Source organism: Microcoleus sp. EPA2, assembly GCA_020882975.1.
Lineage (GTDB): Bacteria > Cyanobacteriota > Cyanobacteriia > Cyanobacteriales > Microcoleaceae > Microcoleus.
This window is the reverse complement of sequence record JAHRFD010000002.1, coordinates 127,571-185,241: the sequence shown is the minus strand read 5'-3', so window position 1 is coordinate 185,241 and position 57,671 is coordinate 127,571. Positions and strand designations below refer to the sequence as shown.

The following is a 57,671-nucleotide window of genomic DNA, read 5'->3' as shown; positions in this document are numbered from 1 at the left end:
CCAGCCGCCTTTGTGACAAGCTCGAACTTGGCCGCCAATAGAAATTCCTTCACTCAGGGTTTCAATTTTTTCACCCCGCAGCAGGATGTCGGTACCTTCGGCTTCTTCTAGACGAATTGCTAGATAATCTACCTGGTTGCGGTAGCGTGCCATTAAGTCGGACAGCAGATTTTTTGAGTCAGCAATCGAGGTGGGCATGAGGAAAGCAGGTGATTAACTGCATCTATTTTGCACTTTTGCCAGGGCGATCGGTTTAATTGAGCCAAAATATCAGCCCTAGCGCGGAGATTGCGGCTTACTTGGTACGGTTGTGCCAATACCGGGAATTGAGAAAGGTAGATATGCTGTGACTCAGGAGGGAAAGGCAAAAATTTAACGAAATTTGTTAATCCTTGTGATGCCTCAATCCTAACTCCTGAATTTTCAAATTAAATAAATACTTCATCCTTCATGCCTCCGAAGGTGGATTTATAACTGTGAATACTTACTTTTTACCGACAATAAGCGAAATTTTAGCCACCTCTGGCCCAGAACATGAGCTCAGTTTCTGTGATGGGAAGTTGGCGGGAGAAAACAACCGCCATCGCTGTCCAGGTAGTCGCGGGGCTTCCAGGCTGAAAGCGGAACAGGAATGGTACGGTGCGATCGCCACTTTAAATCAAATGCTCGCTCGACAACAACAGGAACAAAAAACTGATTCCTGCGGAACAAATTGTCCCTCAACTGTTCCGAATTCCTGCCATGGATTAGTGCTATCGGGTCCATCTTCCGTTTTAACTAACCCAGCCGTGGCTTCCGGCTTTGCCAATTGGATTTTTACCAGTATTCCCGACAACGATGCAGCTTTGTGGTCTTTTCGGACTCGACAAACTTTAGCTTTACTGCCGGCGGGTGACGTGCAAATTTCAGGCCCGGCTGCTGCGCCTGCACTGGCTTTGGCGATGGGCGATCCTTTAGCTAACGAGCAGTTTTGTTTGGTTCTCACAGCTAGTTTTAGCCTGGTGATGGTTTTAGGCGAAAATGCTCTGGGCATTCCAGCTTTTCTATTTTCTTTCGATCCCCAAGTAGTCGCGAAAGCTTGGGAAGTTTTGCGACGCAGGGTGACTGAAAGTGAAGGTTTGCTAGGAAATTTTGACAGCACCATCAATTTAGATGTGAGTCAATTTACTGCTCATTCTACTAAATTAGATGCAATTTTTCAGCAGTTTTATCCTGTGGAACCAAATTATAAAACAGTCATGCAGTTCAGTCGCTTGTTGTTGCATAATTTGCCGATTGGGAAAGAAGAAACAGGTCGATTTAAAGAGGAAAGAATTGATGATAGTTTGAGAGACAGGCATGAAAAATTACAGGGGAAGAATCTCAACTGTAAACCTCCGATTCCTCACGCTACTAAAGAGGTGGAATTGCTACAGGCGATCGCCCACGAAGTCCGCACTCCCTTGGCTACGATTCGCACTCTCACTAGATTGTTGCTGAAACGTCCCAAACTAGATGCTGTGGTAGTCAAGCGTTTGGAAATGATTGATGCCGAGTGTACCGCTCAGATCGATCGCTTCGGCTTAATTTTCCGGGCTGTAGAGATGGAAATGTCTCAAGCGAAAAATTCCGGTGTACAACTAACAGCCATGTCCCTCGGTGAAGTGCTGCTTGATAGCATTCCGCGCTGGCAAAAACAAGCAAGTCAGCGGAATCATACCTTGGAAGTAATTGTCCCGAAAAAATTGCCGACAGTAGTTAGCGATCCGACTATGTTAGACCAGGTTTTAACTGGTTTGATTGAAAATTTTACTCGCACTTTGCCATCGGGGAGTCACATTCAAGTGGGGGTAACATTGGCGGGAAATCAGTTAAAGTTGCAGTTGGAATCAGAACATTTATCGGAAGGTAATGATACCTCAACTTTTGCCACTAAGGCTAATAGTCCTTTGCGGTCGATCGGACCTTTGTTGATGGTGCAGCCAGAAACAGGAAGTTTGAGTTTAAATTTGAGCGTGACTAAGAATTTATTTCGGGCTGCTGGGGGAAAATTGGTGATTCGTCAGCGGCCGCAAAAGGGTGAGGTGATGACGGTATTTTTGCCGCTGCAATAGGGATCGATCCTTAGTTATATCAATTCCGGTTGTATCGGAATGATTTAACCACGAAGGCGCTTATGACGCGAAGGAAGAGAAGAGAGAGTTTAATACAGGACGATGAAGAGAGGATTTGGTATTATACCAATTTCATAAAGTTACATATCTACCCCCCCAACCCCCCCTTACTAAGGGGGGGCTTTGAACTACATCTGTAGTAGGACTTTATGAAAATGGTATTATGGGGGATGATGAGATTGTGGTTGAATTAAATTCAATCCAGTTCTAACCAATGGTGGCAAGTCAACTGTGTACCCCCTGTTTCTACAGCAATTGCTGCGAGATAATTTGGTGCAGGAATCAGCGCTTTTAAATACCATAAATTCGGTGCTGTACGCGCGGCGAAGCTATCCCCTAGGGCATCAAGCTCTACGTCCAACAGCCGTGCGGGTTCCCCTGGAGTTAGGGAAACACTAAACCGATGGAGGGGAAAGCTCAATCCGTCTCCGATCGCCTTTATGTAAGCTTCTTTGCGAGTCCAGCAATTAAAAAATGCGGCTAATTTTTCCTCGGCTGAAACTGTCTTAAATGCGGTGTTTTCTTGGGGGGAAAAAAACCGCTCAGCAATTGACTCCATCTGGGGAACGGGACGGATTTTTTCGATATCTACTCCGATTTGGCGGCTGCGAGTCAGGGCATATAAAGCTAAGCCTTGAGAGTGAGACAAGTTAAAACTAAGTGTGCTGTCCAAATTGGCGGCTATTTCTGGCTTGCCACAGGGGCCGTAACTGAATTCGACTAGGTTGGGATCGACTTTCAGATAGCGGCTCAGGATGGCTCGGAGCGCGCCTCTACCAACGATAAAATGGTTTTTGTCTCGATCGAACCTAAAGCGTTCTGCCCTCTGTAATTCGCTATCACAGAGGGTTTGTGCTAAGTTTTGGATCGGCGATGGGGGTCGATCGAGATTAACGCGCCAGATATGAATGTCTGTGCTCGATATTGTTAAGTCTGCGGCTGCGCTTTCCCAGATGCGATCGGCATCTCCCATCAATCTTTACCTCCTGTCGGGCAATTTTTACCATAACTTGTTATGCTTAGATAACTTTATCAGGAGTTAGGCAGCTCGATAGTGCTATTTTAGCAATAAAACCGATGAGTGAAATTGGGGACGATCGACACCAAATCAAGATTTCTGAAGCAGCAGAAGTGTTCGTATTTCCGGCATCTTTTGCCCAGCAGCGATTGTGGTTTCTCAACCAATTATCGCCGAACAATCCTTTTTACAACGTGACAACTGCACTGCGCTTGACTGGTGCCCTCGATCGAGATTGTCTGGAAAGGGCGATCGGGAAAATTGTGCAGAGACATGAAGTTTTGCGGACGACTTTTGCAGCGGTAGACGGACAGCCCATACAAGTAATTTCTCCTACTTCCAAGTTTGTTTTAAATATAGCTGATTTGCGAACATTTCCCCCAGAAATACGGGAAGTAGAAGCCATTAAATTAGCTCAATTAGAGGCGGAAATACCTTTTGATTTATCGGTGTCACCGCTGCTGCGTGCGGTGCTGATTTGTTTGTCGGAAACTGAGCATATTATATCAATAAATATGCACCATATTGTAGCCGATGATTGGTCGATCGGAGTTTTGATTCGGGAACTGGAAATTATCTATACAGCCTTGGTTGGCGATCGACCTTCGCAACTGCCGGAATTGCCGCTGCAATATGCCGATTTTTCCGAATGGCAGCGCCAATGTTTGCAGGGGGAAGTATTAGAAAATCAGTTGGTTTATTGGCGGCAGCAGTTGGCGGGTATTCAGCCGCTGAATTTGCCAGTCGATCGACCTAAATTAGCCGCCCAAAGCTACCGGGGTGCTACGGAATTTTTTGAGCTAGCGCCACACCTGGGCAGTGAATTGAAAGGGCTGGCCCAGCGAGAAGGTGCGACTTTGTTTATGACTTTGCTAGCAGCATTTCAAGTTTTGCTGTCCCGCTATTCGCAGCAGTTGGATATTGCAGTGGGCAGTCCGATCGCCAACCGCAACCGCAGCGAAATTGAAGGGTTAATCGGTTTTTTTGTCAATACTTTAGTGCTGCGAAGTGACTTATCGGGAAACCCGACTTTTCGAGAATTTTTAAACCGAGTTCGGGAAGTAACGATGTCGGCTTACGCCCGCCAAGATGTGCCTTTCGAGCAACTGGTGGAGGAATTGCAGCCGCAGCGTTATTTGCATCAAAATCCGCTGTTTCAGGTGGTATTCAGCCTGCAAAATGCGCCTTTGCAGCCTCTACAATTGCCTGGTTTGAAGTTGAGTTATGTCAATTTGGAAGTGAAAACGGCGCGTTTCGATTTGGAATTGCACTTGTGGGATGCTGCGGATAGTTTCAGGAATTTCTACGGGAAAGATTGGCAGTATGCTGACAGTCTCAGAGGCGCGGCTATCTACAACACCGATTTGTTCGATCGAGCCACAATTAGCAGGATGTTGGAACATTTTAAGATGCTTTTGTCAAGCATTGTTGCTAACCCAGAACAGCGAATTGCTAACTTGCTGTTATTGAACCCAGCCCAACGGCAGCGGCTGTTAGTTGAATGGAACAATACTTGCAGGGATTATCCCAGAAATAAATGCGTCCATGAGTTATTTGAGGAGATAGTCGATCGCCATTCTAGCGATATCGCCCTCAGTGGTGCAGGGCAACAATTTACTTATGGAGAACTCAACTGTCGCAGCAATCAACTAGCACATTATTTGCGAAAATTGGGGGTGAATGCGGGGGTTTTGGTGGGGCTGTGCGCGGCACGATCGCCCGATAACATTGTCGGTATGTTGGCGATTCTGAAAGCTGGGGGAGCTTACTTGCCTTTAGACCCGACTTATCCAGGCGATCGCCTCAATTTTATGTTAGCAGATGCTGGAGTTAATGTATTGTTGGTAGAGTCAAAGTTGGCGGCTCAGTTTGCAGAATTTCAGGGGGCGATTGTTAATTTGGGCGATCGGGAAATTCTCGCCACCAAAAGCGCGGAAAATCTCGCCAACACTACCACCTCAGATAATCTAGCTTACGTTATTTATACATCCGGTTCTACCGGCCAACCCAAAGGTGTTGCCGTTTCGCACAAAGCTGTAAATCGGCTGGTTATCAATACAAATTACGTTAATTTATCACCTTCAGATAAGGTGGCTCAAGTCTCAAACACTTCATTTGATGCAGCTACCTTCGAGATTTGGGGAGCTTTGCTCAACGGCTCTGGGTTGGTGATAATTAATACAGAAACCATGCTAGAGCCACGCGAGTTTGCCACCGAAATTCGCCGACAAGGAATTACTGTTTTGTTCTTAACTACTGCCTTGTTCCACAAAACTGTTGGCAGGGTTCCACAAGCATTTGATTCGCTGACATATCTGCTATTTGGAGGAGAAGTTGCCGATCCCAAATGCGTGCGAGAAGTTCTCAAACAAGGGTCGCCCAAACATTTAATTCACGTTTACGGCCCGACTGAGAATACCAGTTTTTCTACTTTTTACTGCGTGGTAGATGTACCGGAAGCCGCAGTGTCAGTGCCGATCGGCAAACCCATCGCCAACACGCAGATTTACCTATTGGATAGCGATTTGCAGCCAGTGCCGATCGGCATTCCGGGCGAACTGTACCTGGGCGGCGACGGACTGGCCCAGGGCTATCTCAACCGTCCCGATTTAACAGCAGAAAAATTTATTCCCAATCCTGTTACTATCAATTCTGAGTTAGGAGAATCTGCTAATTTAAAAATTTATAAAACTGGGGATTTAGCCCGCTATCTCCCTGATGGAAATATCGAATTTTTAGGGCGGATTGACAGTCAGGTAAAGATGCGCGGATACCGCATCGAGTTGGGAGAAATTGAAGCAGTGCTGAAGCAGTATCCGGGAGTGAAAGCTGCGGCGGTAATTGTGCGGGAAGATGTGCCGGGAGACAGGTATTTGGCTGCTTATGTGGTGGTTGAGGGGATTAATTACAAACTGCGATCGCCTAATTTGCGGCAATTTTTGCAACAGAAACTGCCGGGGTATATGGTGCCAAAAACTTTGGCGGTGCTGGAATCCCTGCCGCTGACTCCTAACGGCAAAGTCGATCGCGCGGTGTTACTGAAGATAGATGCAGAAACGGGCGATATTCCAGCAAATTATGTAGCGCCTAGGACGGAAGTAGAACAAGTGCTGACTAAAATTTGGGCTCAAGTTTTGGGAAAAAAGCAAGTAAGTGTGGGTGATAATTTTTTTGAATTGGGTGGGCATTCGCTGCTAGCAACTCAGTTAATTTCCCGTATCCGAGATGCTTTTAAAATCGAATTGTCTGTCAGAAATTTGTTTGAGACACCGACGGTGGAGAGTCTGGCAAAATATATGGAAACTGTGTGTTGGGCGGCGAAAAGTCAACAAATTTCACAGCCGACAGATGTGAGAGAAGATTTGGAATTTTGAGCGGACACACCGATTATTTGCTGTATTTTGCGTTTGATGAGCTGTTATATCAATTCCGGTTGTATCGGAATGATTTAACCGCGAAGGCGCTCATGACGCGAAGGGAGATAAGAGAGATGAATACAGGACGATGGCTAGCATCATAATATCACCCCGTCACCTCGTCAGCCCGTGAAGTTGACGGTAGCGAAAAGTCACGATCGCGAAGCGCAAAAAGCCCTGACAACTTCCGCAAACTGCTGGTTTTTTTCCATCAGTGCCATGTGTCCTCCCGGCTTTAAAGCAATCAGTTCTGCTTGAGGCAATTCTGCTTTCATTCGCTGGCTGGCAGCGGGGAGAGTAACAATATCTGAATTGCCGCAGATAACTAGCACTGGAACGGGAATTGTGGGCAAAGTTTTTGTTTCATCGTATTTGAACATTGCCAGGGTGCCAAGGGCGAGAACGCGGGGGGAACCCAAGGCTGATAAGAATGCTGAAAAGTCTAATTGACCGCGAGTTTCTGTACCTTTAAAGCCGGATATTTCTACGCTGAGGTATAGCGAACCGTTGAGGTAACTCTGCCAAGTCATCAGCCAAAAAATCGGGGAAAGAATCGTGGCGATGTGCAATATCGGTTCTAGCAAAGGCTTTTGCAAAGCTCGCAACAATGGGCTAAAAATGCTGGTTTTTAGGGGATTTGTATAAGTGGTATCTACTAGGATTAAACCCGCTACTCTGGAGCCGAGATGTTCTGGAAATAGGCGACAAAATGTTAGGGAAATCATGCCTCCCATGCTGTGTCCCAGCAGGAAAACTGGTTTGTCTCCGGCTATGGCAACGACGGCTTCGAGGTCGCGGGCAAGTTTTTCTAAGGAGTAATCGCTGTTTTTCGGTCGAGTGGATTTTCCCAGGCCTGGCAAGTCCCAAACTATCACTCGAAATCGATCGCTCAATTGCTTTTTTGCGTAATACCAAACCATACTGTTTGGCCCCCAACCGTGCGATAAAATAATCGGCTGTCCGTCTTCCGGGCCGTAGAATTCTACTTGTAAAACAGTGCCATCTGGCCTTTTTAACCGCTGCACCATACCCGTCCGCGTTGGCTTCGGTTCGTCAGATCCGGGGCGGCGAAACAGAGTTAAGCTCATAAAACGGCCGCCAAAAGACCAAAGAACTATTAATATTCCGCTAACTAAATAGGACGTTGCTATAAGTTCGCCGATGTACCATTCGTAAAGAATGTAGATACCTCCGCCCAGTATTCCGAAGGACAGCAGTCCCATCAGCCCTACGAGCAGGAAATTGATTGGCATGAACGGCATAAGCTGAAACCTTGCGAGCGAATTTTGGTGGCTTGGTCTAACAATATCATACTTAAGTTATATTCAAGTGGGCCTAAAGTGAGATAAACTTTGATATCTAATCTGATTAATTCGACGTTATATTTTTAGGGACACAACAGTGCCTATTAGTGTCAACATAACTCTGGAAAACGTTATGTATCTCTTGTTTATAGCCGAGTCTAGATCCCCCCTAACCCCCCTTAATAAGGGGGGGACAAGAAATATTGTCTTTCGTCCCCCTTCTTTCCCCCTTGGGGGGTGCGGATGCGAGGGTAATCTATACTTCGCTACAAGCGAGAGAGACTGAGAGTTTTAGTCTGAAGTTGATACCAATGGGTAGCGCCGTGTTCTTAAGCGTAGCGCGTTAATTTAACCTGATTGAGTATGATTAATGTGATGAAAAACAATTATTTTATTAATTTGCCAAAGCGATCGCAGGATAACTGAAAATGCCAGAGCCAGAAATGTCCAGTTTACCGTCACAAGTCGGAGATTCCGTCAGTGGGTTGGTTGATTTTTTATCTCGCCTCCGCAGTTTGGATATCAATGTGTTGATTGAGGGGACAATCCTGCACTGCAATGCTCCTGAAGGAGTTTTGACTGGGGAAATAAGGGCAGAAATTTTTAAGAGAAAAGACGAAATAATTGCTTTTTTAAAGGCTGCTAATTCTACTAATGCCAACATCGTGCCTGTGTCGCGGGAAGGAATTTTACCGCTTTCTTTTGCACAGCAGCGGCTGTGGTTTATGGATAAATTAGTGCCTAACAATCCGTTTTATAATGTTCCGGCGGCGGTGCTGATGACGGGGGCGATCGATTTTGCGGCACTGCAAGAAAGTTTTAATGAAATTGTCCGCCGTCATGAAGCTTTGCGGACGATTTTTGTGGCGGTAAACGGGCAGCCAGTTCAAAAGATAGTGGCTGCTTTTGATGTGCCGATCGCTGTTTTGGATTTGTGCAATTGGCCGCCAGCCAAACGAGACATTGAGGCCGATCGATTGATGACTCAGGAGGCTCAGTGGCCTTTTAATTTGGCGACGGGCCCGCTACTGCGCGTGACTTTATTGCAGTTAAGTGAAGCGGAATATTTGCTGATGCTGAATATGCACCACATTGTGTCTGATGGGTGGTCGATCGGGGTGCTGATTCGGGAATTGGGGGTGCTTTATCCGGCTTTTTCTAGTCAAAAACCTTCGCCTTTACGGGAATTATCTATTCAGTATGCTGATTTTGCACGGTGGCAGCGCGATCGGCTGCAAGGGGATGTTTTAGAAGCTCAGTTGGCTTATTGGCGGCGGCAGTTAGATGGTGTTTCGATGTTGAACTTGCCAACCGATCGCCCGCGCCCTGCAATTCAAAGTTACCGGGGAAAACGGCTGTTTTTGCAACTGCCAAAACAATTGAGCGAGGGTTTAGAAACTTTGAGCCAGCGCGAAGAAGTAACGTTATTTATGACAATGTTAGCGGCTTTTCAAACGCTGCTTTTTCGCTATTCGCAGCAGTCAGATATTGCAGTGGGAACTCCGATCGCCAATCGTAACCGCAGTGAAATTGAAGCATTAATTGGATTTTTTGTCAACAGTTTGGTGCTGCGAACTGACTTATCAGGAAACCCCAGTTTTCGGGAACTTTTACACAGGGTAAAAGAAGTCGCATTGGGAGCTTACGCGCACCAAGATGTGCCCTTTGAAAAGCTGGTGGAGGAACTGCATCCCGATCGCGCTTTGAATCAAAATCCCCTATTTCAGGTGGTGTTTGCGCTGCAAAACGCCCCGGCGGACCAGTTAAAATTGCCGGGATTGACGCTAAGGCCACAGCAGTTGGATGCGGGGACGGCTCGGTTCGATTTGGAGTTTCATTTGTGGGAGCGATCGCCCGATCGTAAACTGTGGGTTGATTCTGCCGATGGCATTAGCGGTTTTGTAATTTACAGCGCGGATTTGTTTGATGAAGCTACCATTGTGCGGATGCTGGAGCATTTTGAAACCCTGTTGTCCAGTATTGTTGCCAACCCCGATGCTCAGATTGCCAATTTAGAAATTCTGACGGCAACTGAACGAGAGTTAGTGTTAGTTGAATACAATAAAAATCAGGTAAGTTTTTCCCAGAATTTAGGCGTTCACCAGTTATTTGAACTTCAAGCCCAGCGCACTCCCGATGCGGTAGCTTTGGTATTTGGAGAACAACAGATTTCCTATCGAGAGCTAAATATCCGCAGCAACAAATTAGCCAGTTACTTGCAAAAAATTGGGGTGAGTGCGGAAGTTTTGGTGGGGATTTGCCTAGAGCGATCCATCGAGGCAATTATCGGGATGCTGGGCATTTTGAAAGCGGGAGGAGCTTACTTGCCTTTAGATCCGACTTATCCGCGCGATCGCTTGAATTTGATGTTAGCAGATGGGCGCGTGCCGGTAGTGCTTACCCGCCGGGAGTTTGAACTCGAAGCTAATCGCGAGATTAGTGAAAGCGGAGAAATTTACAATCCGATTTTGGTTTATTTGGATCGGATTTGGGAAATTGTCGATCGAGAAAATCCCGATAATCCGACAGCCCCAGTTGCAGCAGCAAATCTGGCTTGTGTCATCTATACCTCCGGTTCCAGTGGGAAGCCAAAAGGAGTGCAAATCGAGCACCGCAACTTGTTAAATTTGATATTTTGGCATCAGCAAGAGTTTGCAATTTCGGCGGGCGATCGCACATCGCAAATTGCCGGCATTGCTTTCGATGCTTTCGGTTGGGAAATCTGGCCCGCTCTGGCAGCAGGTGCTAGCATTTACTTGGCTGAGGATGAAATTAGAATCTCGCCCGATCGCCTGCGGGAATGGCTGCTATCAAATCAAATCACTGTGAGCTTTGTGCCGACACCTTTAGCCGAACAACTTTTGCTGTTAGATTGGCCGCTGAATTCTGCGCTGCGAATTTTGCTAACAGGAGGCGACAAACTCCGCCAGTATCCGTCAGCCAACCATTCTTTTCAAGTAGTGAATAATTACGGTCCGACTGAAAATACTGTTGTGGCAACTTCTGGTATAATTCCGGTTAGGAATGGAGGAGATACAGCACCGGCGATCGGACGGGCGATCGCCAACGTTCAAGTGTATGTATTGGACCCGCATTTGCACCCCGTACCTGTTGGCATTGCTGGCGAATTGTACCTCGGTGGCTGCGGAGTTGCTAGGGGCTATCTCAACAGGCCAGAATTAACTCAAGAAAAATTTATTCCTCATCCTTTTGCTGTCAAGTCTGAGCTACAAGAACCAATAAAACCTTCCCAACTATACAAAACAGGCGATTTAGTTCGCTACCGCAAGGATGGCAATCTGGAGTTTTTAGGCAGGTGCGACGAACAAGTGCAAATTCGGGGTTTCCGCATCGAATTAGGAGAAATTGAATCAGTATTGGCTCAGCATCCAGCGGTGCTGCAAACTGTAGTTACAGCTTGCCCCGATGGGAAGGGAGAAAAACATTTAGTTGCTTATATTGCCCTGAATCCTGAATTTAATATTGCCGAAACAACCGAAATTCAGCAATTGCAAGCAGAGCAAGTTTTGCAGTGGCAAATGCTGTACGGTGAAACTTACAAACAACCTGCGATCGACACAGATCCAACTTTTAATATTACAGGCTGGAATAGCAGTTACACCGGGGAGCCCATCCCCCCGGAACAAGTCCGCCAGTGGGCGCACAATCAAGCCGCCCAAATTTTGAAATTGCAACCGGATCGAGTATTAGAAATCGGTTGCGGTACGGGTTTGCTGCTGTTCCAAATTGCCCCGCACTGCACGCAGTATTGCGGCACGGACTTTTCCCCGCAGTCGATCGATTATATTCAGCAGCATTTGGGCGATCGCGACTTGGCGAATGTAACCCTGCTGCACAAAATGGCCTCGGACTTTGAGGGCATAGAAACAGCAGCATTTGATGCCATAATTCTCAATTCTGTAGTCCAGTATTTTCCGAGCATTGACTATCTTTTACAAGTGATTAAAGGTGCTGTCAAAGCCGCCATTCCCGGTGGCTATATTTTCATCGGCGACGTGCGGAGTTTGCCTTTATTGACCGCATTTCATACAGCAGTGGAGTTGTATCGCTCGCCCCCTGCTACAACTGTTCAACAGTTGCAGCAGCGGGTACAAATGCAGATTTTTCAAGAAACAGAATTAGTCATTGACCCGGATTTTTTCAAAGCATTAAAACACCGATTTCCGCAAATCGAGGGCGTAGAAATTGAACTGCTTCGGGGCGAATTTCACAATGAGTTAACTCAGTTTCGTTATAATGCAATTCTGCATTTAGCCAGTGAAATCGAACCCCCCAACTCCCCTGACGAAGGGGGGATATTTGGGGGCAACCACGGGGGGATTGCCCCTACGGAAAACCAGAATTTGGTAGGGGCGGTGCCCCCGTACCCGCCCCGCCCCACCCACGGGGATTTTCAAACGGAAGATTTGACGGCGGCCAAAGTGCGCCAGATTTTAGTGGAAAATCAACCGGATATTTTCAGGATTTCCCACGTACCAAACCCGCGAGTTGCAGCAGCGGTTCAGGCGGCCGAATGGCTGTCAAATTCAGAGAAATTTAAAACAGTATTTCAGTTGCAAAAAGCTTTGGAACAACTTCCCAATTTAGGAATTGAACCGGAAATATGGTATGCTTTAGATGTACCCTATACTGTTCATATTAGCTGGTCTAATCCTAGCAATAAAGGCTGTTACGATGTTGTGTTTGTGCGGGGAGAGGCGAGAGATTTTGAACTAGCAGAAACCTTCACTCGCCCGCGTCCGTGGCACTCTTATGCTAACAATCCCCTGCAAGCGAAAGCAGCGCGCAAATTGGTGCCACAACTGCAAGCTTACCTCGCAGCTAAACTGCCAGAATATATGGTACCCGCGGCTTTTGCGGTGCTGGAATCACTGCCACTAACACCGAATGGAAAGGTCGATCGCCGAGCTTTGCCCGCACCGGAACTTGTTAAGTTAGAATCGGTTGCCAGTTATGCCGCACCCCAAACTCCCACTGAGGAAGTTTTAGCGAGAATTTGGATGGAAGTTTTGGGGATAAAGCGAGTGGGAATTAGGGATAATTTCTTTGAATTGGGCGGCCATTCACTGTTAGCAACTCAGCTTGTTTCTAGAGTGCGCGATGCTTGCGGGGTGGAGTTGCCTTTGCGCTGCGTGTTTGAAGCGCCGACTATTGTAGGATTGTCTGAATTAGTCGATGGTTTGAAACAGAATAATGCTCAAATTAAAAGTCCGGCTTTAGTACCAGTTTCCCGCGATAATCGCCGCGTGAAGCTGTCATCGCTCAACATAGAAAGTAAAGAAAAGTAAGCGCGATAGCTTATGCTTGCTGTAGACGGATTGATGAGGGAATTTATGAATGCAGATGAACTATTCAATCGCGAAACAGAAGTCTTTGTCTTCCCCGCATCTTTTGCCCAGCAGCGGCTGTGGTTTCTCCATCGCCTTGCGCCGGGAAATCCTTTCTACAATGTCTCAACCGCCCTCCGGTTGACAGGTTCCCTCAACTCGATCGCCTTAGAACAAACATTCAACGAAATTGTCCGCCGCCACGAAATTCTGCGGACAACTTTTGCAGTGGTAGCAGGGGAACTGTCGCAAATCATTGCCTCAGAATTAACTCTATCTCTTCCCAAAATAGACTTGCAAAATATCCCGCAAACCCAGCAAAAAACCGCCGTCAAGCAGCGGGCAATTGCTGAATCGCGGCTACCATTCGATTTAACAAAGGGACCATTGTTGAGGGTAAAACTGCTGCTATTTAGCGCCACAGAATATGTGCTGCTGATTAATTTCCATCACATTGTTGCTGATGGTTGGTCAATTGCCGTGTTAATTCGGGAACTAACATCGCTGTACAAAGCTTTTGCCAAAAACCAGTTGTCTCCTCTCCCCGAACTCCCGATTCAGTACGCCGATTTTGCAGAATGGCAGCACCAATGGTTGCAGGGTGAAGTATTAGAAACTCAACTCGCTTATTGGCGCCAGCAGTTGACCAATATTCAGCCGTTAAATTTGCCAGTCGATCGCCCCAGACCTCCCGTTCCCACCTATCGTGGCGCGCGAGAATTTCTGGCGCTGTCTCCCACTTTGAGCGATCGCTTAAATTTGTTAAGCAAGCAACAAAATGTGACTTTGTTTGTAACTTTGCTGGCTGCATTTCAAACCTTGCTTTACCGCTACACCGGCCAAGAAAATATTGCCCTAGGAACGCCTATCGCCAACCGCAACCGCAGGGAATTAGAAGGGTTAATTGGCTTTTTTGTCAATACTTTAGTTTTGCGGACTGACTTATCGGGAAACCCAATTTTTCTGGAATTGTTGAATCGGGCAAAACAGGTTACTGTCGCAGCTTACGAGTACCAAGATTTGCCTTTTGAAAAGCTAGTCGAAGCGCTGGAACCCGATCGCGATTTGAGCCGCAATCCCTTATTTCAAATTAGTTTCAGCCTGCAAAACACGCCCGCAGCCACCCTAGAATTGCCCGAACTAACTTGGAGCGCGATCGACTTTGACGCAGGTACTGCCAAGCTCGATTTAGAGTTTAATTTGTGGGAAGATTTTGCTGGCATTAAAGGGCAACTCACCTACAGTACCGATTTATTTGACAGCAGCACGATCGCCCGAATGTTAGAACACTTTCAAACGCTGTTAGAAAGCATAGTTGCCAATCCCAACCAGCGGCTTTCTGACTTGCCCATGCTCACCGCAGCCTCGCGCCATCAAATACTTGTAGAATTCAACCGCAATTTATCGCAAAATATACCCCGCCTCCCTCCCCTTTGTCAAGAAAATGAGTCAGAATCGAGGAACATTGCACTGTGTTTCCATCAATTATTTGAGCTGCAAGTAGAACGATCGCCCGACGCGATCGCCCTAGTCTTTGAAAACCAGCATTTAACCTACCGCCAACTCAACACCAAAGCCAACCAAATCGCCCATTACTTGCAGCAATTGGGAGTTAAGCCCGAAGTTTTAGTCGGGATTTGTATGGATCGCTGCTTAGATGCGATCGCCGGATTATTAGGCATTCTCAAAGCAGGCGGAGCCTATGTACCTTTAGATCCAAATTATCCCCAAGAACGTCTTAACTTCACTGTAACAATTTTGAAACCAATTTAAAAACCCGTAAGCAATTATTCCTACGGGTTCTTAAATGCGATCGCTGATGTGCTCAACGCCTTACGGCATCAAAGGTTTGTCAACTATAGCAGCAAGCTCTTTGAACAACTCACGAACACAACGAGCGATAACCCGCTGACGAGCTAGTTTAGTTGGAGTACCGCCTTTTTTCCGGCGCTGCAAGTCCTCAGAGGGCGATCGCTCTTCCTTGCCTTCCCCCTGTCCGTAGGTGAATTTTAAAGCTGGCGGATTATTTCGGGAAACTTCCAGCCGACAAAAACACCACTGCCAAAGTGCTTTACGGCAAAGTGCACTACCAGACTGCTTGCCTTTTTTCTTCTGACCGCTGTCTTCCCGAATTACTCCCAGGCCGACGGCTCGCATGAAGCGGCGCTCTGAAAGTTTCAACTTTGACTCTTTCCCAGTCTGGCGATTTTTCCTAATTTTGACCTCCGGCAAGCCGTCTTTAAGAAAGTCCTCAATCGGATAAACAGCCCCCAGGAGGTAGCCCTGAAGTTGATAGCCAAAACCAAACTTGGTAAAAACTCGGCGATAACTCTCAAACTTTGGATCGGAAATTAACTGAACCAACTGCCGCTTTAACTGAAAAATTTGTTCCTCAATCTCGCAATACTGATTCGCCGCCCAACGTGTTTGTGGCTCAATGCCGGTGCCAATCGTATTCTCTAAAAGGCGATCGTACTTTTTGGACGTCCGACGACCGGCCAGCCACCCCCAAAGTAGCGGCGCTAATTCCTCTTGCGATTTAGTCGATCGCACTAAAGCGACTTCTGGACACTGCCACGATAGTTCCTGACGCATCCTGTTAATGACAGGACTTTGAAGGCGATTAAGGTGCTCGATCCGCAGACAGATATTTTTAATCTGGGTGACGGAGGGGTCACGAACTTTGAGGTAAGAGCTTTCTGGCTTGTCAAAGTACCAACAAGCAATGGCAAAAGCATCAATGTCGTCAGTCTTAGCCCCACTCTTGCCATCCTTGCCCATCAGTTCTGCCCTGTAGTTAGGTAGCTTAGAGTTAGAAATCTGCCGTATCTCGACACCCCAATCTCCAAGCTTGTGAATCCACAACTTAGCGTAGTTCACGCCAGTCGGCTCACAAATAGCCACTACTTTGTCAGCTTTAAAACTTTCAATTTTTAGCCTAAGCCTATTTAAATTTTCAAAGTTCGAGTGAAACACTTCGATATCGGCATCAAAATAAGAATCGCGAGGATTACTGGGTTTTTCCAGCATAAAACACGCGACAATTGACGACCGACTGACGTCAATGCCCACGATTAGGTATTTCATGTGTTTGGGGAGAGTAAAAAGTTAGAAGAACAAAAGAGCCTACGAATCTCCCAAAAGCCGTAGCTTACTTCACTGATTAAGGCTCTAGTTCTTGTTTTTGGTGCAGGCTGGCGCTTACGAAGTTAAAATAGCAAGCTGCTAATTTCATGTTTAAAGCGCCACTTGTCTTACGACTCTTCCCGCGACTTCCCCCTTTTAAAAGAGGAGAAGTTTCGGCCGTGAGTCAAACGGTCCTCTTCAGGCGGTTATCAAAATTGAATTAGTCGCAACCAACGCAAGGCAAACATAAGGGGCGTTAGGATTTTGATTGAGAATTGTCGTAAAATTCTCTGTGCCATGACTTGATAGCAAACTATTAGCAAGGTTGACGTAATCACTCAAGCAAGGGTCGTTGTGCTGTTTTTTTAAATGCCCGCGACTTTTAGCCCTTTTGATGGCGTGAAAAACTTCAACTTTTTTCGCTTCGTCAAAAGCACCAAAATTTATTTTTGCAAGCTGCACCAAGTCTGTAATAAACGTCGCTCTTTGTTTCGTGTTCATGGTTTCGCTTCTAGTTTTGTTTTGTTATTTCTTCCAAACTCTCTTCATGAAAGCCCATCAAGGCTTGACGACCGTCCAAACAGACCCGATACCACCAGCCTGCATTTTGAAAGAGTAAAACTTTCTCGCTATCACGCCATTCCAAACCAAAGACAGTTCCCTTTTGACCGTTACTACCAAAAGCTTTAACTCGATCGCCAAACCAAAATTTAGGCGGTTTGAAACCGTTGAATTCAAACCAGTCTAAATAGTAGTTAAACTCTTTGGTTTTTGCATCAGTAATAGACTCTTCCAGCCAATCACTCATTTCACTTCCTCAGCAAATTAGTAGATAAATAACGACAGCGGTTAAATTAGCAGTAATTCAACCGCCCTTTTATTAGTCTTCGCTTGATATCTTCACTCTAAACCTGGCTTTTTCTGGATTCTCACTTTTTTCTTTTAAAAAATCCGCGAGAGTTTTGGTAATCTCCTGTTGAGTACACTGAGCTACCTGTTGATCTACTGACTCTGCTACCAGTTCGATTAAACGTTCGGCTTCTTTTTCACCGCTAAGTGTTTCAATCATAGACAGGAGCATCCCAGTAAACAGAGCAGAACTAAAAATTATGGTTTGTTGGTCTGGTGGCAACTGAGTCATACTAATTTCAGGAGAATTGGTCTTTTCTTCAGAAACTTCGCTTGAATCGGCAATTATTTTAATTGCGTTCAAGTTTAGTTCGCAACTATCCAGGCTGTCACTTAAAACTTTTGCCAGTTTTTCTAGTTCTCTGTAGTTCCCTTGGACTTCTAACAACAAACTGTTTAGTTGAAAGTCGAGATCAAGGATTTCGCCCAAAATCTCAAGCCGAGGGAGAGGTAGTTCGGATTCTTTGTAGGTAAAAATTTTCACGGTTGTTAGCTCCTAAGATGAATCGGACGAAGTGTCCGAATAGATTGAGCGCTCAACACTTTTTCTGTCGTCCTTAGCTTTAGCAAAGCCTCTCTTAGGGTTAGTTTTGACGTAAGCTTCCGCTCGATCGCAAATCTCAGCTTTTTCGGCAGTTAATTCCGTCTCGTTATCATCGTTGTTTTCATCGTCAGGTGGCTCGTCACCACTAATCAACATTTCAAGGTACTTAGAGACAGCTATACCCGCTTCTGCCGCTTTTTGTTGCAAAATTTGGTAAGCTTTGCCACCAATTCTGACTTGTCTTGCTCTGTCTTCCGGGTTGTCGTCAAGAGTTTCCTGTATTTTGACCGCTGTGATAGCTTCGGGGGGAAGACCGTCTACAACGGATTGCCATTTGTCACAAAGTTGCGAGTCACCGTATTCATCTACTTTTGCAAATTTCACCAGAGGCAAAGCTTGGGCGACGGAAGTCGGAAGGACTCGGAATTTAGATTTGATTAACTCCAAGCAAACTTCAGCAGCTTGGATAATCCGCTTGCAGTAAAAGTGCGATCGCCCTAGAGCAAGTTTGCAGTATTCCGCAAAATCTCGATACTGAGGCAAATAGAGCCGATACCGGCGAACGACACGCAGCATAACTCCTTGGCGGACGTAATCGAGAAAAGAACGGCGAATACGTTGAGTTAATAGAGCAATATCATTGTGAGGTGCTTCTCGTAAAACTTCAGTCTCAAAATCTAGAAGCGGTTGAAATTCACTCTCTAAGGGTTCGCAAAAAGCGTCGTTAAAGTCGCCATCACCAAATTGCATAATAGTTGTCCAAAATAAGGCGATTGCTGTAAGTGCAATCGCCGTTAGCGCTTAAAGTTCTTATTCTTCGTATTCTGAGTCTTCGTATTCTGAGTCTTCGTCAAAAGAGGTAGAATCTACTTCAACCTCCGTCTCCGTCTTCACATCTGTACTCCGGGCTTCAAGAATAGGTCGCAAAACTTTATTGTCGATATCAAGATAGTGACTTTTGGGATTAATCCCTAACAATTGCAAGAAAGCTTCCAATTTTTGCAACTGGTTTCTAGCGGCAGTAATGTCTCCTTCCAGTCTCTTTAGCTCTTTTGTCTTATCAACAATCTTTTCGTGCAGGCCTGCCAGGTCAAGTACAATTTGATTTTCAGTTTCAACCAAACGCATAAGCTCATCAAGCTTAAGCTTCAAATCTTGATAGCCTTCTGACAAAACATCAACTTCAGCAGAAACTTGAAGTTCACCAGGACTCTGAAAATTGTGAAAAGTGTCCCGCTTATAAGTCGGAACAGCAATTTTAAGATTGAACATTCGCAAAAACCTCCAATACACAAAGTGTGAAAAAAGTGGAAGAAAGCGATCGCCCTTGCTCTATTTAAAAGCGATCGCGTTGTCGATTTAGATGGGTAAATATGTTGGAAACGAGTCTAATCACATTTGTCTGGCATCACCTCCTGGGGGAGCTCGCCCGTCGGCAAGTGTCGAGTGACGGGCGAATTTATCAATATCGTTGGCGCGATCGCTCGCAATGACACTCGTCGGTGGAAAGTTAGGCGGTTTGGGTCGTGGCAATCGGGCAAACTTTCCTGTATCGGGCGGTTCGTCGGGGCCGTTTTGGCGATCGCACCAAGGGTCAAAAACAGGAATCAGGAATTCGCAAGTGTTGGAACTTTTACTGCCTGATGAAAGTTCCAACACTTCGGAAAGTTGCAGTTCATACCAGGAATCAGGAATTGCAGCCCACTGGGAGAAGGACTCAAGGGAAACTTGCAGCGGTCTTGGAGTCGGCTCGGAAGCTAAGTTAGTCCTGGTGTCAAAGGAAGTTTCCAGCGGTAGAAACGGACTAAACCCTTCTTGCTCTTGTTTTGTTTCGGTGGCCTTATCCCAGGCATCGTAAGCGGCCCAGAAAGCGAACATAGAATCAAAATCGTCAGGGTCTGGCGGTTCGATAGTTTCTACCAGTTCGAGCAAGTTCAGTTGGCCGGTAGGTTCGATTTTGTGAGCAGCCCCGAAATACGGAGTGTAGGTGGCGAGGAATTTAGCAGAAAAAGTAATCCCCGCTGGGGAACGAACTTCGGCATCGTCGTCATCGTCATCGTCATCATGCCCAAAACAAGCGGGCAGGTCACAAATAGCATAGTTTTCGCAATAGCCACAAGCCACTTCCCAGAAGCCGTGAAAATAAGTACCAGCGTCATTCCACCTGGGATACAACTGCCACAAGGAGCCACAAACCAGGCACTTTTCGCAGTGCTCACCACCAATCAAGTCGGCAGGAAATTGTTCCTCTCCCACAACAAAAGAAGGTTTCGGTATCCGCGCGATCGCCTCAAAGACCGAATCAGTTTCGACACCGGGGGAAGCTTTGGCCGCTGGAGCGATCGCACTTTGGCTCAATTTTTGGTCAGTTTCCAGTTGGTGCTCTCGACCGTCGCCTCGGTTTGGGGGTTGCTCATCGTTGAAAGTGGCCGCCGGGGCGATCGCATTAATAGTCGGTTTGGGATAAACGATGCGGCCAAACTTGGAAGCGATCGCCTCAAAGACCGAATCAGTTTCGACACCGGGGAAAGTTTTGGCCGCTGGAGCGATCGCCTCAAAGACCGAATCAGTTTCGACGCCGGGGAAAGTTTCGACACCGGGATCAGTTTCGACACCGGGGGAAACTTCCAGCAGTTTCAACAACGGGGGTTGAGTGTTAACCAGGGCGTCAATCCAGTTTTGGCGGCATCGCTTGTCGCCAGAGGGGAGAACGCCAACCTCGGAAGCAATTTGTTTGAGTTCCGTCAAACTATTGTTCTGTAAGCTTTCTAGCGTGTAGTAGTACATAAGAGGAAAGGGTGTGTATGCTGTCACACCCATTTTTGTTAGGGGTTGCAGTGCAATCTCATGATAGACTGTGATTATTAATATAAAGTCTATGATGATATAATGTCAAGGTCTTGTATAAGACTTTGTTAATTTAGTGGAGATGTTATGAATAGCGAGACCCATGGTCAAGAAAGCGAAACAGAGAGAATATGGCGAAGTCAAAGTGACGAAAGCGTTCGGGCTTACGCCGACGGGAGCGAGGATGCTCAACGATTTGGCGAGGGAACTAGGGATAAGTGCGTCACACCTAATCGAGAAGATAGCCAGAAGAGAGTTGGGAGTAGTTGTGCCCTTGGGGGAATCCTCGACCAACTCATAGACGATGCGGAGAAGCAATTGGTCAAGTCTAGGGAGTGCATCGTCTGGTACACAGAAGAAGTTAAGGATTATGAACAAAAACTTAACAATTTGCGCAAACTTAAAGAATTGCAGCAAAAACAAGAGCAAGAGGCTACCATTCCTCGGAATCAGTTAGATTCTGAGGAATAACGAGAAAAACCAGCATCAGCGTCAGATGCTGGTTTTGCATTTAAAGAGCCCAAATCACCATTGGGTAATGGTTTTACGCTATTAGTTAGTTGACCACCCACTAATCGGCCGATCGCACTTATGAACAAATCAGAACTTATTGAATTAGTCGCTACTAAAGCGGACACCACCAAAAAAGAAGCCCATGCACTGCTAGACGCTCTAACCGAAGTCATTGTTCAAACAGTAGCCGACGGCGAGAGGGTGGTGTTGGTAGGCTTTGGCACTTTTGAAGCGAGGGAGCGTAAAGCTCGCGACGGCCGCAACCCCAAGACCGGGGAACAACTGACCATACCCGCTACGACCGTGCCAACTTTTTCAGCAGGCAAGCAGTTTAAAAATGCTGTTGCCGACCAGCGCACCGAGTCATAAATTTGCCGATCGCCCGTCAGGACTGATTAGCCACCAATTCAAGGACAACACCATGCAAAAAATAGATTTGAAAAAATACGCCTACGAACTCAACGCAGCGCAAAACTTACCGCCGGCGTCCGTGGAGATTCCAGCATTGGCTGCGATCGCGCTCGTCAGTCATGTCCAGTTAGCAGTTCGCCACCCGGAGGTAACTGAGTACAGTCTTAAAAAAGCGGCGATTGATGTGGCGCGACAGTTGCAGGCTCTATTCAATCAAGATTCGGAAATTCACAAAGTGCTGGAACTTGGATGGAATCCTGATAAGAGCGTCTATGTGCCGGAAGGCATTGATGATTGGTTCATCGAGGACTTTGCTCCGGAAGGCGTTCTTGATAGGTACAGCAAAAAAGATGGCTAACGGTCAGCTTTCCCTTTTTGACACCGGCTCAGTCGCTCGAACCTACAAGGCTGGTGATTTAGTCAAGTTGAAGAGGAAAACCCCTCACGCAGCCTTGCTGAAACGAGGGGACATAGTTCGAGTCGAGACCGTTCACCCTGGTGACGGAAGTATCAAATTCTGGAACGAGCGCACCGAGTCTTGGGGCTACCTGTACCCTGATGAATTTAGTGTTGTTACAGAATCATCACCCCTCACTGAAATTGATTCTGTAACACCCGTTGAGTCTGCCGTTACAGAATCATCACCCCTCGCCGAAATTGATTCTGTAACACCCGTTGAGTCTGTTGTTACAGAATCATCACCCCTCGCTGAAATTGATTCTGTAACACCCGTTGAGTCTGCCGTTACAGAATCATCACCCCTCACTGAAATTGATTCTGTAACACCCGTTGAGTCTGCCGTTACAGAATCATCACCCCTCACTGAAATTGATTCTGTAACATTGGTTGAGTCTGCCGTTACAGAATCAATTCCGCCCGATGATTCTGTAACAAGCGCTATCTCTACTTACCGGCCTCGTGGCACAGCCCGCGGAGGCGATTACTTTCGATTTAGTTATCGAGATAATAGCGGCAAAACTCGTCACATCCATATCAGGGGTGGAAATACAAAGTCCTTAATTGCTCAGGCAAAAGTGCAGGAAGTGCGATCGCTCCTGATTGCCGGAGTGCCAAATTCTGAAATTGCCGCTATGCTTCGGAACGACAGAGCTCAGCTACCTTTGTGCGACTGATGCCACTAACCGCGGCAATCTGGGAGTAACTTTTGCCTTGTGCTCGCAACTGCCGGACGGAAGCGATCGCGCTTTCCGACACTCGCGGGCGCCCGAACTTCTGTCCCTTGGCCCGCGCAGAGGCAATTCCACTTCTCACCCGCTCGCGAATCAAGTCCCGTTCAAATTCACCGATCGCCGCAAGAATCGTGGCCATCAGCTTGCCCTGGGAAGTGTTCAAGTCCAAACTGAGGCCTGACAAGGTGATTAAGCTAGTTCCCCAGGCGTTCAAGTCTTGCAGCGTAGCGAGCAAGTCGATGGTGCTCCGGCTCCATCGACTCGGTTCAGTCACCAGGACCGCTGAGATTTTCCGAGCTCGCGCAGCTTCCAATACTTTTTTTCGTTCCTGTCGATTCTCCTTTGCGCCGCTGGCAGTCTCGCGGTGCACTTCGACAATCTCGTAGCCGGCGCGATCGGCAAACTCCCTTAAGTCGCGTTCTTGGCGATCGCAATCTTGCTCGCTAGTGCTGACTCGACAGTAAACAGCAGCTCGTATCAAAAAACCCTCCTGTTAAGAGTAGCTAGAACCCGGCCAGAACCCGGATTAAATCGAGGCAAAATTCAAACAATTCGCCGTATCAATTAAGAAGTGGTTTTTGATACGCCGTCACCAACACCAAGCAAAAACTTCTTTACCATTTCGTCTAAAAGTCGCCCCATTGTTGTATGACGGCGAAGCGCTTCAATCCTCAAAGCTGTCTTAGTCTCTTCACTAACTTCAGTCTGCAATTTAACGACACTAGCTAAAATACTTTCATTAGCAGCATTGTTGGCAACAATAACATTTTCAACCATAAAAAACCTAGAGAGCTTGCTTTTGTTCTAGTTTACCCCCTTAGATCTAGTTTCAGCAAAAGTTTTATTTTATTAAGTTGTCCTTCCTCATTTGCTTAAGTCGAAGTTTAGTTCTTTTTACAAAAGGTTTCATATCACCTTTCGTAAAATCATCTAGCCCTTGGTGGCGTTTTTCAAGTGCAATATCCAACTCCTTCTCTCTAATCAACTGCTCTCTCTTTCGTAGAAATTCTTTGCGAATTATTCCTTTACTCGTTGTTGGCTTAGTCATTTTATTCGTCCCTTAATAAGCGAACTATCGATTTAGACTCAGGCTTAAAAACCCATTTTGTGATCGGAATCTTTGACGGTTTGAGCATTTTACCCAAAATCGCTTCCACTTCGTCATCAGTTTTCGCCTTAGCCGTATCAATTTTCTTTGGCTGTGTTTTGTCAAAGCCTTTATGCCCTTCGTAAATTGTAAAGCAAGCTGGTACTTCTTCAGTATCTAACCCAGGCTCTACCCCTAAAACTTCGGAAAGAAATTCAATTTTCCTAGTCTGTTCCGCAATTATGCTTAAAAGTTGAGTGATTTGCATCATCATAGAAATTTCGTATTTCTGAGATGAGTCGCCATTCGACATCGCCTCGGCGACCATTTCGTAAACCTGTCCAGCCCATGCTGTTGCGTTAACTGACTTCCACTCGCTACCTAGTGGTTTCGATACTGGATTAATTATTAACCCATTAGCCAGCATCCTGAATAATGCCTGATTCAATTGGTAATAATCCTCACAATCTTCGGTTCCAGTTCCACCAGGAACCAGGAAAGCCTTGGCTACTTTAAACTTTTCTTTTTTCAGTTTTGCGATTCCAAGATACTTATAGATTTCATCTACTTTTTTACAACAATTCATAGGCTTTACTTTAGTTGGTTGATTGGGTAAGCGTGGAGGCTGAAATCCGGCTGTATCGCCACCTTTTTTAGGCTTAAGATTGGGATTAGAACACGATGATTCTATAATAGATATAGCATAGTCATAAGTCTTATATTCTTTGCCGTAAACAGAATCAGAAGTAATTTTGTGTACAGATTGGTATCTCCGACTAATGTAGTCAGATATTGCTACTTGACTACCTTCTGCTTGTATTGCGCAGATACCGTATCTGCCGTCTCCATCAGAGCCATAAACATACGATATGTAACATCTTTCTAAAGTAGTAGGCTCAACGTAAGTAAATCCGTCTGTACCGTAGTATGGTAAATTAACTGTAAAATTGAAAGTCGAATTTTTTTCCCAATTATATACTGGTTCTGTTAGATTCCAATGGTTTTGAGTTCTAATCGATTCAAAACTTGTACCACTACCATTGACTGTAGTTTCGATTACATCGCCAAATTTATAACTTCCCCAATCGACTAAATCTTTAATAGTGGTTTTTACAGTATAAACCAAACTACAAGTCGATGTATCCGATGGGTCTGGCGGTGGTATGGGAGTGTTTGGGGGTACTGGTGGTGGTATAACGGGAGGTGTTCGGGGTTTATCTGGCTCAGTTCGAGACCACGGATTTGGCCTTGGTACTGGTACGGGTTTAGGAGTTGGTACAGGAACCGGACGCGGTATTTTAGGTAGTTTAGGTGTTGGTTTAGGTCTCGGTATGGGAGTTGGTTTAGGTACGGGTGTTGGTACGGGCTTTTTTAAATTAATCGGGCGTGGGCTGGGCGCTTTTGGCTTAGGTGGGCGGGGTGGTTTAACAGGTTTCCTCCTAATATCTGCTTTGGGTTTAGTTAAATCAATTGATGGTTTCTTCCTTAAATCAACTTGTGGTTTCTTTCTAATATCTGCTTGTGGTTTCTTCTTGCTGTCCCTCACTAAATTAGGTTGCTTATCTTCGGGGGGCTTTGGCTGTCGTTCTGGTTTAGGACGTTCTGGTTTAGGACTCTCCCTCCGCACTCTTGACCCAGGACGTTTAGGTGAGTCTGTAGGCGCACTGGGTCTCCGTGGGCGAGTTGAACCTGTACTTGGTTTAACACCTGCTCCTAACCTTAAACTACCGCTGTTTTGGGGGTCTCCGTTATCACGAGAGAAGGTAGTGCAGAATTCGGCAATACCTACTCCGTAGCAAACTTGGACGGTGACAGCACCACTAGAGTCCCTAGCAACTTCAACTTTACCCCCAAAAGCTTCGGCAGATATTGCAGCGTTGCCTTTGTTGTCAGCGCTTAAACCACCACCAAAACCAAAAACGTTGCCACTAATACCGCCACCTAGCGACTCGATCGAGCCGTTTTCTCGTAGCTTAACTGAACCTTCTAGGGAACCACTTAATTTTTTTCCGACTCCGATTCCGGTATTTAGACTTGCAGTTCTTTCAGCAAAATCAACTCCACCCGACAAGCGATTACCTTTTAGGTTCAAAACACCTTCTAAGCCAACTTCTGCACTACCTTCTGCACGAATTCCCCCTAGGCTTCCTAAAGTTCTTTCGTAAGTTAAATTAAGATTTGCGTTACCAGTGTTTCTGGGCTGTCTCGACGGTGTCGGCATTAGTGTCTTATGGGGGTAAATAAGGGGGTAAATAGTTAGGCGGTATAAAAAACAAGGATTGAAAAAGGTTTAGACAAAATGTTGGCTGAATTTGTGGGGTGATTGTAAACTATAAAAGAAGTACCATCATGGTTACAATCGTAACTGTAACCAGGTGCGCCTGAGTCGAAATCACTTCCTACCGCACTGTTTAGTCCCTGTATTACTTTGCAGAGGTAACCAACAATTTTGTCTCCTGTAAGTCCGTGTGCGATAGTTATAGTCGCCCCTTGAGTAGCTGCTGTAACTCCGGTTAGTCGTTTAACTTTAATTCCTACGTTGTCACCAAGGGTAGTAAATCCGGTTGCACGTACCGAGCCGTTAATTGTGTTTAAGCTGGTATCGGTGTTTGTAGAAGCCCCTATATTCCAAGTACCATTCTCGTTACAAATAAGCGCATTCCTACCCCCAGCCCCATCAGAATAGTATTGATTGAAAACATACAAGCCGTAACTTGTTGGTGTGGGGCCCCACGATTGAAACCTTGCAGAAGAAACACCGTTATGGTCAAAAAGACATTTCCCAGCCGTTCCGCTAACAGAAAAAGCCCCATTGGTAGTTAGGGTGGTAGTAAAAGTTTTAGCACCACCGATTGTTTGGGTTCCAGTCAGTGCGACATAACGAGTGTCGGCACGGGCATTAGTTAGGTAATTGCCATGGTCATCGCCATTTGTGTGTTGTGCAAAGACAGTCGCTAGGTCTACTTGCTCGACAAACTGAGTCTGTGAAATTACTTCTACAGTGCCGTTGTTTACTGAATTACGCCCTAGTAAGGTGTTAGAAGGTAAATTTATTAACTTACCTTCTAGTGCTAGTTCTAGCGACGCAATTCGTGCTGACAATTCCGTTAAATCATTTTTTTTTGATACGTCAATTGTGCAACCAAACGAAAGACTAATTAAATCCTTATCCCACAACAAGCCGTCGCCATAGTCTATTAACTGTACACCGATTGCGTCGTTAAGTTCTAACAATCGAGAGGGATAGCCGAGGCGACCACGAAAGTCTGGATAATCCTTTCTTCCGTAGTTAAGTAAGATAAATTCGGCTATTTCAGTCCAATCTCCAGTGTTGTTTTTGCGAGTTAAAAATCTTAATCCAACCTTATTTGACTGGGACTCTGCTTTTGTTAGGGCCAGAGATTTTTCGATATCAGCCTCATCCCCGGTTAAGTCTGGGACTTTCCCAATGTTCATGCTATTTAAATCTACGCAGCCAGTTGCTTGGTCTAAATAAATAGCTACAAGTTCGTCACTTTGAACCGTTAGGTTTCTAAAGTGAATGACTTCGACAACGCTATTAACTACATAGGCTGGAAGTAATTGTACTGAAAAAGTTTTTGACTGTAGTGCCATTTTAAGTTTTGTTTGTAATTTCCTTCATCTTGTCTTAAATCATTGTTATGCAATCGTTAAAGGCATCGGAAGCACCTTCTTTTAAGCCTTCCAATAAGTTCCCTAAAGGTGGATTTTCTTCCGTAATTTTCTCTATTTTGTCATCAATTTTTTGTGAAATTACAAAACTCTCTCCTTCTTGTAGCCCCCAATTTTTGATTTTATTATCAATCGCAGGGATACCAGTTCTCACGTTGTTTCTAGCAAATTTACGCAATTCTAGGTATCCTAACTTTGCAGCTAAGTTGCGCGCATAACGAATAAAAATGTTAGCCATTTCTGACATAGCATCAATTAATTCGTCAGAAATATCGTCATCGTCCTGAATTTCTTTTGTAATCGATAACGCAGCAGCAGCCGTGATGTTCAGGGTTAACCTAGGATTAGTTTTCCCGCCTCCGAAAGCCATTACGACCAAAGTTCTACCTAGTGACTCCCCAACCTGATTTAGAAAAGCTAAATAAGAACTGTTTAATTCTGCCAAAATCGCTTTATCCGACTGCGCCCAATCTAGATTTACTACAGTGTTTGTAGTTCCTAAAATTGCTTGTTGTAGTGTGGGCAACATCGCTCCGACTGCGAAACCGCCTAACTTTATTGAACCTAACGAAGTCCACATTGATGCAATTCCGCCACTGATCACACCAGTTAGTCCTGTTGCACCAGCAACGAAAAATCCCGCAACCGCAACTGCTCCAGCGCCCGCAATCGCACCACCGGGGTCATCTTTAAACCAATCACCAAAGATTTTCCAATCACCACGAGCGATTGCCTTTACCAATTCTTTGCCTCCCTCAAACATTCTTTTGCCGAGGTCTAAGGCACTTTGTAGTCCGGATTTTATGGCCGCCCAAACAGCACCCGCAGTCTCCTGTACCCATTTATCGGGTACAATCCCCTCGGTAGAAAGTGCTAACGCGGAAGACTCTAACGTAACTCCGAAAGTTTTGACACTCATAAATTTCTTTTAAACGAATAGGTGTTATTTATCCCCATAAATAAGGGGGTAAATAATGATTAGGTCAACAGCCATTCTGTCGCCGATTCAGAGATTGCGCCGTTATTACCTAAAACGGTTGCATATGGTAGTGACAAACTGCCAGAATAAGTCGCTTCCGTCCAATCAAAATCCAAAGTAATTCCTGTCACTTTCTGTGGATTTTTTGCGCCATTGCGTTGCCAGGTCAAAAGATAAAGGCAACACTCAATAAAATATGCGGAAAAAGTTGTAGACTTAATTGTACCGACTGGGCTCCCGGCGCTAAAAGTTACAGTTGTCAAATATGGCAAGGGGGATTCCACAAAGACTCCCGTAGCGGGTGTATAAACTATTTGACCGGGCAAAGTAAATGTCGAAGTTAAAATTCCTTCTTCACTCTTGTCAAGCGAAAATTTGTTATCGCCACTTCCTACCGCTGCTTCGCTTGCATTAATCAGATGGAGTAATTGGAATAACTGCCCCTCGATTGTTGTCGCGTTAATCGTTGACCCTGTACCTGGTGTGACTGTGGCCATAAGTTTAAAGTTTAAATCCTGAATTTCTTGAAATAGTTTCCTCGATTTTTTCGAGTCTTTGCTCGTAAAATTCTAATTTACTCAACAAAACAGCCCTGTCAATAGCGTTTTGTTTGACTTGAGTTAAGATTTTATCGAGATGGTTCCAGATAGGAATTAAAGTGCCCAAAAATCCCACGATCACAAAGATATCGACTTTTAAAGATAGATTTTGCATTTTAGCTTTCCTCAATATATTGCCAAGCAAATAGTTTTAGTCCGTCGCCTTTGGCAATGCAGTTGACTATTAAACTGAACTCGCAAACAAAAGGATAGGAAAAAACTTGCAATTGATTCAGATAAAGTCTTCGAGAAAAGTCCAACACAGCATCTTTGCCAGAAACTATTAACCCAGATCGTATTTCTCTGTTGACATATCCCGCTCTTAGCCACCGATAATCGGGACTAAGAACAGACGAACTTAACAGTAATGCGATGGCGTTGGTTTGTAATAGAATCGGACAGACAAGTCGCTGAGTTTTTTGTAAGTTTGGGATACTCAAGTCCCAAACTTGTTGCCAATTGTTCTGAGAAAATTCAAAGGTTTCCATCAATAGTTAAGCAAGTTAGCGACAACCCAAGCTGCTTCTTGTAAGTGGAAGTAAGGGTCTATTCCAACAGAATCTAAGATGTCTAAATAAGTGTCCAAGTCAAGTTCCTTATCAAGAAATTGCTGGCTACTGTTGTTGACTAGAATCATTCCCTCAAATTCACTATCCGTACAATTTGAATCAACCTCCACTTCGAGTAAATCGCTTATGTTTTCGGGAACATAAATATCTTCTTGCATTCCTGGTAGCCACAATTCTTGTTTTTTTGACATTACTACGAAGATGATTAAGGAGTAGTGCTGGTAGCAGCAGCTTGTTGTGCTTGAATGTCGCCTTGAGCGGAAAAACTTATTGTTCTTTTTGGGGCCTTTAATGCTGCTCGCAAAACAGCTTGCGCTTTTTGTTCATTGGCGAAATCGGTTGACGTTCCCTTGCCGTAAGGGCAACTTAAGGTATTAGTCTCGTGTTTTGTGTAAGTTCTGCCAGTAAATCTTGAAGCGTGATTATCTTTTTTCCCGGCTCCTTGCTCCGTTACTCGCACTTTTGCAAACTTTACTTTTTTAGCCGGAACGCTCATGTTTCCAGCACCAGGTGGTATTGTTGCAAAAATGGATTTTGCCCACAAAGCGCCAGTTATAGCACCTACTAAAGTAGCGTCGTTTTCTTCTTTAGCTGTTGGTCCGGGAGTGTCTGCACTAAATGCAAGTGCCTTTGTTTCGTAGAATAATTTATCCACTCCGAAGGGTTGAATATAAGCTATAGTCGATGCTCGATTAATTCGTTTAAAGTCTGTCGTTGAAGCAGCATAGGCTTGTCGCTTGGCTGCTGCATCTAGCGCCCTCCATTGTCTAAGTTTTGTTGCTGCTGCTTGCAGTTCGTCCGCTCTATTGATATCCGAAAATCGAGCCATAGTTTTTAGTATTGTAATTTTTGGTTTCTTTTTACAACACTAGCTTTGTTTTTGGGAGAAAAGTGCGGTATTTTATCACCTACTTTTTCGGGAAACCTATTGGGTTTCAATATTTATTTTTTTATACTGTAAACTCGTAGTAAGACGCACAAGAACGCACTGTTATTGGCAGTAAACCAATAACAATAATTGCTACTAATAGTCAGGAGGTTACTATTGTGACGATACGCAAAAAAACAAAAGAAGTGACAACCACAGAATTACTACTTCCACCAGAAGAACCTTCTTTATTATTTGCTCAACGCGAGTTAATTCGCACTAACGGAATAGATTTTGAGAAATGGTGGGATGAATTTAAAGTTGGTTTTGTTAACGGTAAGCGTGACAAAGCGACTAACTTTAAAACTTCTCTTTGGACTAAGCCTAAGTATTCCAATATTACCCCTATGACTTCTACAAGTGGCGCCACTACTATTGAATACTGGCCTGACAAAGACAAACCCAAAGATAGTTACTTGTTATCAGGAACTACTAGCGACTTGATTGCTGGAATTACGGCTATAATGAGGGAGAAATCCATCGAGTCTCAAGGCTTATCTGGGAAGGGTAGTAAGCCATTACTAAAAGGATTCCCGACAATTAAGCTGGTTTTTCGTAGCGAGGAAGGAATAGAAGGAGTAAAACAAATTCGATGTGTTGGCTTTACAGAAGATGCAAAAATAGCATCATTTTCTAAAAGTGTTGAACTACTTAAGGAGTCAGATATAAACCGTTGGGCTAACAAAATAAAAACTATTTTTGGCGATACAAGTTATATTTGGAAAAAAGGAGTTTCTTGCCTCACTTATTCGGGAATGGTTGCTAGGTTGCAAGGCTTAGAGGGTTGGGCTTACGTCCAGAGCGAAGTAGACGGGGTAGAGCTGTTTACGGCAATCTTGAAAATTTTTGAACAAAAACCGGATAAAGACGGGTTTAATTTTAGTGAGAAAACCAACAAAGCTCAGTTCGTACCCAAGACTCTTGACGCCGAAGCGGGTGAAACTAAATTGGTGTTGGGCAAGTCACTACCCGCGACCAAATATCGACCCAAAGCCAGTTGTAAATTTTTTGGAGCTTCGCTTTACCTAGACTCTCTAAAAAAATCAATTCCTTTAGTCCGTGGCAACGTTGTATTAAGTTTGAATTTGTAGTGATTATGCACAAATTAAGTTTCACCCTTCCCCTTGCTGACTCGCCAGAGTTAATTTTTGGGAATCTAAAGCTGACTTATCCCGACGGTCACGCTATCGACTACCTTGCCACTTCGGGTTGCGCCAATTGGCAGCGTCCTGGTGACGAGTGGGTACGCGGCAAGGGGCCGATACCTGCGGGCAGTTATCAGATTCCTACGGAACCTTACTTTTTGGAGACTCGCGGAATAGAGGGCGATTTTTTTCACTTGACACCGGATCCGGTGGTCTCCGAACACGGAGCTCGGTCTGAGCTTGGAATTCACTTTGATGCCAATCAACCTGGAAGCGCGGGCTGCATAGTCTTAATAAATTGGTCGGGATGGCGGCGTTTTTGCGACCGCATTGCGTCGATTGCTCAGAGCGGTGTGAAGAGCCTGCCGGTAACTGTGAAATACTGACACGCGAAAATAACAGTGACATGACCGTCACTTAGCCAGAAGTAGTTGGGGATTCATGTTAGAAGATGCTCGCACACCCATCTTGCTAACCGCTCAGCAGCACTTAACCCGCCAGGGGTTAAAACCCCTGTCTAATAGCTCAAGTCCACTAAAGTGGACTCAGCAACCGGAAATTTCCAGTCGGCTTGAGCCGACTTCAGCTATTAGCCGGGGAATTGATTCCCCGGCGGATGAAAGCGGAGTGCAAGACACCGATCGCGACTTTACCGCCACAGCGTTGCCAGATTACCAAATCCCCAATCTCGCTGCAATTTGCCTCGATCGCGATGGGGAAGCGATCGCCCGACAAAGCCCGCAAAATCCCACCAGCCCAGTAACCGTTGACAATCTCGCTTACCTCATCTACACTTCAGGTTCCACCGGCAAACCAAAAGGCGTTTTAATCGAACACAAAGGACTGTCAAATTTAGCACAAGCTCAAATCGAAACTTTTAAATTACAGCCAAATCACCGCGTTTTGCAGTTTGCATCCCTCAGTTTTGATGCCTCAATCTTTGAAATAGTCCTCGCTTTGCGATCGGGAGCAACCCTTTACTTAGTCAATCCAGAATCTCGGTTCCCAGGCAAGCCTTTAATCGATTTTGTGCGCGACAATGCTATCACCCATGTTACCCTTCCGCCTGCGGTTTTAAAACTGTTGCCCACCACCCAACTTGCCGCCCTACAAACTATCATTTGTGCGGGGGAATCTTGCACGCCGGAGCTTGTGACAAGCTGGGGTAAAAACCGCCATTTTTTTAATGCTTACGGACCAACGGAAGTGACTGTTTGGTCGAGTATTTCTGAAATTACTGAGAGTCAAAGAATCTCGATCGGTCGTCCAATTCTTCAAACTCAAATTTACATTTTAGACCAAGATTTGCAACCAGTCCCGATCGGCATTCCGGGCGAAATTCACATCAGCGGCTTGGGAGTGGCTAGAGGATACCTCAACCGATCGCACTTAACACCACAGCGCTTTATTCCCAATCCTTTTAGCGATAAAGATAAAGTGCCAATGTATAAAACAGGCGATTTAGCTCGCTACCTTCCCGACGGCAACATCGAATTTTTAGGCCGCATTGACGAACAGGTAAAAGTGCGGGGTTTCCGCATCGAATTGGGTGAAATTGAAGCGGTATTGAGACAGCATCCGGGAGTGAAAGAAACTTGCGCGATCGCCTGCAACGACTCATCGGGAAATCAGCACCTAATTGCTTATGTTGTTCCGAAAAATCCGCGACTCAACCCTCTCGAACTCCGCAATTTCTGCCAAACACAACTGCCACCATACATGATGCCCAATGCTTTTCAAATTATCGAGGATTTGCCCCTAACTCCCAACGGCAAAATCAACCGCCACCGCCTCTCTTCGCGCGCATACCTGACAGCCACATCGGGCGATGCTTCCGCAGAACCCCGCAGCCGGTCCGAATCAACCCTCGCCCAAATCTGGGCAGCAATTCTGAATCGCGATCGAGTCGGGATTCGCGATAACTTCTTCGATTTAGGAGGAGATTCCTTGCTGGCTGTGCGCCTAATCGATCGGATTAACCAGCAGTTTCAGCGGGATTTGCCGCTGTCTTCATTGTTTTTAAATCCCACAGTGGAACTTTTAGCAAATACCCTAAATTTAGGGAAAAATTCTTTAGCAAACTCGCCGTTAGTTGCCATAAACTCTCAAGGTTCAAAGCCGCCGTTTTTTTGCGTGCATCCCATCTTCGGCGTAGTTTTTCCTTATTACAAACTAGCAGCAGAGTTAGGAAGAGACCAACCCTTTTACGCGCTGCAACCGCGAGGAATTGAAGGAGAATGTTCTCCTTTAACTAGCATTCAAGATATGGCAGCTTTTTACATCGCCGCAGTGCGTGAAGTGCAGCCGCAAGGACCGTATTTTTTAGGAGGTTGGTCTTTTGGAGGTTTAGTGGCTTTTGAGATGGCTCAACAGTTGCAAAAAGCGGGCGATACAGTGGCTTTGCTCGCCGTACTCGACACTTTAGCACCAATTCCAGCCAATCAAATTTCTTTTTGGGACGGCTGCAAGTTTCTGCTGACAACCGCGCTGCGATCGGTTTGGCCTTTTCTCTTGGATTATTTTCGCTTGCTGGCTGCTGCGGATAACTTTTCGGGTAAAAGTTTAATTAGGAGAATTGCTCAACTAAATCAAGTTATTAAACCGATATTTACCGTGTTTCAAGCTAACAGCAAAGCAACTCTGGCTTACGCGCCGCAAATTTACGATAATCAGATTACTCTCCTGCGCTCTACCTCACAAACCACCACGGGCGATCGGGATTTTACCCTCGGCTGGAACGAACTTACTACCGACACAGTAGAAGTGATTAGAGTCCCCGGAAATCACTTAACTATGCTCAGAACACCCTACGTTCAAGTCCTCGCCCAACAGCTAAAACAATGTTTTATCTCAATTCCAGTCAATTATAGATAATAAAGATGGTTTGTAGTTACCAACCATTTTTACGGTGGTATATTGTCGAGGAAACATGATATAATATCAATTACTCTCTTCATCGGAATTATTCCTTTCTCTCTGTGTTCTCTGTGTTCTCTGTGGTTAAATCATTCCGATGCAACGGTCAACGATCTAATATCGCGTTCGCCTCAATCAATTAAAATTTCAATTACAAACTCCGTTCCCTTGGATGGTGCAGAAATACAAGTCAGTTTTCCGCCGTGTTTTTCTTCCACAATTTTACGGGCGATCGCCAGCCCCAATCCCGTCCCTTTACCAACCTCTTTTGTAGTAAACAAGTGGTCAAAAATATGTGCTTTAACTTCCTCTGACATTCCCTGTCCGTTATCACTAATCCGAATTACTGCCATTTGCCTATCGCCCGAAACTTCAGTGCAAATTTTAATTCGCTGAGGATTTGCTTTAATTTCCGCAAATGTTTGCCCGACGCAGGCTGCATCTAAGGCATCGATCGCATTAGCGATAATATTCATAAATACTTGATTTAATTGTCCCAAAAAGCACTTGACAAGCGGCAATTTACCATATTCACAAATTACTTCAATAGCCGGACGTCGATCGGAAGCTTTCAGGCGGTATTTCAAAATTAGCAGCGTACTGTTAATCCCTTCATGAATGTCGCAAGCAGCTTTTTCGCAGGTATCGGCTCTGGAAAAAGTGCGGAGGCTGTTGCTAATATCGCGAATGCGCTGGGAGGCGATTTTCATAGCAGGAATCAGCTTTGGCAAATCTTCGCTCAGAAATTCTAAATCAATATCTTCTGCATGGTCGATGACTTCTGGTACTGGTTCAGGATAAGATTTTTGATAGCATTCAAGATGAGCAAGTAAGTCTTGAATATATTCTTCGATGTTGTTGACACTACCTGTAATAAAGCCAATGGGATTGTTGATTTCGTGGGCGACACCCGCAACTAAATTGCCCAAAGTTGCCATTTTTTCATTCTGCACCATTTGCAATTGAGCTTGCTTTAATTCATCTAGAGTTTGTTCGAGTTCTTGAGATTTCTGCTGCACGGCGGCTTTAGCTTTTTTGATGTCAGTAATATCTCGCGTCATTCCCACCGTACCAGTAATGTTGCCGTCGCGATCGCGCCTGGGAGTCTTAGTCGTATATAAATTTACGATCTCCCCCGCAGCATTCAAGACATCTTCCTCAAACTTTTCGGCAACTCCAGAGTGCAAAATTCGCTCGTCCCACCCCCGAATCTCCTGGGCAAATTCTAGAGGAAGAACATCAAAATCCGTTTTTCCAACTATCTCGACTTCCGACGACAAACCTAACAACTCAAGCGTTGCAGAGTTGGCAAAAATATAGCGGTGTTGGCTATCTTTAGCGAAAATCATGTCGCTGGTACATTCCAGGACACTTTGCAGCAGGAAATTGCTTTGTTGGAGATAGAGTTCGGCTTCTTTGCGTCCGCTAATATCGCGGAAGTACCAGATTCTGCCACATTCTTCTCCTGATGGTAATTTCACAGTCACAGAATACCGTTCCAAAATGCGTTTGTCTTTGAGAATAATTTCATGGTAGCTAGCTTCATCGGGATGTTGATAGAGATACTCAACCGTTGCCATAAATTCCTGCGGTTGTTCTAGTCGATCCAATACAAATTCCAAGAGTTGACGATCGTCCTTGGTTTGAAGAAGAATCTCAGGAAGGTTCCATAGCTTGGCAAATCCTTGATTATAAGCACTCACCTGCCGATTGGCATCAATCACGAGGATCGCATCTAAAGAAGATTCTCTTTGTGCTTCCAAAAAGGCAGCACTTTTTATGAGTTCCCTTTGGCTATGCTGTAAATCTTCTAGCGCTTGCTCCAAACGTAGGGCATGGAGCTGAGATTGTTGATAAAGTCTGGCATTTTCGATAGAAATCGCGGCTTGGGTGCACAATAGTTGAACAATTTCCGTGCGACTTCTGGTAAATGCCCCCATCATCAGTTGATTTTCTAGATATAGCAATCCGATTAATTTACCTTGGTTTAAAATCGGGACACAAAGCAGACTGAGAGGTTTATTGTTTATAAAATAATCGTCATTAATAAAATTATTTTCTATGTTTTTTTCGTTGATTACGATAGTTTTTAAACTCCGTCTAACCTGGTTGATTAGTGTTAAGGGAATTTCTGGGTAACTTGACAATGGTACTGAGACTAGGCTAATATTTTCCCTGGTATTACCCATAGCTTCTACCATCAAAATATCGTCTTTTAATAACAGCAAAACTACCTTGTCTGCCCCGGCATTTTCCATCACTACTTGCATTAAAATAGCAACTAATTGCTCTAGTTGAATTTCACTGGATAAGGCTTGGGAGGCTTTGAGAATGGTGGCGAAATCTAGGGATTCGGAAATGCTACTGCTGTGAGAACGAGTTGTATGGATGGTGCGATGGAGGATTGAGGAGCGATCGAGAGTTTCCAGGCGCGTTTCCCCGATCGAAAAATGATGTTGTTGTGCCTGCAATATGGCTGTAAGGATTTGGGGATAGCGCATTTCTAAGTCATCGATTTTGGCTTTGGCTTCCCACCGGGCATAACAGTAGTAAGCTTCTTGCAGATAAGAACGAGCTAATTTTTCTTTGCCCCAGTCGAGGTAAAATTTGGCGCAGAGTTCGTTGGCTAGGGCTTCTTCATTCAGGAATTGGTTTTGTTTGGCTCCTGAGATGGCGCGATCGTACAATTCGATCGCTTTGAGTTTTTGCCCCAGTACCCGATATCGTTCTGCTTCTACCAACAGAAACTTATGTTGGTAATTCATCGGGGCATAGTGTCCCCATTTCTTCAGTTGTTTCTGATTCGCCTCAATACTCTTGAGAATTTGCTGCTGTTCGTTTGACGTTGCAGTCGCGTAAATCGCCAGTTGTGCCAGAGAATCGTAAAAGTAGTGCAGAACAGTTGGCAGGGAAGAAACGCAGTTATCAAAGTACGGTTTAGCAGCCTTTGATTTCTCAATTGATGCGTCATACTGCCCAAACAAATAATGAAGATGCTGTTGGCAAACGTAACTAAAAAATAACCCTGTGCGATCGTTCGCCGCCACCTGTGCCGGAATATCTTCAGCCACCCGATAGCTTTCACCCGACAAGCAACTCGGATCGCTAGAATCACCCAGCAGATTTAAGGTAGCTTGATGGTAGATCTGGATGTAAAGAGAGCCATTTTTTTGGTTAAAAGGAGCGATCGCGGTTATAAAAGAACGAATTCCTGTTTCTGCTTCCCTTAAGTTATCCCCTGTCCAGTAGCGATTGTAAGAATGAACCAAAGCAGCCCAAGCAGCATATTCTACATCTCCCGTTTCTAAACCGCTCTGGTAAGCTATTAACAGCGCTGGCATCGTATCCGTGATGCGATCGCGCCAATGGCTGACAAACGTATAAGTCATAAATAGCACTTTCGCTCTCAAATCCGTCGCGTTAAAACGCTCTAGTAATTGCAGAGAAAGTTGTCCAAACTGATAGCCTCCTTCAATATCCATGAGTATGCCACAGAGGATCAGTCCATACCAAGCGTAGCCAAAAGCTGAGAGAGCCGTATTGCCATACCGTACCGACAAATTAACCCGCTCAAATACCAGTAGCGGCATCAACTTCGGAGCACAAAGATAGGCCGCCGAAGCAGCACTAGAAAGAATTCGCATCGCTGCCAATTTCTTAGCATCTGTCATGTTTGGCAGATTGGCCAACTGTTCCGGTTGCTTGTTACCCAAAATCAACTTAGTTTTGGCTAAACCCAGCAATACTTGAGCCTGAGTGGGCTTTTTGGGAAGCCAAATCCCCAACTGTCCCAGCACATCAATTGCTGTGTAAATGCCATTCTGGGGCTGGCCTTGGGCAAGGTAAGCGAGGATTTGAATTTCGTAAGCACTAACTTGATCTAGCAGTTGGTTCGCTTGTTGCAAAATCGCACTAACTAGCTGTTGCACCTGTTCAAATTTGCTGCACAAATAGGCTGCTTCTGCTGCCAAATTGTGTAAGGCCAGCGTCAGAGTATATTGTGCTTGCCAGCTATCTACTGGTAAGCTGCTAATACCTGTATTCACAAATATTAATGTCGCGTCAAAGGCGGCCGCAGCTTTTGCTGTTTTCCCTGCCTGCAAGTTCAGCGAGGCTAATTCATAACGTGCTGTATTATCCGAAATCAGCCCGCGGGCAAAGTTGAAATGACCGACAATATCAAAAATTCGTTCCTGACGTTGAGTTTCATTACTTTTTTGCAGCAACAGTTGTCCTATTTTCAGGTGAGTCGCTTGTTTTCTATCTTCGGGAATCAGGGAATAAGCAGCTTGTTGAATGCGATCGTGTAGAAATTTGTAGTTAGGTAATTGAGGGTTAGTTGCTGGCAATATTCCGGTTGGTTCGCTCGATTCTTTTTCTTGATAAAACTTGTAAATTTCACTGGTTGGTAAGATGAATCCTTCTTGCAACGATTTCCACAAATCTGCGGCAGTTTCTTCGGGAGATTTCTCGCTGACTACTGCCAATGTATTTAAATCAAACTGCGAGCCTATGCACGCAGCCAACTTGAGCACATCCTGAGTTGGGAGTGGCAATTTCTGTAATTGCAGCGACATAAATTCCACCACATCATCGCTGATTGTTAGGGCTTTAACTTTCGCAATATCGCACTGCCATCCCCCTGTTACCCCCCTCTGTCCCCCCTGGCTAAGGGGGGATGTTACCCCCCTCTGTCCCCCCTGGCTAAGGGGGGATGTTACCCCCCTCTGTCCCCCCTGGCTAAGGGGGGAGGTAAGGGGGGTGGGGTTAAAGGAAATTAGCCCATCTTCCTGTAGCGATTTGAGAAATTGCGTGGCAAAAAATGGATTGCCTTTGGTTTTTTGATAAACTAACTTGGTTAATGGCTCAGCCAAAGGGCGATCGCAAATCAGCGTATCTGCGATCAAATCGTTAATATCGGTTTGACTAAGCGGCTGCAAGGTCATAGTATTTACTACTGTTCCTGAAGCGGCTATTTCTGCTACTGCCAACATAAACGGATGAACCGGGGATACTTCGTTATCCCGATAGGCCCCTATTACCAATAAGTTCTGGCTATCTTTTTCGCCCAGCAACAGTTGCAAAAGCTTGAGGGATGCTGAATCTGACCACTGCAAATCATCCAAAAATATCACTAAAGGATGTTGTTTTGTGGTAAAGACAGAGATAAATTTTTGAAACACTAAATTGAAGCGGTTTTCGGCGGCACTTCCCAAAAGTTCTGAGACAGGCGGTTGTTTGCCAATAATTAGTTCTAGTTCGGGAATTACTTCTACCATAACTTGACCGTTTTCGCCAACAGCCTGCTGAATTTTGGCTTGCCATTCCTGAAGTTGAGCATCGCTTTCTGACAATAATTGCCCCATTAAATCTCGGAAGGCTTGCACAAAAGCACTAAAGGGAATGTTGCGTTGAAATTGGTCATATTTGCCTTTGATGAAATAACCCCGCTGGCGAACTATGGGTTTGTGAACTTCGTTGACTACAACGGTTTTGCCAACGCCGGAAAATCCTGCAACTAACATCATTTCGCTGCGGGATAAATTCGATCCCCCCCAGCCCCCCTTAATCAGGGGGGAGCCTTCTGTTCCCTCGTTCCCCTCGTTACCAGGAAGAGCCTGGTAACGCATTTCCAGAGGCTCTGCCTCGCGATTTAGTTGAGAAAGAATAGGCACTGAAAGAGGAGGCAGAGCCTCCTGATATTTATTCCTAGGCGGAGCCTGGGAACCAGATTCTGCCTGGGAATGAGGGTTTGCTACTCGATCGAAGGCGGCTAATAATTCAGCTACTTCGCTCTCTCTCCCGTAGAGTTTTTCGGGTATAATGAAGCGATCGCAAATATCATTTTCACCCAAAACAAACCCTTGAATTTCACCACTTTCTTGTAATTGAGCCTGACAAATATTTAAATCGTGCTTCAGCCCCAAGGCACTTTGATAGCGGTTTTCCGCATTCTTCTCCATTAGTTTACTGACAATTTCCGATAAAACTAGCGGAATCTCAGGATTGATTTGAGCGGCGGGAATTGGCTGCTTAGCGAGATGACAATGCACCAATTCCATTGGCTCTTGGGAAATAAATGGTAATTTGCCCGTTAATAATTCGTAGCAGGTAACGCCCAGGGAATAAAAGTCGCTGCGGTAGTCAATGCCGCGATTCATTCTCCCTGTTTGTTCTGGAGAAAGATAGGGGAGAGTTCCTTCGAGAATCTGCGGATTAGAGATTTCTTGGGTTTCTTTCGGTAGCAAGGAAGCGATACTAAAATCAATAATTTTTAATTGTTTGGTATTTGGATTAATCAGAATATTAGCGGGCTTGATATCTTTATGAATTACTCGCTTTTGAGAAAGATAGTGCAGAATATCTGTGAGTTGTAAAGCTAAGTTAAGAAATTCTGCTAAAGGTAAAATTTTATGAGATTGGTTTTGCTCTGTGTCGGCTGGCTGTTGCGGATCGCCCTTGAGATAAGCAGACAGGGAGACTCCACCAAAATCTTCCATAATTAGGGCATAGCTATTGCCGTAGGCTTCTAGACTTAGGGGTTTGACGATGCTGGGTAGGTTGAGATTTTTGGCGATCGTATATTGATTGCGAAATTGCACCAATTCGTTAAAATTGGGCAAGGGATTGTTGAGCAGCTTAATCACGACAGCTTGCCCATCCGTCTCTCGGATACCCCTATACACCAAGGTTCGCAAACCTACATAAAGTTGTTCTAGTATCTGATAACCTGATAAATTAGCGATCGCATCCATAGGTTAGTCATCCTTCATATTTATCAAATAATCCTCGCCTAAGCTCCACCCAAATTTGCACCCTTATCTACTATGTTATACTAGGTTTAATGAAAAAAACACAGTCATTTTTGAGGTGTCCCCAGTAGTCCTCCCAGACTTATTAAAAAGTCGGGGATCGGAGGAGATTAATTTTATTCCTAATTCCAGATTCCTACCATCCATTAGATCAATTACGTCGGTGTTCAACCTGTGTTAGGGCGGGATCGCCCCGATTTCAATCGCCTGATGTCTGCAAACTTAAACGCCGTTTTTTATCCAGATACTGCTGGTGATAATCTTCAGCCCTATAAAACTCACCAGCAGGTTGAATTTCCGTAGCAATATCTTTATCATATTTCCCCGATAATTGCAGCTTGTGTTTGGACAAGCGCGCCGCTTTTTCTTGTTCTAAATTGTGATAAAAAATCACCGACCTGTACTGTTCTCCCCGATCGGGCCCTTGGCGGTTGATTTGAGTAGGATCGTGACAGTTCCAGAAGACATTTAGCAATTCTTCGTAACTTACCACAGAGCGATCGAACTCTACCTGCACGGCCTCAGCGTGACCCGTAATTCTAGCACAAACATCAAGGTAACAGGGATGTTGCCAATGACCGCCCGTATAGCCCGCCCAAGTCGATAACACCCCCCGCACGGATCGAAACTTATCTTCAACCCCCCAAAAACAACCCGCTGCAAACGTAGCTTTTTCCATGGTGCTGCCCGCAGAAACTTTAATCTTTATCATAAACTCTATATTCACTGTCCAGCAACACGGTTGAGCTAACCCGATCGGGTTACGTCGATCGAGTGTCACTCAAAAAAGCGACTGGTAACTAATTTTTACCCCAGTTATGAATAGATATAGCGAGGGAAAAGCCAAAACAAAACTTTCGCAATAGAACACATTACTGAGATAAAAACATGGAAATTTCTACTTTTGAACTCCTAGCCAAACCGATCGCACCCGCGATTCCGGGGGCACCGCAACTGGCTACCGTTGCTCGCAGAGTTGTTCAGGGATACTTTCTCACAATTTCTAATCTCGAAGCAATCGACTTGCGGTATCGGATTGAATTTACTGTCAGCCTGCCCATACCGGCAGACTCCAATAAAATTCTGCTCGGCAACGCTCAGTTAATTGTCGATGTTGAAGGCAATAATACCATTCTAGCACTGACTCAAAAACCAGGAGATCCTAAAGTGTATCGCGGGTTTTTCACCATACCCGCACACAAAACTGCTTCGGTTGAACTATTGCCAGCCCTGCCGGGAGTTCTGTCAGCAAGTATGTTAGAAGTGCGCGGATATGTCTCCCTATTTTTACCCCCGCGCTTCAAATTTCCTTTCTCGGTTCCCCAAACTGAAAAGCCCGTAAGAGTGTTGTTAAATCCTGAAATTCGCGGTACTTTCTTGCCCAATGGTTTTCCAGGTGTAGTCGGGGATTTAGACTTCGATCAAATTAATTACACTTTGGCAATTGCTAGCGGAAAAGCATTGAACATGATTCCTCCCGAACCAGGCTTGCCGATTATCCTTGAACCCCAACTTGTGAGTCAGGTTTTAGAAGATTTGCGTGAGGGTAATTTGGAAGTGTCTAGTGTGGAAGCAGACAATTCCGAAAAAGCTAAAATGCTGGTAGAATTGCTCGTCCAAATCGACTCCAATGAACCTAATTTGAAGGCGATAAATACTGTGATGGACAAATTTGATATTCCAGTCAGAATTTCTCGTAACTAGATTAATTTTAGGCAATTTAGGTGAATTAATTTTAGGGTAGTGCCGAGAGTAGCGCCACGGTAAAAACCCGGAAAAATTCACAATCAAGCAGGGGTTAAGATCCCTGCTTTTCCGAGAATTTATACCATTTATCTAAAATCGTGCAACAATCTTTGACCCCCCTAACCCCCCATTATAAAGGGGAGAGACAAGACTACTGTGGCATTCTTTTTTAAAATTGGTATTAGGTCGTCTAAGGACTATAATTTCAACTCTTTAATTCGCTAATAATCGTGAGAAGTATCCAGATGAAACCAGTCTTAAAATTTCAGCCAATTTCTTTTAGTTGGGTAGCCCTTCACCCCCAGCCCAAAGGTGTTGTTCAATTTATAGGAGGGACTTTTTTTGGCAGTTTTCCTACTTTGTTTTACCGTCATTTTTTCCAAGAATTGTTTGCTGAAGGCTACACCATTATTGCTTTGCCGTTTAGGTTTAGTTTTCGACACTGGCCTATCGCTATTAGTTTATGGCAAGAACAGGAGATTCTCAGAAAAGAACTCACGCAAGCTGCGAAAAAATTGGGGTATGAATCGGATATTTATGAAGAGCGAACGAGCTATTTTTGGGTTGGTCACAGTTTGGGGTGCAAGTACATCGCTCTTTTAGAATTTTTGAGCGACAGTAATTGCCAAAATATTGCGAATCAATGCTGCTACAGAGATGAAGCTAGATCGATCCAAAATTTAAGTGAAAATCGTGGGATTGACACACCTTCAATTAAAGGTCAACCTTCTTTATTAATTGCTCCCAATATCAGCAATACCGAGAGCGCTATTCCGATTCGCTCTCTCGCAATGCTGTTGGACAAACTCGGTTGGGGCGTGCGACCTACCAGAACGGAAACTCAGTGCTTAATAGCTAGCAGTTCTCTGTTTAATTTAACTGCACTCATTTCGTTTGAGCGGGATAATATTGCAGGCTCCCTAGGTGATATTAACCAAAGCCTAGAAGTACCAAAAAACAGCGATGTACTGTGGTTTGTAGAACACTTGAAGCACAGAAAGTTTGCCGTTTTAAATCAAGAAATACCCGGCAAACATTTAGAGCCTATTGGTATTAAAATCGGAAATTATATCGTTGATTTTAATCCGTGGGATAAGTTTATTAAGCCGATTAAATTGCGAGGAATTGAGTCTGTGTCTCTTCGGTTTTTGAGTGTTTTGAAGCAGCGGTTATCTCAGGTTGATTGACTGTAATTTGCCGTTGACCCATTCTTGCTGTAATTATCAAGCGTTCGGAAAAACTTCAGTTGAAAACCTACGGCGCAGAATCTCATAGAATGGTTCGCAATATTTTGCTTGTTCCGGTGACAGACAGGCAGAAATTTCCTTGCGCAGTAAGTGAGTCATTTGGCTGACAAGTTCCCAACTCACATTTAGTTTGGGGTAAATCATGACGCACAGCGGAAACAGTTCCGTCTCTAGGGCGTGCAAATTTCCTTCCAGCAGACACACCCATGCTGTAATATCAATTCCTCTCTTAATCGTCCTGTATTCATTTCTCTGTGATCTCTCTGTGTTCTCTGTGTTCTCTGTGGTTAAATCATGCCGATGCAACCGGAAACGATATAACTTGATTGCGAACTTCCCCAATGTTTTCTATTTTTTATTAAAGTGTTTTATCTAATTATAATGAGACCAATTAAATACGGTGTAAGTATAATTACTGGTTTATTATATTTTTTTTGTTAAGTATGACTTGTGATTTGTTGCTGTTGAGATGCCAGACTTCTTAAAGAAATCTGGCATCTGGGTATGTTGTTAACTAGCTGCCAACCCCATTCATTCTTTCTTTGAGAGCATTTCGGGCTTGTTCTCGATCGTCAAAATGAACTTTTTCAGTACCCAAAATCTGATAATCTTCGTGTCCCTTACCCGCAATCAGCACGCCATCTCCGGGTTTAGCATCCATAATCGCAGTGCGAATTGCAGCAGCTCGATCGCACTGGACGATGGGATTGACGGACGGTCCAATTCCTGCTAGGATATCCTCCAAAATCCGCTGAGGAACTTCAGTGCGCGGATTGTCGGAAGTAACAACAGCTAAGTCGGCCAATTCTGCCACGATTTTACCCATTTTTGGACGCTTAGTGCGATCGCGATCGCCACCGCAACCAAACACACAAATCATCTGACCTGGAATAAACGGCCGCGAAGCCTTCAACAAGTTCTCCAAACTATCAGGAGTGTGCGCGTAATCGACAATTACACTAATATCTTGGTCGGCACTTATTTGCACCCGTTCCATCCGTCCCGGAACTCCCACAAATGCGGATAATTTGTCTACAATTGCCGACAAATCCAAACCCAACTCCAAAGCAGCACCAACAGCCGCCAACATATTTGATAAATTGAATTGACCAACTAAAGGCAAAACAAAAGCAGTTTTTCCTTTAGGAGTATGCAAGATTCCTTTAACGCCGTTGGGCTGATATTGCAAATCATCAGCATACAAATCAGCAGTTCGATCGCTAGTGCTGTAACTCCAAACTTGCTCAGAATTGAGACTTTGGATGATTCGCCTTCCATAGGCATCATCAATATTCACAACCGCCCGACCTTTGAGATAATCTGGACTAAACAAAAGCGATTTTGCATTAAAATAATCTTCCATATCGCTATGGAAATCAAGATGGTCTTGAGTCAAGTTGGTAAACACGGCAACATCAAAATTACAGCCCAAAACTCGCTGCTGTACCAAAGCATGAGAACTGACTTCCATCACCGCATATTTACATCCAGCCCTAACAGATTCTGCTAATTCTTTTTGCAAATCCACAGCAAAAGGTGTGGTGTAAAGTGCGGTTTTTTCATAGCCAGGCCAGCGAGTATAAAGCGTGCCGAAAATCGCCGCAGGTAACTGCATTTGATTCAGCAAAAATTCGATTAAATGAGTAGTTGTAGTTTTGCCATTAGTACCAGTAACACCAACCAGTTTCAATTGGCTAGCAGGACTACCGTAAAATGCCGTTGCTATTTGACCGCAAACTTGAGCCATATCCCCTGCTGGAATCACACAGGGAACCTCTTCTAGCCCCCCCTGGCTGGAGGACTGAGGGGGTATTTTTGAGCTTTCTAGCCCCCCCTGGCTGGAGGGTTGAGGGGGTATTTTCGAGCTTTCTAGCCCCCCCTGGCTGGAGGGTTGAGGGGGTATTTTCGAGCTTTCTAGCCCCCCCTTGGCAAGGGGGGGTTGGGGGGGTATTTTCGAGCTTTCTAGCCCCCCCTTGGCAAGGGGGGGTTGGGGGGGTATTTTTTGGGCGGCTGAGGTAGAAATTATGGCAGCTACAGCACCAGCTTCGATCGCACTAGGCCAAAAATCTCCTCCATCTACCCGCGTTCCCGGCATTCCCAAAAACAAATCCCCCGACTTACAAGCGTGGGAATTAGTCGATAAACCCTGGACTTCCGCATCGAGGGCCCGATGTTGCAAGTCAAAGGAAATGCTGGGAACCGCTGCTAATAATTCTCTCAATTTCATGTCAATCACTCCTCATTAAACTGTATTGAATCTATTTTGACCCATCGCTTTGTAAATATTTCTGTAACATTTGCTCCAATTGTGCGACTGTGCAGCGTGGAGAAGGACGGGGTAATTGTTCTAGGGGCGAGGATGCAACATCGGCAGAATTATTTCCGAGAGGGTGCACTTTAAACAAAACTGGCACTTCGTACTGGTAAGCTTGAAACCAGTCATCATGTTGGGTAATATCTCGCACTTCCAATTGAAACTTGAGGCTTTCAATCTGTTCCAGTTTTTCTTGCAACCCTTCGCACAAGTGGCATCCCGGTTTGCTGTACAAAATCAATCTCATCATCTACTAAAATTAGACTCGATCTTAAATTTTCCAACCGGCGATCGCAAATTGGCTAACTACACTTAGCAATCCGCCAAGCCCAGCATCATTAATGTGAGTGTACGATCGAGTCTATGTTAACATTTTTACTTACACCCTAATCTTGATTTCTGTAAACTTGACTAAAGAAAAGCAGGAAATTAGCCGACTCTATGAGGCCAATCCCAAAAACGTCAAAATTAAACTCCGATTAACTTCAAAAACATCCAAATTCATCAGCCCTAATCCCCGTTCATCAGTGATTTAAACATAAAAAATCTTACTTTTAGCAAAACATTAATCCAAACACCCCCATTTACCCTTAAAATAAAAAAGACTGACTAGCCAACAAAGCCCTATGTTTGAAGCCCTTGCCGATCGACTCGAATCCACCTGGAAAAAACTGCGCGGACAGAATAAAATCTCCGAGAGCAATATCCAAGACGCGCTCAAAGAAGTCCGCCGCGCCCTGCTGGAAGCAGATGTCAACCTCCAAGTCGTCAAAAACTTCATCGCCGAAGTAACGGCCAAAGCACAAGGAGCAGAAGTAGTCTCAGGCGTCCGTCCCGACCAACAATTCATTAAAATAGTTCACGACGAACTCGTCCGCGTCATGGGGGAAACCAACGTACCCCTCGCCATCGCCGACAGCGGGCCGACAGTAGTCCTGATGGCAGGTTTACAAGGCACGGGTAAAACCACCGCCACCGCCAAACTAGCACTACACCTGCGCAAACAAAATCGTACCGCATTGCTGGTGGCAACCGACATTTATCGACCAGCCGCGATCGACCAATTGCTCACCCTCGGCAAACAAATAGACGTACCAGTATTTGAACTAGGTACTGATACGGACCCCGTAGAAATTGCCCGCCAAGGGATCGAACACGGCAAACAACTAGGCGTTGATACAATCATCGTCGATACAGCAGGCCGCCTGCAAATCGACCAAGACATGATGGCAGAATTAGGCCGCATCAAACAAACAGTACAACCCCACGAAACACTGTTAGTTGTAGATGCCATGACAGGCCAAGAAGCAGCAAATTTAACCCGCACCTTTCACGAACAAATCGGCATTACCGGCGCAATCTTAACCAAATTAGACGGCGACAGCCGCGGCGGTGCAGCCTTATCCGTGCGCCAAATATCCGGTGCCCCGATTAAATTTGTCGGAGTCGGCGAAAAAGTGGAAGCATTGCAACCATTTTATCCCGATCGCATGGCATCAAGAATACTCGGCATGGGCGACGTCCTCACCCTAGTAGAAAGAGCCCAAGAAGAATTCGACATCGCCGATGCCGAAAAAATGCAAGAGAAAATGCTGACGGCAAAGTTTGACTTTACCGACTTTCTCAAACAAACCAGACTGCTAAAAAACATGGGTTCCCTAGGCGGCATCATGAAAATGATACCAGGGATGAACAAACTCTCCGACGAACAAATGCGACAAGGAGAAGTGCAGCTAAAACGCACCGAAGCCATGATTAATTCCATGACAGTGGAAGAACGCCGCAATCCCGAACTATTAGCAAGTTCACCATCCCGCCGCCGTCGCATCGGAAAAGGTGCAGGCTATGCAGAAAACGACGTCACCAAACTCGTCAGCGATTTCCAAAAAATGCGCACCATGATGCAGCAAATGAGTCAAGGTAACTTTACAGGTATGGGAGGATTACCGGGAATGCCCGGAATGCCAGGAATGGCCGGAATGCAGCCCGGTGCCCGTGGCTACATGGGCGGCCAACAACAGAAAAAGAAAAAGAAAAAAGATAAACCCAAAAAAGGTTTCGGACAGTTGTAATATCATTTCCGGTTACACCGTCAGGTGATGTTGACAGTTGACGGTTGACAGTGAACAGTGAACTCGAATTTACTATTCCGATGAAGAGAGGATTTGATATAACAACTAGGGGCGGGTTTCAGCAACAATAATTGCCTAAAACCGATAATCTCGTAAACCCGCCCTCAACTCAACTTCGCGTCTTCGCGGTTCTTCTAATCACTAAGAACCTTGAATAGTTTGTCTAAATTCCCGCATCGCCTGAAGGTGATTTTCAATATTAATACACCGCGCCAATAATACAATATCTAAATCGGGCAAAACCAAAGAGCGATCGACCTCTGCATATCCATCAGCCCCCAACGAATACAAACACAGTCTACCATTTTCCCAAAACCAAACTTCAGGAATTTCCAGGCGTTTGTAAGCTTCCAACTTGTCAATACCGCCGCTAGTCACCACCACTTCCACCACCAAATCTGGAAGTTCTCCCTTAGCCCCCAATTCATAAGACAAATCAGCTTCTCGCTTTACCCTTCCAGTTTCACTTTCCAGCGTCACCGAACCCGTTGGCGTAAAATCAATCCCTACATATTCCAAATACAAATCCAACAGTGTTGAAATCCGCTGTTTGGCAGTTTCATGTTTTCTTCCAGGCATACGTCTAATCTCCAATACCCCATCTAAAAATGACAATCTCACCCCTGGCCGTGAGAGTAACTGTTCAACCACCTTAAACTCTCTCCAGCTCAATTCGTCAATTAAGATAGGTTCATCGAGCTTTTCTAACTTTTCTAAAGTTGTTGTCATCCCAACTGCTCCTTACTCAATTTAATCTTCATTATATCAGCGTTCAAGTCCCGCCCTTATTAAGAGGGGTTAGGGGGGATATAGACTTCGACACAAACAAGAAATACTGTCGGTTTGACGTTAAGTTGTCACCAATCCTCTCTACTGTCCGAAAGTTGCTTTATGCTCATCCGGCACAAACTCCGTCACAACTTGGCCACCCCCACCGTCACCTTTGACAATCACAGTTTGATCTTTAAGCTGTCCCGAAGCCTTTGGTCCAGTCAAATTAAACACCGGATCTAATTGTCGGTAAACCACATTTCCTTCCGCATCAAAAGTCTGATTAGTTAAATACCAAATTACTCGATCGCTATTCAACTGAGATAGACGTTTCTGCCCTATTCCTAGCACATTTCCCGTCAAATAAAAAACTTTTTTATCTAAATCTCCCCTACCAGTATCCCCAGTCATCGTCACCTTTTCCACCCGGTGAAAAATCTTCACTGGCCCCGGAGAAACCACACTTTGTGCCGGAAAATTCCAGCTCATCAAATTGCTTTCTATTTGCAGCGGCGGATCGGATGGCATCAATTGAGCATTTTTGGTCAGCGTCGCAATCTTCGTTTTTAAGTCTACATCTGTCTGGTCAGCAAAACCGCTGTCTGTAACTTTTTTATCTTTATATCTGTCCAGTTGACTAGGTTTATCGCTGCTGACTTTTTGCTGATCCAGAAACCAGATTAAATGCTCTGTTCGCAATTGCAAAACTGGATCTTTAATATCTGCCACTACAGAGCCGAATAACTCCATTCTCCTGGCTCTAGTGAAAACTCGCGCTTCCTTGGCTGAAGCACTCACCTGTTTGTTATCTCCCGTCAGATTATTGCGAACCACTAACACATCTTCCTTGGGCCGCCACTCCAATTCATTCCCCCTGAGCACCACTCCATTTTTGAGGTCAGTAGCAACTATTTTACCTTTGAGAAATATCTGATTTCCTTCTTGAAATACCTCTCCTGTTTCTGCTTGAATATCGTAAATTTCTTTGCCGTCTTGAAACAATTTGCCCACGGGTTTCTGAACGTTCACTATCTTTTGGTCTTTGCTGTAAACAGCATCCTTCGACCTCACTTTCCAGAATAACTCGCCCTTTTCATTGGCTTGCTCTAGAATTACTTTGTTCAATATTAAAGTGCTGTTTGACTTTTCAGCAGTTTTGAGATCTTCAGCTAACTTGCTTTTTTGAGTGTCGGAAGGAGCCCCACAAGCACCAATCCCCAAAAGCAAGGCAACTAAAGTTAGTAGCACCGCTTTTGGGGATGGCAAATTGGAAGTTTTTGATGGAAAATTAATCATTTAGTAATTAATAATTAGTAATTGGTAATTGGCAATTAGTAATTTGGTAATTGGTAATTTGGTAGTTGGTAATTTGGTAATTGAAAAAAAAATCAAAAATTTCAAACTTGCTATTTTTTATCTAAACTTTTGACTTCTAATTTTGAATTATTTAACCTATTCCGCATTATCTATTTCCCATTATCTATTCCCCATTCCCTATTACCCATTTCCAACTTCCTATCTATCGTCATGTTCGTCCATCAAGCTCAAGCCAGACAAGGGGCGATAAGCGTAGTTAGGGCGCGATGTTTTTTGGATATCGTCCTTAATCATTTCCAAATCGATGTAGCGATCGGCTACATTAATTAAACTGTCGCTGGTCATCGATCGCAAACTCACCACCTCAACCCGCACGCCACGATAGCTGACAGCATCCACAGCATAGGCCAAGTCGCCATCGCCACTGACCAAAACCGCCGTGTCATAGGAACCAACCAAAGCCATCATATCCACAGCAATTTCTACATCTAAGTTCGCTTTCTTAGAACCATCGGGTAACTGCACCAAATCCTTAGAAATTACCCGGTATCCGTTGCGGCGCATCCACAGCAAAAACCCCTGTTGTTTCTCGTTAGTGCGATCGACACCAGTGTAGAAAAAAGACCGCAGCAGCCTGGAACCCGCCGTTAAACGGCACAGGAGCTTGGTATAATCAATCTCAATCCCTAATTGTAAAGCAGCATAAAACAGGTTAGAGCCATCAATAAAGATTGCCACTCGTCCCCGATTTTCTAAAACTTGTTCTGGCGTAAAAAGATCGTTGCTTTCTATTCTATTCAACATGATTGTTATGCCTCAATTTTTTATGAAAGATTAGGTAATGAAATAAGTGCTAATTTGCGATCGGTCATCGCACCCCGATCGCCTAATGTCAACTAAGAAGGTACTTTTTCCAGCAGTTCTAGTCGCTTAAAAACAGGCTGAGCTTCTCCGAGAGCTTGGTTTGCTGGTAAAGCACCCCATACCGAGTGAGTTGCAAATGTTGCTAAACTGTTAACTGCTACCTTATCGTTAAAGTCAATTGAAAAACCGAGCTGCTGATAAATCGCACTGCTGATGTTGGGTATTATCGGGGATAAAAGGTAAGATGCCAGTCTAACAGATTCCAGAACCGAATATAGCACTTGTTGGAGAGATTCTAAATGTCCTTGTTTATACAAACTCCAAGGTGCTTGTACGTCAATAAACTTATTTCCAGCTCTAACCAAAGCCAGTACGGCTTCGCAAGCTTTGCTAAAAGCTAAGTCTTCGTAAAAACCAGCGACTTCTTCGCCCAAATTCAGGCTCATACCCTTGAGAAGGTTGTCACTGGAAATGTTTTCGCCCAATACATTAGGAACACAACCACCGCAATATTTACGGGCCATGTTTAAAGTACGGTTAAGCAAATTTCCCAAATCATTTGCTAACTCAGCATTTAATGTATTGATAAACCGAGTTTCATTAAAATCGCCGTCCTGTCCGAACTCAATTTCTTTTAAGAAATAGTAGCGAGCCGCATCAGCACCGTATTTATTGACCAATTCCACAGGGTCTAAAGTATTACCCTCAGTTTTACCCATTTTTTTGCCGTCTTTGGTCAAAAAGCCGTGGGCAAAAACACGGCCTGGCATCGGCAAACCAGCAGACATCAGCATTGCCGGCCAATAAACTGCGTGGAAACGGAGAATATCTTTGCCGATTAAGTGGAGGTCAACTGGCCACCATTTAGATAAAGCATTCTCTAAAGTAGGGTCGCTGTCAGCATCCACCAGGGCGGTGATATATCCTACCAAAGCATCAAACCAGACATAGATGGTGTGACTAGGGTCAACTGGCACCGGCAAACCCCATGCCACATTCACTCTAGAAATTGAAAAGTCTTGCAGTCCAGAGTTGACAAAGCTTAGAACTTCGTTGCGCCGACTTTCCGGCGCGATAAAATCGGGACGTTCAACATAGAGGGCTAAAAGTTGATCTTGATAGCGCGACAGGCGGAAAAAGTAGTTTTCCTCATCGCGCCACTCAACTTCTTTGCTGGTGTGGACAGAACACCGGTGCCCCGGTAACAAGTCCCTTTCCTCTTTAAATTCTTCGCAGGAAACGCAGTACCAGCCTTGTTGCTGATTCAAGTAGATGTCGCCGGAGTTCCAAACCCGCTGGAAAAATTCTTTGACAATATACTCGTGCCGCCTGGCTGTAGTGCGGATAAAGCGATCGTACTGGATGTTGAATTTTTCCCAAAGCCCCTCAAAGCCCGGAACAACTAGATCGCAGTGAGCCTGGGGCGATCGCCCCAAACTCTCGGCTGTGCGTTGAATTTTCTGCCCGTGCTCGTCTGTCCCTGTCACTAGCAAAACAGATTTACCCCGCAGCCGCTCAAATCTGGCTACAGCATCAGCAGCCATAGTCGTATAAGCGCTGCCAAGGTGAGGTAAATCGTTTACATAGTACAGAGGGGTTGTTATCGCAAAGGTATTTTTACTTTTATCGATCGATTTCATTTAATCCTAAAAAAAATTACCATTATCTCGCCTTCGATCTTAACTTAAGAGTTGAACCTTAGCTGGAGTGGCAATTTTGCTAAATTTGCTGGAAGCTATTTGCAATTTGCCAACCGTGGTTATTCCCAACAGACAAAGGGGTTTAATAACCACATTAATCTTTTTTACATATTTTTGACCAACTCTAAAAAATGTCTTAATATTTTGACTTTTCTTTTGAAAATAGCCTAGGCCCTGAAAGTGGGGCAGTGGCACAGAGGAATAGTGGCAGACCCGCAGAGTGCCAGATGACTAATGACTACTGACTTTAGTTTGATGACATCCGCCGCTGAACTTCCAAATCTGAATCCAAAATATGCTATAATCTACGCAAAAAAAACCCCAAGCTAGTTAAACTTGGGGGTATCAAATCAGGGTGCATCTATGAATCTACTATGCGGCATCTCTGGATTGGCTTCAGGAAAATTAGCTCGATTTCCGCCAATGGCTTCCGACAAATAATCTGCGGCTGCTTCAACAACTGCGATCGCATTTTCGTAAACCATCCGCGTCGGTCCCAAAACCCCAACACTGCCCACAGGTAAAGAACCCCGCCGATAAGTGGAAGAAATCAGAGTACAACCGCGAATTGGTTCTAGGGAGTTTTCCGAGCCAATTCTGACTGTCACCCGTCTACCGGGGGTTTCCAATTCCGCTGGAGATTCAAATATCAAGGGCCAAAGCAGTTCCTGTTCTTGTTCGAGGAGTTGAACGAGGGTTTGAACTTGCTGCAACTGGGAGAACTCCGGCAAACGTAATGCTTCTGCCAAACCGCCGATCAAAATCCGCGTGTAGGTGGGAGTCTCGGCCCGACGGCTCAAGGCCGCGAGCATAGTTCCCATCAACTCAGCGTACAGTTCAAAGTCCTGGTTTAATTCGCTAAGCGCGATCGTACTGAGTTCCGAGAACGAGCGCCCGCGCAATTTAGAGTTCAAAAAATTGGATAAAATCTGTAATTCGCGATCGACTATTTCTACATCCTGCTTTTTATCTTCTGTATCTTGAGGTAACTGCACCAACACTGACTGGGTTTCGTAGGCATCTGTCACCACTATCAGCATCACCTTTCCGGGTTCTAGCTGCACCAGTTGCAAGTGTCGCAAGCAAGCGATATTGGTTTGGGGTATGGTGATCAGGGCAATGTAACCGCTAATAGTCGCCAGAATTTGAGCGGCACCTCGAAGTACCGCCGAGCGACGACCATCAGACCAATTGAGCTGGTCGAGTACCTGTTCCACCTTACCGGCGAGTTTCTCTGAAGGCTGAATCAGTCGATCGACATAAAGTCTGTAGCCAGAGTCAGAGGGGACACGTCCTGCAGAAGTGTGAGGTTGATAGAGGAGTCCTGCTTTTTCGAGAGTTCCCATCGCATTGCGAATTGTAGCTGGGCTGACAGTGAGTTTGTACTCATCAACCAAAGCTTTTGAGCCAACGGGTTCGGCTGTAGCAATATAGTGGCGAACCGTTGCCCACAGGATGTGTTGTTGCCGATCGGTGAGGTTGACGCGCACAGATATTTAAGCTGAATTTGAATTCAAACAATTTGCCACTATTCAGTTATAGCAGAAGAAACCAGTGAGTTGTGATTTGTTATGGGTGATTGGTTATTTGTGATTCCTTGGCGATCGTAGCAAGGCCCGATGCCCATTGCCCTTTAATCGTGCTCGTGGAGGATTTGGGTCAGGTAATTAGCCACTGCATCCGGCTGTTCCAGCATTGCCAAATGACCACAATCTGGAATCTGAAGCACATTTTCGCCACAACCTTGGAACAGCCAGTGAAAGCTGGCCAAATGCAGCACGTATTTTGGTTCCATAATTTTGTCTTTAGTGCCGGCAATAAAATAAACAGGCTGTTTGAGTTGGGACACAATTTTTGGCAAGCGGTGAATTTCCGCCTCGGTTGTGGAATCCAGCAAAGCCCCAGTAGCCGCTTCTGGGCGAGCCGCCACAAAATCTATCAACCGCTGCCTTCCCCAGGCACAACCGATGGAGTGGGCCACAGAATCACGGGCAAACACGAAATCTAGTAAGGGCAAGTAAGACAACCAGAGGGGGCGCAGTTTGACTAGCTGCTTGCCCACGGCTCGAAACCGCTCGAATTCTTCCTTAAGATAGATGCCGCCACCGGCATTAACGCATAGGACACCTTTAACTCGATCGGACAATTGGCTAGCTCCCCACAGGGCGATGGTACCCCCCAGAGAATGTCCCACCAGCCAAGCACTGGAAATATTGAGTTTTTCTAATAAAATTTCCAAATCACGAGCATAAGCAGCAGGAGTGTAGGAGGAATTCCCAGGTTGGGAAATCCCGTGAGTGTCATCGTAGGCAATGGAATCGCCAAACCCGCGCAAATCGTAAGTTAGACATTGATAATTGTCTGCCAAACGTGCGATCGTCGCTTGCCAGTAGTGACGGCTCAACAGCCAGCCGTGGACAAAAACTAAAACGTGGGGAGTTGTTCTCGGTGCCGTCAAATCGTAGGCGTGCCGAACCCCTAGGATGTCAATGATTGCCATAGTCCTATCCTAATTCAAGAAGGGTTCGGAGACAGCGGATTTTTGTCAACCACCCACACCTGTCTAAAATCGATCGCCGAGCAACCTTTGGCGCACCCCCTCAGCAATTTTCTGCCCCAAATACTCAGGAATTAAACTTTCATTAGGGCCCAACAAATAGAGAATTAAGCGAGTCCGCCCCCGCCAAACCAGTAAATTAGCATTCACCACCAACAAATCCTCTTGCCAAATGGCATACATAACTTTGTAAAAAAGTCCAGGCTGGTTGTCTGCTTCAATCAGCAAAGCTGGCAAGTGGAACACTGGATCGACGTAGAATTCCGTTGCCACGTCCTCTAAACCCGCGTCTAGATTAAATTCCACCGCCAACATCTCTTCTACTTCAAAATGTCCAGCCAAGGCCTCTCTAACCGCCCTACAGACGTTTTCTGCGGTTTTATCTGCCAGTACCTTGCCTCCGCGAGATACTACCAATTTGATAAATACCAACATCGGCGGGTAAATTTGACCGTATAGACTCAGACTGTGAATCGTTAGTCCATAGGCGGCCAGGACTCCAAAAATATCACTCAACAAAAAAGACTGGTTGCGATAAGCAAAATGCAGGGCACTTTTGTTACCTTCCGGTCTGACTTCGATGACTGCTTGTCTAGTTTTATACAGTTGATAAGCTAATTTGAGGTTTTGCAGTTGAATTTCACTGCTGACAAATTGCTCGTAAAACTGCGGAAACGCTCGGTTAAAGCGCTTGAGCAGTTCTAGTGTAGATGGTTTTAAACCCGAAGCCATAATTGAGGGGAAGGTGCGGGAGATATACTAGGTTCCGATCGCCATGCACAGGAACGATGCGAAGAGGTTTAAAGTCTCCACGGATGAATTTGTACCCAACTTGATCAGCATCAGAATAGTGGAGACTCAATGTGGGACGACAAATCCGTCTTTTCGGCGTAAGATGAGTGTACCGTAAACTGTTGCTGAAAAGATTACCCGCAATTCATCCCATCCCGATCGGAGTGGGTCTATCTTTCGGGCTCTCTGTAACGTCGTCCAACTTCTACTACCTTAACCGCGCCTGCATGGGTTTTTGGAAAAACTTATTTAGTAGTTCTGAGTCTGCCTCTGTACCCCAAACAGCAGAATTTGAGGAAGATGTGACTGTTGGGTCTGGCGATCCGCTGTCCCCAACTTTTCGCAAGCCCAACTCCCTCGGCAACGCTCGCATCTTTTTTAGTTGCGATCGGGATATTGACCTCTACGAACTCGAAGAACTTTGTAATGCAGTTGGTTGGTCCCGCCGTCCCCTGCGAAAAGTCAAAAAAGCTATTGTACACAGCTTCTTAGTCGTCTCTATGTGGGAGATCCGGGGCACCCAGCGACGGCTGGTAGGTTTCGCCAGAGCGACTTCAGACCATGCTTTTAATGCCACGCTATGGGATGTGGTAGTTCATCCTGATTACCAAGGTAAGGGTATGGGCAAGGCACTGATGAAATACATCATTAAAAAACTCCGTAGTGAAGACATCAGCAACATTACCTTATTTGCTGACCCTCAAGTTGTGGATTTTTACCGAAA

Annotated in this window: 47 protein-coding genes (2 of these 47 running past the window's edge); 15 read left to right on the top strand and 32 right to left on the bottom strand. The window is 45.1% G+C overall.

Translation table 11 applies throughout. The features are described 5' to 3' along the window. Nucleotides 1-198, bottom strand: partial view of a TldD/PmbA family protein gene (locus AAFP14_RS03365; protein ID WP_341730891.1) — the beginning only. Its footprint begins 1,209 nt before the window's first position; the window shows 198 of its 1,407 coding nt (coding positions 1-198); the start codon lies at nt 196-198; the stop codon falls past the left edge of the window. A gap of 278 nt (nt 199-476) precedes the next feature. On the opposite strand from AAFP14_RS03365, the gene AAFP14_RS03360 reads away from it, so the two are divergent. After that, nucleotides 477-2,093, top strand: a complete 1,617-nt coding sequence (locus tag AAFP14_RS03360; RefSeq protein ID WP_341730890.1) for a sensor histidine kinase — start codon at nt 477-479, stop codon at nt 2,091-2,093. 256 nt (nt 2,094-2,349) lie between these two features. Here AAFP14_RS03360 and AAFP14_RS03355 read toward each other — a convergent pair whose 3' ends face one another. Then, on the bottom strand, nt 2,350-3,126 hold the full coding sequence (locus AAFP14_RS03355) for a 4'-phosphopantetheinyl transferase family protein (RefSeq protein WP_341731080.1): 777 nt from the start codon (nt 3,124-3,126) through the stop codon (nt 2,350-2,352). 104 nt (nt 3,127-3,230) lie between these two features. On the opposite strand from AAFP14_RS03355, the gene AAFP14_RS03350 reads away from it, so the two are divergent. Further along, nucleotides 3,231-6,545, top strand: a complete 3,315-nt coding sequence (locus AAFP14_RS03350; protein ID WP_341730889.1) for a non-ribosomal peptide synthetase — start codon at nt 3,231-3,233, stop codon at nt 6,543-6,545. 194 nt (nt 6,546-6,739) lie between these two features. On the opposite strand, the gene AAFP14_RS03345 is transcribed toward AAFP14_RS03350, so the two are convergent. After that, a complete protein-coding gene (locus AAFP14_RS03345) occupies nt 6,740-7,840 on the bottom strand; it encodes an alpha/beta fold hydrolase (RefSeq protein ID WP_341730888.1) in 1,101 nt (366 codons plus the stop codon). Nucleotides 7,841-8,319: 479 nt separating this feature from the next. Between AAFP14_RS03345 and AAFP14_RS03340 the strand changes: the two genes are divergently transcribed. Together AAFP14_RS03340 and AAFP14_RS03335 are read left to right on the top strand one after the other, a co-directional pair. Next, nucleotides 8,320-13,200 (top strand): amino acid adenylation domain-containing protein, encoded by a 4,881-nt coding sequence (locus AAFP14_RS03340; RefSeq protein ID WP_341730887.1) that lies wholly within the window; start codon nt 8,320-8,322, stop codon nt 13,198-13,200. A 12-nt stretch (nt 13,201-13,212) separates the two neighbouring features. Next, nucleotides 13,213-15,012 carry a condensation domain-containing protein gene (locus AAFP14_RS03335; protein ID WP_341730886.1) on the top strand — a complete coding sequence of 600 codons (1,800 nt, stop codon included), beginning with the start codon at nt 13,213-13,215 and terminating at the stop codon, nt 15,010-15,012. A gap of 60 nt (nt 15,013-15,072) precedes the next feature. Here AAFP14_RS03335 and AAFP14_RS03330 read toward each other — a convergent pair whose 3' ends face one another. The 7 genes from AAFP14_RS03330 to AAFP14_RS03300 all read right to left on the bottom strand — a co-directional run bounded on the left by AAFP14_RS03330 (nt 15,073) and on the right by AAFP14_RS03300 (nt 20,632). After that, nucleotides 15,073-16,326 carry an IS110 family transposase gene (locus tag AAFP14_RS03330; RefSeq protein WP_341730885.1) on the bottom strand — a complete coding sequence of 418 codons (1,254 nt, stop codon included), beginning with the start codon at nt 16,324-16,326 and terminating at the stop codon, nt 15,073-15,075. 237 nt (nt 16,327-16,563) lie between these two features. After that, nucleotides 16,564-16,866 carry a hypothetical protein gene (locus tag AAFP14_RS03325; RefSeq protein WP_341730884.1) on the bottom strand — a complete coding sequence of 101 codons (303 nt, stop codon included), beginning with the start codon at nt 16,864-16,866 and terminating at the stop codon, nt 16,564-16,566. A gap of 10 nt (nt 16,867-16,876) precedes the next feature. Further along, complete coding sequence (locus AAFP14_RS03320; protein ID WP_341730883.1) at nt 16,877-17,173, bottom strand: hypothetical protein; 297 nt, start codon at nt 17,171-17,173, stop codon at nt 16,877-16,879. A gap of 72 nt (nt 17,174-17,245) precedes the next feature. Further along, the gene (locus tag AAFP14_RS03315; protein WP_341730882.1) at nt 17,246-17,758 is read right to left on the bottom strand and encodes a hypothetical protein; all 513 of its coding nucleotides are present in this window, start codon (nt 17,756-17,758) and stop codon (nt 17,246-17,248) included. A gap of 12 nt (nt 17,759-17,770) precedes the next feature. Continuing rightward, nucleotides 17,771-18,568, bottom strand: a complete 798-nt coding sequence (locus AAFP14_RS03310) for a hypothetical protein (RefSeq protein WP_341730881.1) — start codon at nt 18,566-18,568, stop codon at nt 17,771-17,773. A gap of 60 nt (nt 18,569-18,628) precedes the next feature. Next, nucleotides 18,629-19,090 carry a hypothetical protein gene (locus tag AAFP14_RS03305; protein ID WP_341730880.1) on the bottom strand — a complete coding sequence of 154 codons (462 nt, stop codon included), beginning with the start codon at nt 19,088-19,090 and terminating at the stop codon, nt 18,629-18,631. 120 nt (nt 19,091-19,210) lie between these two features. Next, nucleotides 19,211-20,632: a hypothetical protein gene (locus tag AAFP14_RS03300; RefSeq protein ID WP_341730879.1), complete on the bottom strand. Its 1,422-nt coding sequence runs from the start codon at nt 20,630-20,632 to the stop codon at nt 19,211-19,213. Nucleotides 20,633-20,752: 120 nt separating this feature from the next. Here AAFP14_RS03300 and AAFP14_RS03295 point away from each other — a divergent pair, with 120 nt between their 5' ends. The 4 genes from AAFP14_RS03295 to AAFP14_RS03280 all read left to right on the top strand — a co-directional run bounded on the left by AAFP14_RS03295 (nt 20,753) and on the right by AAFP14_RS03280 (nt 22,722). Continuing rightward, nucleotides 20,753-21,136: a hypothetical protein gene (locus tag AAFP14_RS03295; RefSeq protein WP_341730878.1), complete on the top strand. Its 384-nt coding sequence runs from the start codon at nt 20,753-20,755 to the stop codon at nt 21,134-21,136. 120 nt (nt 21,137-21,256) lie between these two features. After that, entirely contained in the window at nt 21,257-21,547 is a 291-nt protein-coding gene (locus AAFP14_RS03290) for an HU family DNA-binding protein (RefSeq protein WP_341730877.1), read from the top strand. Then, the gene (locus tag AAFP14_RS03285; RefSeq protein WP_341730876.1) at nt 21,522-21,947 is read left to right on the top strand and encodes a hypothetical protein; all 426 of its coding nucleotides are present in this window, start codon (nt 21,522-21,524) and stop codon (nt 21,945-21,947) included. Before AAFP14_RS03290 ends, AAFP14_RS03285 begins: the two co-directional genes overlap by 26 nt. Beyond that, complete coding sequence (locus AAFP14_RS03280) at nt 21,940-22,722, top strand: hypothetical protein (protein WP_341730875.1); 783 nt, start codon at nt 21,940-21,942, stop codon at nt 22,720-22,722. The genes AAFP14_RS03285 and AAFP14_RS03280 overlap by 8 nt, the downstream gene beginning before the upstream one ends. On the opposite strand, the gene AAFP14_RS03275 is transcribed toward AAFP14_RS03280, so the two are convergent. The 11 genes from AAFP14_RS03275 to AAFP14_RS03225 form a co-directional block, all read right to left on the bottom strand. After that, nucleotides 22,679-23,260 carry a recombinase family protein gene (locus AAFP14_RS03275; protein WP_341730874.1) on the bottom strand — a complete coding sequence of 194 codons (582 nt, stop codon included), beginning with the start codon at nt 23,258-23,260 and terminating at the stop codon, nt 22,679-22,681. The two genes, AAFP14_RS03280 and AAFP14_RS03275, sit on opposite strands and share 44 nt — an antisense overlap. An 83-nt stretch (nt 23,261-23,343) precedes the next feature. Beyond that, nucleotides 23,344-23,556 (bottom strand): hypothetical protein, encoded by a 213-nt coding sequence (locus tag AAFP14_RS03270; protein WP_341730873.1) that lies wholly within the window; start codon nt 23,554-23,556, stop codon nt 23,344-23,346. A gap of 64 nt (nt 23,557-23,620) precedes the next feature. Next, on the bottom strand, nt 23,621-23,827 hold the full coding sequence (locus AAFP14_RS03265; protein ID WP_341730872.1) for a hypothetical protein: 207 nt from the start codon (nt 23,825-23,827) through the stop codon (nt 23,621-23,623). A 1-nt stretch (nt 23,828) separates the two neighbouring features. Further along, complete coding sequence (locus AAFP14_RS03260; RefSeq protein WP_341730871.1) at nt 23,829-26,087, bottom strand: hypothetical protein; 2,259 nt, start codon at nt 26,085-26,087, stop codon at nt 23,829-23,831. Nucleotides 26,088-26,122: 35 nt separating this feature from the next. Beyond that, nucleotides 26,123-27,481, bottom strand: coding sequence for a hypothetical protein (locus AAFP14_RS03255; protein ID WP_341730870.1), 1,359 nt, complete (start codon nt 27,479-27,481; stop codon nt 26,123-26,125). A gap of 34 nt (nt 27,482-27,515) precedes the next feature. Then, nucleotides 27,516-28,478: a hypothetical protein gene (locus AAFP14_RS03250; RefSeq protein ID WP_341730869.1), complete on the bottom strand. Its 963-nt coding sequence runs from the start codon at nt 28,476-28,478 to the stop codon at nt 27,516-27,518. Nucleotides 28,479-28,537: 59 nt separating this feature from the next. Further along, nucleotides 28,538-29,035 carry a hypothetical protein gene (locus AAFP14_RS03245; protein ID WP_341730868.1) on the bottom strand — a complete coding sequence of 166 codons (498 nt, stop codon included), beginning with the start codon at nt 29,033-29,035 and terminating at the stop codon, nt 28,538-28,540. A 4-nt stretch (nt 29,036-29,039) separates the two neighbouring features. Continuing rightward, nucleotides 29,040-29,252 carry a hypothetical protein gene (locus tag AAFP14_RS03240; RefSeq protein ID WP_341730867.1) on the bottom strand — a complete coding sequence of 71 codons (213 nt, stop codon included), beginning with the start codon at nt 29,250-29,252 and terminating at the stop codon, nt 29,040-29,042. Between the two features lies 1 nt (nt 29,253). Further along, the gene (locus tag AAFP14_RS03235) at nt 29,254-29,625 is read right to left on the bottom strand and encodes a hypothetical protein (RefSeq protein ID WP_341730866.1); all 372 of its coding nucleotides are present in this window, start codon (nt 29,623-29,625) and stop codon (nt 29,254-29,256) included. Beyond that, nucleotides 29,625-29,897, bottom strand: coding sequence for a hypothetical protein (locus AAFP14_RS03230; RefSeq protein WP_341730865.1), 273 nt, complete (start codon nt 29,895-29,897; stop codon nt 29,625-29,627). Before AAFP14_RS03230 ends, AAFP14_RS03235 begins: the two co-directional genes overlap by 1 nt. 14 nt (nt 29,898-29,911) lie before the next feature. Continuing rightward, nucleotides 29,912-30,535, bottom strand: a complete 624-nt coding sequence (locus AAFP14_RS03225) for a hypothetical protein (RefSeq protein WP_341730864.1) — start codon at nt 30,533-30,535, stop codon at nt 29,912-29,914. A 218-nt stretch (nt 30,536-30,753) separates the two neighbouring features. On the opposite strand from AAFP14_RS03225, the gene AAFP14_RS03220 reads away from it, so the two are divergent. Genes AAFP14_RS03220 through AAFP14_RS03210 form a run of 3 tightly spaced genes read left to right on the top strand, consistent with a single transcriptional unit; the run spans nt 30,754 to nt 34,653 of the window. After that, on the top strand, nt 30,754-31,725 hold the full coding sequence (locus AAFP14_RS03220; protein WP_341730863.1) for a hypothetical protein: 972 nt from the start codon (nt 30,754-30,756) through the stop codon (nt 31,723-31,725). A 5-nt stretch (nt 31,726-31,730) separates the two neighbouring features. Continuing rightward, nucleotides 31,731-32,165 carry a hypothetical protein gene (locus AAFP14_RS03215; RefSeq protein ID WP_341730862.1) on the top strand — a complete coding sequence of 145 codons (435 nt, stop codon included), beginning with the start codon at nt 31,731-31,733 and terminating at the stop codon, nt 32,163-32,165. A gap of 55 nt (nt 32,166-32,220) precedes the next feature. After that, nucleotides 32,221-34,653 (top strand): non-ribosomal peptide synthetase, encoded by a 2,433-nt coding sequence (locus AAFP14_RS03210; protein ID WP_341730861.1) that lies wholly within the window; start codon nt 32,221-32,223, stop codon nt 34,651-34,653. A gap of 173 nt (nt 34,654-34,826) precedes the next feature. Here AAFP14_RS03210 and AAFP14_RS03205 read toward each other — a convergent pair whose 3' ends face one another. Together AAFP14_RS03205 and msrA are read right to left on the bottom strand one after the other, a co-directional pair. Then, nucleotides 34,827-41,450 (bottom strand): ATP-binding sensor histidine kinase, encoded by a 6,624-nt coding sequence (locus AAFP14_RS03205; RefSeq protein WP_341730860.1) that lies wholly within the window; start codon nt 41,448-41,450, stop codon nt 34,827-34,829. A 256-nt stretch (nt 41,451-41,706) separates the two neighbouring features. Further along, nucleotides 41,707-42,186, bottom strand: a complete 480-nt coding sequence (gene msrA / locus AAFP14_RS03200) for a peptide-methionine (S)-S-oxide reductase MsrA (RefSeq protein WP_341731079.1) — start codon at nt 42,184-42,186, stop codon at nt 41,707-41,709. Between the two features lie 209 nt (nt 42,187-42,395). On the opposite strand from msrA, the gene AAFP14_RS03195 reads away from it, so the two are divergent. Both AAFP14_RS03195 and AAFP14_RS03190 read left to right on the top strand, forming a co-directional pair. Further along, nucleotides 42,396-43,211 (top strand): hypothetical protein, encoded by an 816-nt coding sequence (locus AAFP14_RS03195; RefSeq protein ID WP_341730859.1) that lies wholly within the window; start codon nt 42,396-42,398, stop codon nt 43,209-43,211. A 287-nt stretch (nt 43,212-43,498) separates the two neighbouring features. Next, nucleotides 43,499-44,440, top strand: a complete 942-nt coding sequence (locus tag AAFP14_RS03190) for a DUF1350 family protein (RefSeq protein WP_341730858.1) — start codon at nt 43,499-43,501, stop codon at nt 44,438-44,440. Between the two features lie 574 nt (nt 44,441-45,014). On the opposite strand, the gene AAFP14_RS03185 is transcribed toward AAFP14_RS03190, so the two are convergent. Both AAFP14_RS03185 and AAFP14_RS03180 read right to left on the bottom strand, forming a co-directional pair. After that, the gene (locus AAFP14_RS03185; protein ID WP_341730857.1) at nt 45,015-46,727 is read right to left on the bottom strand and encodes a UDP-N-acetylmuramoyl-L-alanyl-D-glutamate--2,6-diaminopimelate ligase; all 1,713 of its coding nucleotides are present in this window, start codon (nt 46,725-46,727) and stop codon (nt 45,015-45,017) included. 31 nt (nt 46,728-46,758) lie between these two features. Further along, nucleotides 46,759-47,061 (bottom strand): glutaredoxin family protein, encoded by a 303-nt coding sequence (locus AAFP14_RS03180; RefSeq protein ID WP_341731078.1) that lies wholly within the window; start codon nt 47,059-47,061, stop codon nt 46,759-46,761. Nucleotides 47,062-47,440: 379 nt separating this feature from the next. On the opposite strand from AAFP14_RS03180, the gene ffh reads away from it, so the two are divergent. Further along, nucleotides 47,441-48,886 (top strand): signal recognition particle protein, encoded by a 1,446-nt coding sequence (gene ffh, locus AAFP14_RS03175; protein ID WP_340525969.1) that lies wholly within the window; start codon nt 47,441-47,443, stop codon nt 48,884-48,886. A 201-nt stretch (nt 48,887-49,087) separates the two neighbouring features. On the opposite strand, the gene AAFP14_RS03170 is transcribed toward ffh, so the two are convergent. The 7 genes from AAFP14_RS03170 to AAFP14_RS03140 form a co-directional block, all read right to left on the bottom strand. Beyond that, complete coding sequence (locus AAFP14_RS03170; protein ID WP_341730856.1) at nt 49,088-49,675, bottom strand: Uma2 family endonuclease; 588 nt, start codon at nt 49,673-49,675, stop codon at nt 49,088-49,090. Nucleotides 49,676-49,816: 141 nt separating this feature from the next. Then, complete coding sequence (gene lptC / locus AAFP14_RS03165; RefSeq protein WP_341730855.1) at nt 49,817-51,013, bottom strand: LPS export ABC transporter periplasmic protein LptC; 1,197 nt, start codon at nt 51,011-51,013, stop codon at nt 49,817-49,819. A gap of 219 nt (nt 51,014-51,232) precedes the next feature. Further along, entirely contained in the window at nt 51,233-51,838 is a 606-nt protein-coding gene (locus tag AAFP14_RS03160) for a LabA-like NYN domain-containing protein (protein ID WP_096831201.1), read from the bottom strand. 92 nt (nt 51,839-51,930) lie between these two features. Beyond that, nucleotides 51,931-53,538: a methionine--tRNA ligase gene (gene metG / locus AAFP14_RS03155; RefSeq protein WP_341730854.1), complete on the bottom strand. Its 1,608-nt coding sequence runs from the start codon at nt 53,536-53,538 to the stop codon at nt 51,931-51,933. Nucleotides 53,539-53,948: 410 nt separating this feature from the next. Next, on the bottom strand, nt 53,949-55,094 hold the full coding sequence (gene hrcA, locus AAFP14_RS03150; protein ID WP_472851023.1) for a heat-inducible transcriptional repressor HrcA: 1,146 nt from the start codon (nt 55,092-55,094) through the stop codon (nt 53,949-53,951). Between the two features lie 137 nt (nt 55,095-55,231). Then, the gene (locus AAFP14_RS03145; protein ID WP_341730852.1) at nt 55,232-56,098 is read right to left on the bottom strand and encodes an alpha/beta fold hydrolase; all 867 of its coding nucleotides are present in this window, start codon (nt 56,096-56,098) and stop codon (nt 55,232-55,234) included. A 63-nt stretch (nt 56,099-56,161) separates the two neighbouring features. After that, entirely contained in the window at nt 56,162-56,887 is a 726-nt protein-coding gene (locus tag AAFP14_RS03140; protein WP_236505957.1) for a hypothetical protein, read from the bottom strand. Nucleotides 56,888-57,174: 287 nt separating this feature from the next. Here AAFP14_RS03140 and AAFP14_RS03135 point away from each other — a divergent pair, with 287 nt between their 5' ends. Then, nucleotides 57,175-57,671: the 5' portion of a GNAT family N-acetyltransferase gene (locus AAFP14_RS03135; RefSeq protein ID WP_340517608.1), read on the top strand. Its footprint extends 58 nt past the window's final position; 497 of the gene's 555 nt are visible here — the first part of the coding sequence; its start codon is at nt 57,175-57,177; its stop codon lies off the right edge, out of view.

Coding starts and splice junctions, on each gene's coding strand:
- AAFP14_RS03240 (WP_341730867.1), bottom strand. CDS start 29,252: ATGCAAAATCTATCTTTAAAAGTCGATATCTTTGTGATCGTGGGATTT.
- msrA (WP_341731079.1), bottom strand. CDS start 42,186: ATGGAAAAAGCTACGTTTGCAGCGGGTTGTTTTTGGGGGGTTGAAGAT.
- AAFP14_RS03345 (WP_341730888.1), bottom strand. CDS start 7,840: ATGCCAATCAATTTCCTGCTCGTAGGGCTGATGGGACTGCTGTCCTTC.
- AAFP14_RS03335 (WP_341730886.1), top strand. CDS start 13,213: ATGCTTGCTGTAGACGGATTGATGAGGGAATTTATGAATGCAGATGAA.
- AAFP14_RS03295 (WP_341730878.1), top strand. CDS start 20,753: ATGAATAGCGAGACCCATGGTCAAGAAAGCGAAACAGAGAGAATATGG.
- AAFP14_RS03260 (WP_341730871.1), bottom strand. CDS start 26,087: ATGCCGACACCGTCGAGACAGCCCAGAAACACTGGTAACGCAAATCTT.
- AAFP14_RS03330 (WP_341730885.1), bottom strand. CDS start 16,326: ATGAAATACCTAATCGTGGGCATTGACGTCAGTCGGTCGTCAATTGTC.
- AAFP14_RS03355 (WP_341731080.1), bottom strand. CDS start 3,126: ATGGGAGATGCCGATCGCATCTGGGAAAGCGCAGCCGCAGACTTAACA.
- AAFP14_RS03270 (WP_341730873.1), bottom strand. CDS start 23,556: ATGGTTGAAAATGTTATTGTTGCCAACAATGCTGCTAATGAAAGTATT.
- AAFP14_RS03210 (WP_341730861.1), top strand. CDS start 32,221: ATGTTAGAAGATGCTCGCACACCCATCTTGCTAACCGCTCAGCAGCAC.
- AAFP14_RS03225 (WP_341730864.1), bottom strand. CDS start 30,535: ATGGCTCGATTTTCGGATATCAATAGAGCGGACGAACTGCAAGCAGCA.
- AAFP14_RS03205 (WP_341730860.1), bottom strand. CDS start 41,450: ATGGATGCGATCGCTAATTTATCAGGTTATCAGATACTAGAACAACTT.
- AAFP14_RS03245 (WP_341730868.1), bottom strand. CDS start 29,035: ATGGCCACAGTCACACCAGGTACAGGGTCAACGATTAACGCGACAACA.
- AAFP14_RS03265 (WP_341730872.1), bottom strand. CDS start 23,827: ATGACTAAGCCAACAACGAGTAAAGGAATAATTCGCAAAGAATTTCTA.
- AAFP14_RS03145 (WP_341730852.1), bottom strand. CDS start 56,098: ATGGCAATCATTGACATCCTAGGGGTTCGGCACGCCTACGATTTGACG.
- AAFP14_RS03250 (WP_341730869.1), bottom strand. CDS start 28,478: ATGAGTGTCAAAACTTTCGGAGTTACGTTAGAGTCTTCCGCGTTAGCA.
- AAFP14_RS03185 (WP_341730857.1), bottom strand. CDS start 46,727: ATGAAATTGAGAGAATTATTAGCAGCGGTTCCCAGCATTTCCTTTGAC.
- AAFP14_RS03290 (WP_341730877.1), top strand. CDS start 21,257: ATGAACAAATCAGAACTTATTGAATTAGTCGCTACTAAAGCGGACACC.
- AAFP14_RS03320 (WP_341730883.1), bottom strand. CDS start 17,173: ATGAGTGATTGGCTGGAAGAGTCTATTACTGATGCAAAAACCAAAGAG.
- AAFP14_RS03310 (WP_341730881.1), bottom strand. CDS start 18,568: ATGCAATTTGGTGATGGCGACTTTAACGACGCTTTTTGCGAACCCTTA.
- AAFP14_RS03280 (WP_341730875.1), top strand. CDS start 21,940: ATGGCTAACGGTCAGCTTTCCCTTTTTGACACCGGCTCAGTCGCTCGA.
- AAFP14_RS03140 (WP_236505957.1), bottom strand. CDS start 56,887: ATGGCTTCGGGTTTAAAACCATCTACACTAGAACTGCTCAAGCGCTTT.
- AAFP14_RS03340 (WP_341730887.1), top strand. CDS start 8,320: ATGCCAGAGCCAGAAATGTCCAGTTTACCGTCACAAGTCGGAGATTCC.
- AAFP14_RS03325 (WP_341730884.1), bottom strand. CDS start 16,866: ATGAACACGAAACAAAGAGCGACGTTTATTACAGACTTGGTGCAGCTT.
- AAFP14_RS03235 (WP_341730866.1), bottom strand. CDS start 29,625: ATGGAAACCTTTGAATTTTCTCAGAACAATTGGCAACAAGTTTGGGAC.
- AAFP14_RS03230 (WP_341730865.1), bottom strand. CDS start 29,897: ATGTCAAAAAAACAAGAATTGTGGCTACCAGGAATGCAAGAAGATATT.
- AAFP14_RS03195 (WP_341730859.1), top strand. CDS start 42,396: ATGGAAATTTCTACTTTTGAACTCCTAGCCAAACCGATCGCACCCGCG.
- AAFP14_RS03180 (WP_341731078.1), bottom strand. CDS start 47,061: ATGAGATTGATTTTGTACAGCAAACCGGGATGCCACTTGTGCGAAGGG.
- metG (WP_341730854.1), bottom strand. CDS start 53,538: ATGAAATCGATCGATAAAAGTAAAAATACCTTTGCGATAACAACCCCT.
- AAFP14_RS03350 (WP_341730889.1), top strand. CDS start 3,231: ATGAGTGAAATTGGGGACGATCGACACCAAATCAAGATTTCTGAAGCA.
- AAFP14_RS03215 (WP_341730862.1), top strand. CDS start 31,731: ATGCACAAATTAAGTTTCACCCTTCCCCTTGCTGACTCGCCAGAGTTA.
- ffh (WP_340525969.1), top strand. CDS start 47,441: ATGTTTGAAGCCCTTGCCGATCGACTCGAATCCACCTGGAAAAAACTG.
- AAFP14_RS03160 (WP_096831201.1), bottom strand. CDS start 51,838: ATGTTGAATAGAATAGAAAGCAACGATCTTTTTACGCCAGAACAAGTT.
- AAFP14_RS03170 (WP_341730856.1), bottom strand. CDS start 49,675: ATGACAACAACTTTAGAAAAGTTAGAAAAGCTCGATGAACCTATCTTA.
- AAFP14_RS03255 (WP_341730870.1), bottom strand. CDS start 27,481: ATGGCACTACAGTCAAAAACTTTTTCAGTACAATTACTTCCAGCCTAT.
- lptC (WP_341730855.1), bottom strand. CDS start 51,013: ATGATTAATTTTCCATCAAAAACTTCCAATTTGCCATCCCCAAAAGCG.
- AAFP14_RS03305 (WP_341730880.1), bottom strand. CDS start 19,090: ATGTTCAATCTTAAAATTGCTGTTCCGACTTATAAGCGGGACACTTTT.
- AAFP14_RS03190 (WP_341730858.1), top strand. CDS start 43,499: ATGAAACCAGTCTTAAAATTTCAGCCAATTTCTTTTAGTTGGGTAGCC.